The following is a 42,110-nucleotide window of genomic DNA, read 5'->3' as shown; positions in this document are numbered from 1 at the left end:
CACGGCGCGGATACCCCACAAAACCAATGGCACAACAGGGCTCTCTAGATTTATCAAGCACATAGCGAGGTTGGGCAGTATGAAACATACTTGTAGAAGCTCAACCAGTCGATTACCTCGTCCATCGCTTCCCGACGCGTTGCAAAGCGCTGGCCAAGGATGCGTGCTCGTTTGAGCGATCCCCACAAGCTCTCGGTCGGCGCGTTGTCCCAACAATTTCCTCGACGGCTCATCGAGCTGCGCATGCCGTAGCCCTTAAGCAGGTCCTGGAAGTCATGACTGCAATACTGGCTACCCCTGTCGCTATGGACGATCAGGCCCGCTTCCGGCCGGCGGCGAAACCACGCCATACGCAGCGCGTCAGACACCAGCTCCGTGCGCATGTGTGGCTGCATCGACCAGCCCACCACCTGACGACTGAACAGGTCGAGGATGACCGTCAGGTACAGCCAGCCTTCGTCAGTCCAGAGGTAGGTGATGTCCGTACTCCAGGCCTGATCGGGGCGAGCAGGCGAGAAGTCGCGTTGCAGCAGGTTCGGTGCGACCGGCAGATTGTGGTTGCTGTCGGTGGTGGCCTTGAAGCGGCGTTTGGTCTTCGCCCTGATGCCGTGCAGCTTCATGAGCCGCTGAACGCGATCCTTGCTGACACGAATGCCCTGGGCAAGCAGCTTCTTCCACACCCGCGGCCAGCCGTACTCGCCTTTGGATTCAGCGTGCACGGCCTTGATGTGGATCAGCAGGGCGTCGTTGCTGATGCGTCGGCACGGACGCTCCGTATCGACGTCCCGGGCCTTGCGGGCATGGTAACCGCTGGGGCTGACACCCAGCACCTGGCAGGTCAGGGAAACCGGCCATTGTCGGCTGTGAAGTTCAATCCAGGCGTACTTCAATCCGACACCTTTGCGAAGTACGCCGTGGCTTTTTCCAATATGTCGCGCTCCATCTTCACGCGTGCCAACTCCGCGCGCAGCCGGGCAATCTCCATCTGTTCAGGAGAAACCTGCTTGCCTGCGCCACTCAGCTTGCCCGCGGCATCGGCCTTAACCCAGTTGTGCAGCGTCTTCGGGCTGATGCCCAGTATCTTTGCCACCGCCGCCATGCTCTGGCCGCCGCGGACCATGCGCACGGCTTCTATCATGAATTCCTGCGTGTACCGTGCTCTCGGATTCCCCATCTTTCCTTGCCGGGTCGGCCGGTGGAATTTCACCACCAGCCGCCCACAGAACCGTGCGTAAACGTCTCCATTTACACGGCTCGTCCCAGCCATCCTTCTGTCATCTCACGATGGCAGAGCGACGCGGAAGGCCAAGGCTCATCCCGGTTTCCCGGTTGGCAGACAACCTTCCGTGAGCTGGGTCATCCCTTTGCCCCACACCCATTACAGGCGCTTCAACGCTCGTACGGGATGATCCGCCCCCTGCATGTGCATCGGTACTTTCCCCCTTCGTGGGTCCCACTTATAAGGTTTTCCCTTGGCATCACATGAAGAGTTCCCAAGTTCCACACCCGAGCCCGGATTAGAGTCACGCCACCTATACACCGGACACCACATGGCCAATAAGCAGGTACTCGCCATGCTGATCCCGGGGGAAGGAGGCGCCTCCGGTTTTGATGTCATCGAACTCACTTTCGATGCGTCATCAGTGGTTCACTTGCGTTCGTCTCTCTAATCCATACATGACGTGTTTGATCACGCCTTTTAACCGTAACGTTCACCACCACACCGTTTCCGACTGCAGCAGCTTACGGCTGTTTGAAGCCAGCGCCTGCACGCCGACTTCGGAGCGCCTACCTCCATCTCAGGTATAGCATCGTGTTCAGCTTCGAACACGTTCATGGCACAACCTCCTTGCGTGAGTTTTACACACTCAGCAAGGGATCCATTTTTTGCGGGCAAGCCCATCACCGCAGCCACTCGCGCAGCCAGAGCGCGCACTGCGCGGCTTCCGAGACCGGCCAGCTTACCGTTATGTATCCGTCAGCGTAACCCGTCAAAAGTTGGAATTTAGTACGAGACCAACAGCGCTGCGAGAAATCAGGACGAGGTGAGTGAGATCCCGCTGCGGCAGTGCGACGGCTCGCTGGATGTCAGAACGCGTAACCTTGATCGTGCCAGTAGTGCCAGTCAGCGACGGCGAGTCGTGTCGAATACCGCTCGCCGCGTGAGTTCAGGCGTGCTGCCGCGATTTCATCGACCTAACGGTGTCCGCGTGTCCTGAGTTACAGGGGCAACTCCAACCAGCTGCACTGGGTCATCTCCGCCCCCCAGTTGCCCGACCTCAGCAAGCAATGCTTCGTCGCGCGCAATCACCTTCGGCAGATGCGAGCGCAAGAATTCGACCCACGTGCGCGTCTTTGCATCGATGAATTTGCGCGACGGATAGAGCGCATAAACAGTCGTCTTCTGCAGGGTATATTCCGGCAACACGCGCACCAACGTGCCATTGCGCAACCCGGAAATGGCCGCGTAGAGCGGCACCATGCCGATGCCCATGCCTTCGCGGATCGCCACGATCAACGATTCGGCGATGTTCACATGCACGGGGCCGTCGACTTCCATCAACTCACTGCCGTTCGGGCCGTCGAGCGTCCATTCATGTGGCGGGAACGCCGGCGTATGCAGGATCAGACATTCGTGATGCGCAAGGTCAGCCGGTTCTTGCGGCGCGCCGTGCGCCCGCACGTAGGCCGGCGATGCGCACAGGATGCTGAACGTCGTCCCCAGCGGAAACGATACGAGGTCCGAATTCGGCAGCGTCGATGCGCCGATCACGGCCACGTCGGCGCTGCCCTCGAACAGATCGGGCATGCGCTGCGATAGCGTCAACTCGACGGTCACATCAGGATAAAGCTCGCGGTAACGCGAAATGGCCGGCAGGACGTAGTGCTGGCCGATGCTCGCAAAGCTATGCATGCGCAGTGCGCCGGTTGGTCGCTCGTGTGCGCAACTGGCTTCTTCTTCCGCAACATCGACATCCGCGAGGATCTGCTGCGATCGTTTCAGATAGCGCTCGCCGGCGGTGGTCAGCGCAAGCCGACGCGTCGAGCGATTCAGCAGGCGCGTGCGCAGATGTGCTTCAAGCTCCGAGACCGCGCGAGACATCGCGCCGGTCGTTGAATTGAGCGATTGCGCGGCCGCGGTGAAGCTACCGGCTTCAACCACGCGCACAAACACTCGCATATTTTGTAGCGTGTCCATCAAACCTTCTGTTTCATGATCAAGATCATATTTTCCGTCAGTCTCAGAACACTATTGTTGTCCGTTCTGGAACAGATGTTCTGCACCCAACGGCTTAATGTACACATCGCGGACTCCTACAATCGGCGCCTCGCCTGCCGGTGTCGGCCATTCTGTCCGGAGGCCCTCTCAGCGACCACGTGGGGTGCACTGTTTTCAGATGAAACCCGATCATGCGATCGAACCGTCGGCGGATTTCTTCGGTCCGCGCGGCGTCATGCGGCGACGCTTCAGCCGACCCAAACTCAATCGCGCCGTACGCGACTGGGCCACCAACGACGGTCTGACCTGGCTGCATCTGCTGAAGACGGTCACCGCCGGTCTGCTGGCGCTGGGCATCGCGATGCTGCTCGATCTGCCGCAGCCGCGCATTGCGATGACCACTGTTTTTGTGTTGATGCAACCGTTCAGCGGCATGGTGCTCGCGAAGAGCTTCTACCGGATTCTCGGAACGGCAGTAGGGACCGTGGCCGCGCTCGTGCTCGGCGGGCTGTTCGGTCAGCAGCCCGAACTGTACATGCTCGGTATGATCGTGTGGGTGAGCGCCTGTATTGCTGCGGCGGTCCGGTATCGGCATTTCAGATGGTACGGTTTTGTGCTCGCGGGTTACACCGCCGCGCTGATCGGCATTCCAAACGTGACGACGCCTCAGGGACTGTTCCTCGCCGCACTCACGCGTGCCGCGGAAGTGGCGGTCGGCATCGTGTGTTCGAGCGCGGTCAGCGCGTTGCTGCTGCCCCAGCGCTCGATCCTTGCGCTGCGTCGTAACCTTCAGATCAGGTACGCGAATTTTACTGCCTTTGCTGTCGACGTGCTCGCACGCGGGCTCGAGCGCAATCAGTTCGAACGGCGTTTCGCGGATTTCGTCGACGAAATCGCTGGCTTCGAAGCAACCCGCACGTTCGTCGCATTCGAAGATCCGGCGATGCGCTCGCGCAGTGCGCATCTGGCGCGTCTGAATAGCGAATTCATGGATGCGTGCGCGCGTCTGCATGCGCTGAATCAGTTGCTCAGACGGTTGCGCGCCAGCCGCGCTGTGTCGATACTCGCGGCCATCGGTCCGTACCTCGACGAACTGGGAGCCTTGTTCGAAGCACAAGCTGAAGCCGGCGTCGAAGCATCGCACGCAGCAGCCGATCTGCGCCCCTTTCGAGCGAGCTTGCCACGCCGGGTACGCGAAACCAGGCGGCCACTCGAAGCCGCGTCCGCGGAATCGCTTGCGGACTTCGACACGGCAGCCGAATTGCTGTATCGATTCGTGGGCGAATGGATAAATTATTCGCAAACCTATGCATGCTTGTGGCGCAAAACAGCAAGCCGGCATTACCGCCTACGATGCAGCTCAAGCCCAACCAAGAGCCACCGCACAAGCAGACCTATAAGCCGCACAAACCTCTTCGCCGTATTGTTCACATTCGTGCGCTCGGCTGTCGTCATCGGAATCGCCGGTGCGTTCTGGATCGCGACAAACTGGCCGAGCGGCGGTCTCGCCGTAATTGGCGCAACACTGGTCTGCGCGTTGACCTCCACCGCGCCAGGCGCCACCAGAATGGCCATCCAGATGGCGATCGGCGCGGTGCTCGCGACGCTGGCCGGCTATGTGTTCATGTGCTACGTGTATCCGAACATCGATGGTTTCCCGCTGCTTTGCGCGGTACTCGCGCCGGTGCTCGCGCTCGGCGCATTCATCGCGACGCGTCGTGGCGCGGCAGGGCTTGGCATCGGCTTTTCGGTGTTCTTCTGTCTGCTGGCCGGGCCGGACAACGTCGTCAGCTACGTGCCCGATCTGCTGATCAACAACGGCATCGCACTCACCGCGTCGATGCTGCTCGCAGCGGTTGTTTTCGCGGTGGTCTTTCCCGCCGATATGCGCTGGCTCATCGACCGGATCATGGGCGACCTGCGAGCGCAAACGGTGTCGGCATGCAAGGACGCGCTGCCGGGTCTGAACCAACGTTTCCAGTCGGGCACGCATGATCTGACTTCGCAACTGCGCGTGCTGTTGACGCACCGTTCACGACGACGGCGCGACGCTCTTCGCTGGATGCTCGCGACGATCGAAGTAGGTCACGCCGTCATCGATCTGCGCAACGAAGCCGCACGCGCCGATTATGCCGACCTCCTTCAGCCGCGTTGGCGCAGCGTGATCGAACACACGTGCGACGATCTCGCCCGGCTCTTCGAACGCCCAGGTCCACGGTCGCTCGAACGCGCACTCGTCGCCGTGCGCTCGGCCACCTGGCTCGCGCAAGACATGCTGCAGGCAGTGCACGCCGAGCGCGCCCGGCATCACGATCTGCAACGTATCTTGAGCTGTCTGCACTTCATTCGCAGCGCGTTGCTCGACAAGGACGCGCCCTTCAATCGTCGCTGAGCAATGCTGCGTGGATCTTTCTGCCAGATGGAAAGATCCCTTCCGGGCGGCCCCGTTTATTCGCGTAGGTGGCGGTCATATAGTTTCGTCACTGCCTCGCAGTATTCGTCGCAGTAGTCGTAAGTCCTGGAGAACGAGATGAAAGTGTTGAAGATGGTCCTGATTGCCTGTTCTTTGTCCACCGCTGCCGCCGCCTATGCACAGACGGCGCCGGCCGCGCCGGAGCAGCAGGTTGCGCAAGCGGATGGCCAGCGCGCCGATAAGGTTGCCCCGCGCAAGCATGTGGAAGCGCCGAAAGCGAAAGCTGATGAATGTGTCGGCCCGATGAGCTTCTGCAACATCTACTTCGGCAGCTAAGTCCGGCTGCCTCACGCGCAACACCTGTCGCGGATCCTATCGCGCGACCCAACACCTGCTCGCGACGCCGTCCGATCGAGACGCCGCGGCGGGTGCGGCAACCGTCTATCGAGCGAAGCACACCGCAGACGTGCGCACCGGTAGACGGAGCTGGCGACTATGGAGAGACTCCCTTTCATGTACGAAGACCGAATTCGCTGCGCCGCGCTGCGCGGAAAAATCACCACGGCCGCCGACGCGGCGCTTCTGATTCACGACGGCATGCGGGTTGGTGCAAGCGGCTTCACGCGCGCGGGCGACGCGAAGGCCGTGCCGGTCGCGCTCGCCGAGCGTGCGCGCCGGCTGGGCGAGCCGCTGCGCATCACGTTGATGACGGGCGCCTCGCTCGGTCATGACGTTGACCGCGTGCTGACCGAAGCGCATGTGCTCGCGCGCCGTCTGCCGTTTCAGGTAGACAAGACGCTGCGCGACGCCATCAATCGCGGCGAAGTGATGTTCGTCGATCAGCATCTGTCCGAGACCGTCGAGATGCTGCGCGCGAACCAGCTCGGCAAGCTCGATGTCGCGATCATCGAAGCCGCCGCGATCACGGAGAGCGGCGGTATCGTGCCGACGACGTCGGTCGGCAATTCGGCGAGCTTCGCGATTCTCGCGGACAAGGTCATCGTCGAGATCAATCTTGCGCAGCCGCTCGGGCTCGAAGGCTTGCACGACATCTGGATTCCGGGGCACCGGCCGCATCGCGAGCCGCTGCCGATCGTGCGCGCGCAGGATCGCGTCGGCACACCCGCTATCGAGATTGCGCCCGAGAACATCGCGGCGATCGTGATGACGGACATGGCCGACAGCCCGTCCACGGTCTTGCCCGCGGATCGCGAAACCGCGTTGATCGCCGGTCATTTGATCGAATTTTTTCAGCATGAAGTCACGCGTGGCCGCATGCCGAAGCAGTTGCCGCCGCTGCAGGCGGGCATCGGTACGATCGCCAACGCGGTGCTGGCAGGATTCGTCGATTCGCCTTTCGAGGTGTTCGAAATTTATTCGGAAGTCCTTCAGGATTCGACGTTCGATCTGATGGACGCTGGTAAGGTCGCGTTCGCGTCCGGCGCGTCGATCACGTTGTCGGCCGCGCGGCAGGCGCAGGTATTCGGCGATATCGAGCGCTATCGCGACCGGCTCGTGCTGCGTCCGCAGGAAGTCAGCAACCATCCCGAGGTGATTCGGCGGCTCGGTCTGATCGCGCTCAATACCGCGCTCGAATTCGATATCTACGGCAACGTCAATTCGACGCATGTCGGCGGCACGCATATGATGAACGGCATCGGCGGCTCGGGCGACTTTGCGCGCAATGCGTCGTGCGCGGTGTTCGCGAGCAAGTCGACCGCGAAGGACGGCCGCATTTCGAGCATCGTGCCGATGGTGCCGCATTGCGATCACAACGAACACGACGTCGACGTCGTCGTCACCGAGCAGGGTCTCGCCGATCTGCGTGGCCTCGCGCCGCGCGAACGCGCGACGCTGATCATCGAGCATTGCGTACATCCGCGGTATCGCGAGCTGTTGCGCGACTACTACCGCGATGCGTCGCGTTGGGGAGGGCAGACGCCGCATTGCCTCGATCAGGCGTTTGCATGGCATACGCGGCTGCGCGATACGGGGTCGATGCTGCCGGCCTGATTCTGCTGCGGCCACAACCGCGGCGATAAAAGCAGAAGCAACAGGCCATAAAAAAGCGCCAGCGATTCGAACCCGCTGGCGCTTGATGACGTCGGATGCCGTGCTCAGGACCCTCGTCGCACGAGCCGGATAATAAACAGCAGAATGACCGCGCCGATCAACGCGGTGATGATCGAGCCGATCCAGCCGCCGCCAAGCGAGATATGCAGCACGCCGGCGAGCCACCCGCCGATGAACGCGCCGATGATCCCGACGACGATGTCGACGATCAGGCCGAAGCCGCCGCCCCTGACCAGCACACCCGCGAGCCAGCCCGCGATCGCGCCGATGATGATCCATGCGATGATGCCGTGTTCCATATTCGAGACTCCCTGGTTGAGTGTGATCAAATCACGGTGACAGAGCTTAGTCGAAGGTTATGAAACCGTCCACGTTCACGACGCGGAATTAACATTATCTGAATCTGCTGCCAGCTAAGTGTAGACGATGCGCGCGAACAAATGAGACTTACGCGCCGCGCTTCACTCGGGCGTCGGCTCCGCTTCCCGCGCGGTCCAACTGACGCTGGACATGCTCTTTTCCATGCTCAGGCGGCTCGCCATCTGTTCGAGCTTCGATTGATCCTTCGGATGCATCGTCAGCGTCGCCGTCACGCGAATGCGCGCCGGTTCGTCCTCGACATCCTCGCTCGTGAGGCTCTGGAACGACAGCGGCGCCGAGTACATCGAGTTGGAAATCGCGGCGCGAATGTTGATCTCGTCGGCTTCGCGGCAGACGATCGTCAGCACGTACTCGCGCACCAGGTCGGCGTTTGAAACGGGCGTCGAGTTGATCATCCGGCTCACTTCACGCAGCGCGGTGTTGGCCAGCAGCACGACCGCGGTGCCCGCCAGCGCCGGTCCGTAATGTCCCGCGCCGCTCAACACGCCGACGGCCGCCGAGCACCACAGCGTCGCCGCGGTGTTGATCCCCTGGATCGAGCCTTTGTCGCGCATGATGACGCCGCCGCCAAGAAAGCCGACGCCGGACACCACATAGGCGGCAATCTGCGTGACGCCGCTGACGCCGTTGCCGGTCAGCACGCCGAGCGTGACGAACAGGCACGCGCCGCTCGCCACGAGCGTGATCGTGCGCAAGCCGGCAGTGCGCTGGCGCATCTGTCGTTCGAGGCCAATCGCGACGCCGCAAGCAAAAGCGGTCAGAAGCCGCAGGAAGAATTCGAGTGTCATCGTTCAGAAAGGTTGGCGTGCGTGCTGCCGCAGGGTGAAGCCTAGGCGTGAGAACGTCAGGTCGTCTACCTCGTGCACGCTAAGCACATGAGGGTGGAACGAAATACGCACGCACACGCGTGCAGCGGCCGCAAGCGTGCGGCATCGGCATGGCATCGAGCCACGCTGCGCTTCACCGACAGTACGCGAATGACAATGAAATGAGAGCGACGTGCGCCATCGAGCCCGAGGGCAGGACGGCGACAGGGACACCTGACGCGGAAATCCTGCCGCTCAGGCGAGCGGGCAAATCGATACTCGGCTGGTACAGCTGCTACTGTCCAAGATCGTGATTCCGGTTAAAAGAATTGCGCGAATTTTAGAGGGCGGCGTAAAGTTCAGTCAAGCCGCGATCGGCGGAGAGTGCGCATGTGGGTCTGCTACAGCCGTATCGTAGACAGGCCGTGATTAATTGCTCCGGACTGCGAATGTTGAGTTCAATCCGGTTCGCCCGGCACGAGTCTCAAGCGCGTGATTTCCGAAGGCGCACCGAGTCGTTTCGGCGGACCCCAATAGCCCGTGCCGCGACTCGTATAAACCCAGAGTCCGTTCAGGCGCGCGAGGCCTGCCGTGAACGGCTGTTGCAGGCGCACAAAGAAATTCCACGGAAAGAACTGACCGCCGTGCGTATGACCCGACAACTGCAGCGTAAAGCCGGCCGCCGCGGCCGCTTCGGCCGAACGCGGCTGATGCGCGAGCAGCACCCTGATTAGCACGTCGCCCGGCGCGCCGGCGAGCGCCGCGACCGGGTCGCTGCGATGCGCGGGGTCGTGATGACCCGCCGAGTAATCGGTGACGCCGGCGATGACGGCGCGCGCGCCGTCATGGTCGACGATCACGTGTTCGTTCAGCAGCACCCGCAAGCCGAGCCGGCGGAATTCGGCGATCCACGAGTTCGCTCCGGAGTAGTACTCGTGATTGCCGGTCACGAGAAACGCACCGTGCCGCGCGGCGAGCCGCGACAGCGGCTGCGTATGCCGGCTCAACTGCGGCACGCTTCCGTCGACGACGTCGCCCGTCACCGCGATCAGATCCGGCTTGAGCCGGTTCACCGCGTCGACGATCGCATCGACATAGCGGCCCTTGATCGTCGGGCCGACGTGGATGTCACTGATCTGCACGATCGTGAAGCCGTCGAGCGCGGCAGGCAGATCGTCGATCGGCACGTCGATCGTGACGACGCGCGCGCGACGGCGCGCGTTGAACAGGCCGATCAGCGTCGACAGCAGCGCGAGCAGCGGCACCGCCGCCGCCGAGCCGGTGCGCCAATGCGCGATCGTGAGCGTGTTCGGCCAGATCGCGTCGATCGTCAGCAGCGACGCCAGCACGAGGTCGCGCGCGAACGTCAGTACCAGCAGCGACGAGAAGAACCCCATCGCGAGCAGGCCGACCCACGCGAGACGGTCGCCGAGCGGCTGGCGCTTGAAGCCGCGCGCCATCATGCCGACCGGGATCAGGTAGATCGACAGCACGAGCCACAGCACGCACAGCCCGCGGCCGGCCGCGTCGATCGGCATGTCGGGAATCAGGCGCAAGCCGACGTAGATATGCAGCAGGATGCCAATCAGGATGATGCGGACAAGAAACGATGAACGTCGCATAAAGAGGATCAGGGCGGGAAGGGGCCGAAGGGCAGCGATAGCGCGGCGGCGATCGGTTGACGGAACGCGGCGAATCATTCTACCGACATGTTCGGTCCCTTGCCGTAGCCGCAAAATCCGTGCTCCCGCGCCGCACGACACGCCGGCCCCGAAGCCGCCGGGACGAGCCACGAAAGGTGTTCGCCGGGCCAGGCGCGTTCCGTGCTCAGCACATACTTACAGGGCCGCGCGTCACGCATTCAATGCCTATGCAAGCGAATTAAATGGGCTTTGAATTGTATTCATGCGTGGAGTATGCTGGAAACAAGCCAGCTTGTTGCCGGGGCAGCGTAGGGCGCTTCGGCCATGACCGGTTCTGTCGCCGGGAAAGATCGGGCGGGGGGAGGCACACCATGAAACTGCTCAAATCGGGCCACCTGTGGCATCACGCGCACGACGTGCATCATGTTCATCATGAGCATCATGTCGGGCACGAGGGCAGCCACGTGATGCTGCCGCTCGTCGGCATCTCGCTGATGGCGATTGCGCTTTACGTCGGCGTACGCAACATCGATTTCTCCGAACTCGGCAAAAGCGCGCTGTTCGACGTCGTGATGGTGTGCGTCGCGCTCGGCATCGCGGGCCTGTTCGGTGCGGTCGGCGCGTGGCTGCGCTCGAATGGCGACGAAGCCGAAGAGGGCTTCTGCTTCATCGGCGCGCTGATCGGCACGGTAGTCTTTTATGTCGCGGTGCTGACCTGACGCGATCCGATCCAGCGCGTGGCGCGCACCCGCAGCGCCATCAATCATCCACGCCCCGTCACACTATGCGCGCCGCTTCGTCGAACGAAAAACGCGGGCTGCGCGCTAACAGCTTTGACGGATCGCCGTGGCCAAGATTGATCAGGAAGTTCGACTTCAGCGTCGTGCCCGCAAAAAACGCTTCGTCGACCTTGGCCTGATCGAAGCCCGACATCGGCCCAGTGTCGAGACCGAGCGCACGCGCCGCGAGAATCAGATACCCGCCTTGCAGCGTCGAATTGCGAAACGCCGTGTCCGCGATCAACCGCTCGTTGCCGACGAACCAACTGCGCGCATCCGCATGGGGAAACAGTTTCGGCAGATACTCGTAGAAGGCCATGTCCATGGCGACGATCACCGTGACGGGCGCGGCCATCGTTTTCTCGAGATTGCCAGCCGACAATGCCGGGCGCAGTTTCTCCTTACCCTCCGGCGTCCTGACGAACACGAAGCGGCCCGGACTCGAATTGGCCGAGGTCGGGCCGAGCAGTACGAGCTCCATCAGCTCGCGCAGCACGGCGTCGTCGATCGGCTTGTTCTGCCAGCCATTGTGCGTACGTGCGTCGCGAAAGAGCTGCGCGAGCGCCTGATCCGAAAGTGTCATGGAAGTGGTCCGTGCGAAAGAACAGAGGGAACGCGCAGAGCCGCGTCGAATGAAAGAGCAACGCGCGTGAATCAGTGGGTGAGCCGGTGTCGCCATAATAGTCAGGGTTTTGACTTGTCCGCTTGCATCCAGACATTCAGATGAGCACCGATTTATTCAACGACCTGCCGACGCCCGACGTCGACTGGTATCCCGACTGGCTCGCAGCGGCCGACGCCGAACGCCTGCTGGCCCGACTGATCGACGAAGTGCAATGGCGCCAGGACATGATGGGCACGCCCGCCGGCCGTGTTGCACTGCCGCGTCTGACCGCCTGGCAGGGCGAGCCGGACGCGGTGTACGTGTACTCGGGTATCCGCAACGTGCCGCAAGCATGGACGCCCGCCGTCGCCGAACTGAAGGCGGCCGTCGAGGCGACCAGCGGCGCGCGTTTTAACAGCGTGCTGCTGAATCGTTACCGCAGTGGCGCCGACAGCATGGGCTGGCACGCGGACCGCGAGCCCGAACTCGGCAAGCAACCGGTGATCGCGTCGGTGAGCCTCGGCGTCGCGCGCAGGTTCGATCTGCAGCACAACCGCAGCGGCGTCGTGCAATCGTTCTCGCTGAAGGGCGGCAGCCTGCTCGTGATGAAGGGCGACACCCAGGCGCAGTGGCGTCATCGGGTGCCGAAGGAGCCGCGCGTGAGCGGCGAGCGCATCAATCTGACGTTTCGCTGGGTCACTCCGAGAGTGACGCCGACCTGAGGCAGCAAGCGGCAATGCTCTGACCGGCGCGCCATACCAAGATTGATATCGAGGGCGCGAATCATATGATTGGACGGTTAACGCCTCGCACAGTACGCTACATCACGATCCATGCGCCGTGAGGGCCGCGAGGGCCGGGCAGACCGCTGGGTCGTCTACACAACAACGATTGGAGACTGTCATGGCGAATACACGACGTGCCGCGTGTCGCGCTCTGGGCGCGCTCGCGCTTTCCGCGAGTCTCGGAGCGCTGACGCTGGCCACGCCCGGCGCGCATGCCGAGGACAAGAAAATTACGCTCGGTTTTGCGCAGGTCGGTGCGGAAAGCGCATGGCGCACCGCGAATACCGAATCGGTGAAGTCGGCGGCGACGGAGGCCGGCATCAACCTCAAATTCTCGGACGCTCAGCAGAAGCAGGAAAACCAGATCAAGGCGATCCGCTCGTATATCGCGCAGAAGGTCGACGTGATCGCGTTCTCGCCGGTCGTCGAATCGGGCTGGGAACCGGTGCTGCTCGAAGCCAAGGCCGCAAAGATTCCGGTGATCCTGACCGACCGCAAGATCGACGTGAAGGACACGTCGCTGTACGTGACGATGATCGGCTCGGACTTCCTCGAAGAAGGACGGCGCGGCGGCCACTGGCTCGCGGATCACTACAAGGACGATAAAGGTCCGGTCAACATCGCCGAGCTGCAAGGCACGGTCGGCTCCGCGCCGGCCAACGACCGCCACGCGGGTCTGATCGAAGTGATCAAGAGCGATCCGAAGTTCAAGATCATCGCGTCGCAAAGCGGCGACTTCACGCTCGCCGGCGGCAAGCAGGTGATGGAAGCGTTCATCAAGACCTACGGCAACAAGATCAACGTCGTCTATGCTCATAACGACGACATGGCGCTCGGCGCGATCCAGGCGATGGAAGAAGCCGGCATGCATCCGGGCAAGGACGTCGTGGTGGTTTCGTTCGACGCAACCAAGGGCGGCTTCCAGGCGATGGCCGCCGGCAAGATGAACGTCGACGTCGAGTGCAGTCCGCTGCTCGGACCGCAGCTGATGTCGGCGGTGAAGGACGTCGTGGCTGGCAAGCCGCTGCCGAAGCGCATCCTGACCCAGGAGACTGTCTTCCCGATGAGCGTGGCCGCGCAAACTCTGCCGTCGCGTAAGTACTGACGCGGCGCGCAACGTCGCCGCGGCAGTGCTCGCGCGAGCGCCGCGGCGTGTGCGGTGTTCAGGCGCCGGGGCCAACGGGCTCACGGCGCGAAGGAGACGTGCAGTACGGACGCATCGAACAGGTTTCTCCAGTGGTGCCTGACCGCCCGGGCTGCTTTCTTCTGCAGCGGGCGGTCTCTTTTCAGGAGCATGCGCCCGCGGGAGCATGTCACTGGGGCCTGCCGAACCATGCATAGCCGATCGAGCGAGGTCCATGACCCATTCCGCTACCGAACCGAATCAGCCGGACCAGCCGCGGCGCGGCACGCCGCCGGGCGCGCCAAGCCAACAGAATGACATGAGCGCGCGCGAACCGATTCTGGCGACCTCCGGCGTCAGCAAGACATTTCCGGGCGTCAAGGCGTTGCAACACGTCGACTTCCGCCTGTTTCCCGGCGAGGTCCATACGCTGATGGGCCAGAACGGCGCCGGCAAATCCACGTTGATCAACGTGCTCACAGGCGTGCTCGCACCCGATGCCGGCACGATCCGCCTCGGCGGCGAGGTGGTCGCGTTCGCGTCGCCGCAGGAAGCCGAGGCGGCCGGCGTGCGCACGCTGTACCAGGAAGTGAACCTGTGCCCGAATCTGTCGGTGGCGGAGAACATCTTCGCGGGCCGGCAGCCGCGCCGCTTCGGCGCGATCGACTGGCCCGACATCAAGCGGCGCGCGCAGGAAGCCCTCGCGCGCCTCGACGTGTCGCTCGACGTCACGCGCTCGCTCGACGCCTATCCGATCGCCGTGCAGCAGATGGTCGCGATCGCGCGCGCGTTGTCCGTCGATGCGCGCGTGCTGATTCTCGACGAACCGACTTCGAGCCTCGACGACAGCGAAGTCGCGCAGCTATTCAAAATACTTCGACATCTTAAGCGATCGGGCATTGCGATCCTGTTCGTCACGCATTTCATCGAGCAGACTTATGCGATCTCCGATCGCATCACGGTGATGCGCAACGGCGAGCGCGAAGGCGAATATCTCGCGCGCGATCTGTCCGCGGATCAACTGGTCGCGAAGATGGTCGGCCACGAGCGCATGAGCGCGCGTCTGCGCGAAGCGGCGCACGAAGGACAGGCCGCCGACGATCAGGAGGTCGCGCAAGACCACACGGAAGCAACGGCCACGCAGCCGTTCATCGAGCTGCGCGGCGTCGGCCGTCGCGGCACCTTGCAGCCGATCGATCTCGAGTTGCAGGCCGGCAAGATTCTCGGCCTCGCGGGTCTGCTCGGCTCGGGCCGCACCGAGACCGCGCGGCTTCTGTTCGGCGCGGATCGCGCGGACAGCGGCACGATCCTCGTCGAAGGGCGCGCCGTGCGGCTGCGCACGCCGCACGACGCGGTGCGCCACGGCATCGGCTATTGCGCGGAAGACCGCAAGAAGGAAGGCATCGTCGCCGAACTGTCGATCCGCGAAAACATCATGCTCGCGTTGCAGGCGCGGCGCGGCTGGTGGCGCAAGATCAGCCGGCAACGCGCGCGCGAGCTCGCCGATATGTGGATCGAGCGGCTCGGCATCAAGGCGTCCGACGCCGAGCAGCCGATCGCGCTGCTGTCCGGCGGCAACCAGCAGAAGGCGCTGCTCGCGCGCTGGCTGGCAACCGATCCCAAACTGCTGATCCTCGACGAGCCGACCCGCGGCATCGACGTCGCCGCGAAGTTCGACATCATGGACCGGCTGCTCGCGCTGTGCGCGAATGGCCTGTCCATCCTGTTCATCTCGTCGGAGATCAGCGAGGTGCTGCGCGTGAGCCATCGCGTCGCGGTGCTGCGCGATCGCCGCAAGATCGCCGAGGTGGCCGGTAAGGCATCGAACGAGGACAACATCTACCGACTCATCGCAGGGAGCGGCGAATGAAGCTATCGAACTGGTTCGCGCGCGACGGGGTGGAGCGTCCGCTGCTATGGCCATGCGTGACGCTCGTGTTGCTGTTCGGACTGAACCTGCTGGCCAATCCGCATTTTCTCGCGCTGCGCACGCTCGACGGCCACCTGTTCGGCGCGCCGATCGACATCCTGAATCGCGCGGCGCCGCTCGTGCTGGTCGCGATCGGCATGACGCTCGTGATTGCGACACGCGGCATCGATATTTCGGTCGGCGCGGTGGTCGCGATCGCGGGCGCCGCGGCCGCGACGATACTCGCGACCCAGGCCGTGCCGAGCGGTGCGCTGATCGCGCAGGCGCTGCTGGCCGCGCTCGTCGTCGGCATCTTGAGCGGCATGTGGAACGGGCTGCTCGTGGCGTTCGTCGGGATGCAGCCGATCATCGCGACGCTGATTCTGATGGTCGCGGGCCGTGGCATCGCGCAACTGCTGACCGCCGGGCAGATCATCCCGATCGGCGCGCCCGGCTATCTGTTCGTCGGTGGCGGCTACTGGCTCGGCGTGCCGTGCTCGGTATGGATCGCAACCGTAGCCGTGCTGGCGACGGCCGCCCTGGTGGAGGGCACGGCGCTCGGCCTGTTCATTCGCGCGATCGGCGTGAACCCGGTTGCGACGCGGCTCGTCGGCTTGCGCTCGAAGGCGATCGTGTTCGCGGTGTACGGCTTCTCGGGCTTGACCGCGGCGCTGGCCGGCATCCTGATCAGCTCGAACGTGCGTAGCGCGGACGGCAACAACGCGGGCCTGCTGCTCGAACTCGACGCGATTCTCGCCGTGACGCTCGGCGGCACGTCGCTGCTCGGCGGCCGCTTCAGTTTCGCGGGCACGGTGCTCGGCGCGCTGATCATCCAGACGCTCACCTACACCACGTATTCGATCGGCGTGCCGCCGGAAGCGACGCTCGTGGTGAAGGCGGCCGTCGTGCTCGCGGTCAGCGTGATCCAGTCGCCGGCGGCGCGCGCGCTCGCGGTGTCGTTCGGCGCGTCGCTCGTCAAATCGCGCGGGGTGGCACGATGACGCGCGTTCTCGAAGCACTCGCCCGCGTGGTCGATCCGCGCACGCTGCCGATCGCGGTGACGGTCCTGCTGTTCTGCGCGCTGTTCGGCTTTGGTTCGGTGATGTACACCGGTTTCTTCTCGTGGCAGGTGTTGCTCGATCTGCTCGTCGACAACGCGTTTCTGCTGATCGTCGCGATCGGCATGACGTTCGTGATCGTGTCGGGCGGCATCGATCTGTCGGTGGGCTCGATCGTCGCGCTGACGACGATCGTCGAAGCCGTGCTGTCCGAGCACATGCATGTGTCGGTGTGGCTCGTCATTCCGATCGTGCTGTTGATGGGCACGGTGTTCGGCGCGGTGCAGGGCGCGCTGATTCACTATTTCCGCCTGCAGGCGTTCATCGTGACGCTGGCGGGGATGTTCTTCGCGCGTGGCCTGTGCTTTCTGATCACGACGCAGTCGATCACGATCACCGATCCGACGTTCAAGGCGATCTCCGCGTTTCGTCTCAGTGTCGGCGTCGGTTCGGTATCGGCGAACGTGCTGATCGCGGCCGTGACGCTCGCGGCCGCGATCTATGTCGCCCATTTCACGCGCTTCGGCCGCAACGTGTATGCGGTCGGCGGCAATCCGCGCTCGGCGCTGCTGATGGGCCTGCCGGTCGCGCGCACGCGGGTCGGCGTGTATGCGCTGAGCGGCTTCTGTTCGGCGCTCGGCGGCGCGGTGTTCACGTTCTACGTGCTGTCGGGCTATGGGCTGCAAGGGCAGGGCATGGAACTCGATGCGATTGCGGCCACGGTGATCGGCGGCACGCTGCTGACGGGCGGCGTCGGTTATGTGGTCGGCTCGCTGTTCGGCGTCGGCATTCTGGGCACGATCCAGACGCTGATCACGTTCGACGGCACGCTCAGTTCGTGGTGGACGCGCATCGTGATCGGCGCGCTGCTGTGCGCGTTCTGTTTGCTGCAGCGATTGATCGAGCGGCACGCGAAGTCGGTGCGTCGGCCCGGCGGCACCAATGCGGTCACGACGACGGGGCATGGGCACGGGCGTGACGAGACGTCGACGACGGCGTCGTCGGATTCGCAGGTGTTGGGGCGGGCGCCGGGCTAGCGCGGTCTTCCTGTCGCTTCGAACCACGGCGGCGCGGCGCACGCCGCGCCGCGTTCACGTTAGTCCGCGCGCCCGCTTCCGAGCGTCCAGCTCATGCCGTTCGCACCGGCATAGACCGCGAGCTCGGCGCATTCGCGGATTTGCGCGTCGCCAGCAGGTGCATGCAGCGCTTGAGCGCTGCACTCGTCAGCGCACTGAGCAGCAGACCCGCAATCACATCGGCGAGATAGTGACCGCCTTGCGTCGGCGTCGACAGGATCATCGCCACGTTCAGAGGAATCGCAAACAGCGAAAGCCGTGGCATGCGACGCAGCGCGTAGATAAAGACAATAGCGGGTGACGCCCACTACTCCGCTGTTCCCCGTGTTCGTGTTCGTGGCTCGACATTGTGCTCGGCAATTTTTGTTGGCGCTGTCTGGTGAAGGATAAGCACAGGTAATGCCTATCGTCTGACGGCTTTGTCGCGACTGGGTCGACGGGGCCGACAGGCGGTGATCGACCGGCATGGCGGTCCGGAACGTGGCAGCGTTCAGACGTGTGTTTCCCGTCGCCACGCGGGTGCGCAGCGTCGTTGCCGATGAGCACGTTTCCGTCTGCGTGACCTATTATCAGAAAGAGTTGTGAACAGTACGACTGCGGTTGCGATGCAATCCGCGAATCGTGCGACTGAATGCAGATGCCGTGGAGAAAGAGCGATGGTTCACACGGAAATACTCGACGCGCTGCGGGCATACACCGATCCGTTCCGTGTCACGAGCGGCAAAGATTTCTTCCTGAAGGATTTCGATCCCGGCGAGACGGTGGGACTCAGAATGCATAAGGAAGAGGCACAGCAACTACTCCAGCGCGGGTCGAAATGGCTCGCGATGGAGCAGGAGATCCTCTACGCGCAGGATTCCTGGTCCGTGCTTCTGGTGTTCCAGGCCATGGACGCCGCGGGGAAGGATGGGACGATCAAGCATGTGATGTCGCGCGTCAATCCGCAGGGGTGCGATGTTATTTCGTTCAAGCAGCCGTCGGATGAGGAACTCTCCCACGACTTCCTTTGGCGCTATTCCAGGAAAGTGCCCGAGCGCGGGCACATCGGCATTTTCAACCGCTCGTACTATGAAGAGGTGCTGGTGGTGCGCGTGCATCAGCATCTGCTCCATGCGCAGAAGATCCCACCGGCACGGGTCGGCAACAACATATGGGACGAGCGGCTCGCCGACATCGCGCGCTTCGAGGACTATCTGACGCGCCAGGGCGTGGTCGTTCTCAAGTTCTATCTGAACCTGCCGTACGGGGAGCAGAAGAGGCGATTCATGGATCGCCTCGAGAATCCCGACAAGCACTGGAAGTTTTCCGCAGCCGACGTTCGCGAGCGTCGCTACTGGAACGACTATATGCACGCCTATGAAGAGGCGATCCGCGCGACGGCCTCCGAAGCGGCTCCGTGGTTCGTCGTGCCCGCCGACAACAAACCTTTCACGCGCCTCATCGTCGCGGCCGCGATCGTCGAGGCCGTCGAGAAGCTCGACCTCGAATATCCGAAAGCCACGCAAGAGCAGATGAAGGATCTCGCCGCCGCGAGGGAGGAACTCGGCGCTGAAGAGGTGGACGGGACGAGACCCGATCAACCCGGGGACGATCCAGACCATTGAGAGCGGCCCCCTGACCCGAAATCACTGGAACCGGGAGACACGAGGATGAGCTCAGTTGAGAGTGCGACGCCGTGGCATGCGATGCCGGCCGGTGACATCGAACGGCAGTTCAACGTCGATCCCGCGCAGGGCCTCGATGCAACGGAAGCGACCGGGCGGCTGGCCACCTATGGGCCGAACCGCCTCCCGCAGGGCAAGAAGAGGGGGCCGGTCGTACGCTTCCTGATGCAGCTCCACAACGTTCTGATCTACGTGCTGCTCGCGGCCGGTTTCGTCAAGTTCATGCTGGGCCTGTGGCTCGATGGCTCGGTCATTCTGGCCGTCGTCATCCTCAACTCGCTGCTCGGCTTCTTGCAGGAAGGACGCGCCGAGAAGGCGCTCGACTCGATTCGCAACATGCTGTCCGCGGAAGCGCGCGTGATGCGTGGCGGAGCGGTTCGCTTGATCCCCGCCGAGGAACTCGTTCCTGGCGACATCGTGCTACTGGAATCGGGCGACAAAATCCCGGCGGACATGCGTCTCGTCGACGCCAGGAACCTGCGCACGGAAGAAGCGGCTCTGACGGGGGAATCCCTCCCGGCCGAGAAGGGCACCGCGCCGGTACCCTCCAAAGCCACGGTCGGCGACCGCGAGAACATGGCGTTCTGCGGCACGATGGTCTTGTCGGGGCGGGCAACCGGTGTCGTGGTGACGACCGGGAGCCAGACGGAACTCGGCCGGATCAACCAGATGCTCGCCGAGGTCAGCGCGCTCGAGACGCCGCTGCTGCGCCAGATCAAGAAGTTCGGCTACGTCATCACGGCAGTGATCGCCGTTGTCAGCGTGCTGCTCTTCTCCTGGGGGCACTGGCTCGGACACATGACTTTCGTCGAGCTGTTCCAGGCCATCGTGGGGATTGCGGTATCGGTCATCCCGGAAGGCCTGCCGGCGCTCATCACCATCACGCTCGCCATCGGCGTGCAGCGCATGGCCCAGCGCAACGCCATTATTCGCCGCCTGCCGGCGGTCGAAACACTGGGCGCCGTCTCGCGCATCTGCTCGGATAAAACGGGCACGCTGACCCTGATGGAGATGATGGTGACCTCCGTCGTAACGGCCGAAGCGGCCTATGCCGTTACGGGCGACGGCTACGCCAGCGAAGGAGAGGTCAGCGCGGATGGCAAGCCGCTCGGCGCTGCGCCGGACGTGCTCAAGCTGATGGGCCGCGTGTCGCTGTTGTGCAACGACGCCGAGCTCTTCGAGGAAGACGGCAAATGGAAAGTGGAGGGTGACCCGACCGAGGGCGCGCTCTATCCGTTCGCTTCCAAGCTGGGCATGGACCGTGCCGCCGAGACGGCCGCCGCGCCGAGGATCGACGCGATCCCCTTCGAGTCCGAGCACAAGTTCATGGCGACGCTGAACCGTTCGACGGACGGCGAGATGCTGCTGGTCAAGGGCGCGCCAGAGGTTATCCTCGACCACTGCGACCGGCAGCAGACGGCGCAAGGCCCGGCGCCGCTCGATCGCGAGCACTTCGCGAGGGAGGGCGACCGGCTCGCCGCGCAAGGTGAGCGCGTGCTCGGGCTCGCGTGGCTGTCGGACCCGGGCCTGCGTACGGGTGGCCTCGGGCCGCAGGACCTGCCGCGTACCCTCGTACTGCTCGGCCTCGTGGGCCTGATGGACCCGCCGCGCAAAGAGGCGATCGACGCCGTGCGCGAATGCCACGGCGGCGGCATTCGCGTGACGATGATCACGGGCGACCACAAGATCACGGCGGCGGCAATCGCAAGAATGCTGGGCATCGGCGACGGCAAGACCGCCGTGTCCGGCACCGAGATCGAGGCGATGAACGATGCGGCGCTGCAGGAATGCGTGCGCGGCGTCGACGTGTTCGCGCGCGCGAGTCCCGAGCACAAACTGCGGCTCGTCAAGGCGATCCAGGCGAATCGGCAGATCGTTGCGATGACGGGCGACGGCGTCAACGATGCGCCGGCGCTCAAGAAAGCCGACATCGGTGTCGCGATGGGGATCAAGGGCACCGAGGTGACGAAGGAGGCGGCGGGCATGATCCTCGCCGACGACAATTTCGCGTCGATCTCCGCGGCGGTGAAGGAAGGGCGCACGGTCTACAACAACATCGAGAAAGCGATGCTGTTCATGCTGCCGACCAATGTCGCGCAAGGCGCGGTGATCGCGGTGGCGATCCTGTTCTCCTTCACGCTGCCGATCACGGCGCCGCAGATCCTGTGGGTCAACATGGTTACTTCCGTGGCGCTCGGCCTGACCATTTCGTTCGAGCCGCACGAGGCAGACGTGATGCGCCGCTCGCCACGCGCAATCGACCGGCCGATCGTCACGCGCTTCGGCATCTGGCGCATCCTGTTCGTCGGCGCGGCGCTCGTGATCTATACGCTGTCCACCTTCTTCTGGATGAAGTCGCAAGGGGCGTCGGATCAGATGGCGCGCACGGCCGCGGTCAACGCCATTACGCTGGGCCAGGTGTTCTATCTGCTCAACATCCGGTATCTGCTCGATTCGTCGCTGTCCGTGCGCGCCCATACAGGCAATCGCTATCTCTGGTACGGAATAGCCGGCGTCGTGGTCTTGCAGCTTCTGTTCACCTATACGTTCCCGTTCCATGCCGTTTTCCACACCGAGGCTCTGCCCTTGTCGGCGTGGGGGTGGCTCGTCGGTGGTGGCGTCCTGTTTTTCCTCGTGGTGGAGATCGAGAAGCTCGTTTTCCGGCTCACCCCTGCATTGAGAGGATTTGTGACGTCGCAACAGGAGGGCGCGGCCTTGCCCAATGATCCCGCGAGGTAGGCCGCCTTGGCGGCCGCCTGCTACATCTCATGCACGCGGCGGAGGATGAAAAACAGATTAGCCGAGACTGCATTCACGATCGGTATCCGCTCGAAAGGCCGGTTCAGCTTCATGCCGATATTGGCCAGGGCGTTGAGCGCTCCGCCGCCCTTTATGCCTTTTGCGAAGGTGGGAAAGACCTGGTGATAGCCGCATTCTTCCAGTACGAATCCCGACCGGAGAAACAGGCGCTTCGCGTCGCTGAGACTGTACAACCGATTATGGCCCGTGTACTTCTTCATGACTCTGCACGCGTTTTCGGTCACCGATAAGCGGTTAGGTAAAAATGTGATTATCAGCAAACCGTCGTTTTTCAGCACGCGCCATAGCTCATCGAGGCTCTTTTGCTCGCGGGCCACGTGCTCGAGTACACCGCTTCCGATCACCACATCGAATTGATTGTCTTCGTAGGGCAGCAGAAATTCATGATCGAGCGATGCGAAAGATAACCCGGCGTACTCATGGAATTCCGCGAATTGCCCATCCTTGCAGATGTCGCAGCCATATATATCGATGTCATGGTAGAGCGTGCGAAGCATGCACGAATCTGGCGCGTGCCGGCATCCCCAGTCGAGCACTTTCATGCCACGCTTGATATACGGTGCGTAAATTTCGAACGCGCGCACGTGGCGATCGAGACTCGCGTTGTTGGCAATGACCGATTGCACATAGTCCCGGTATTCACCATCGCTACGATGTGCAATGTAGTCCTCGCAAAGCTTGGCATAAGTCGCCTTGACCTGCTGCAATTCATTGCTCGGGATCGTTTCAGTGTCGATGGGTTTATGCATATCTCCCTCATGGCGGTGCGAACGATACGACGAATTTCAGGCTTTACCGGGCCAGTATGCTGGTCATCCTTGGTCCATGTTGAGGTCTGCGCAATCCGCTTCCGCAGTACCGGCTTTCGCTGCCCGAGTGACATCGGGGTTCAGAGGTTCGCGGGATGTTGACTATTCCGATTTTGAGCGCTAATGGACTGCGTTTGGCGAGACCTGCGGCAGCAACTACCTGGATAAAGCCGCGATAGTGAACGGGTTCAAGTTTTGAAGGATAGCAGTTGAATTTGTCAAAACTGGTCGGGGAACCTCTCCATTTCGCGCCTTATTCTGATGGTTTTGCGCCGTGACGCTCATCCGTTGTGTTCGAGCGAACATCAGTGCCTGCCTTCCGTTGCTCGGCCGTCTTATTCAGAGTTTACTTAACAATGCGGTCGAACAGCGCGATGTGCGGTCCTCCAACCGGCCAGTACCTCGTAGCTATCCATGTGCGCATCGACCGGCGATAGCGCTCTATCTAGCCCCCACGACCAGCGATGCGGCGAGCCCAGAAGGCGTCTCGACCCCAAATTTTTATGTTGCGGCGCATCTAAAACCATCCTATAACCATCCATATGGCTGGTGCAAGGATGGTGCGATGAAGAAACCCGCGGTATTGGACACCCCCCGCCCGAAAGGCGGCGACTCGGAAAAAATCACGATCAACCTCGGACCGGTCGACCTCGGGCAGATCGACCTGCTGGTTGAAGAAGGCTTCTATGCGAACCGGACCGACCTGATCCGAACGGCGATTCGCAACCAGCTCGCGCTACATGCGCGGGTCGTCCAGGAAACGGTTGCGCGTCGTTCGCTCGTGCTCGGGCTGCAGCATTTTTCCAGGCAGGATCTCGAGGCGATTCGAGCCGCGCGCGAGCGTCTCAACATTCAGGTCCTGGGATTGGCCAGCATTGCCGCCGATGTCTCCCCGGAACTCGCGCTCGCGACTATCGAAAGCGTCGTGGTGCTGGGAGCCTTTCACGCTTCGCCCGCAGTCAAGACGGCGCTTGCCGGCAGAATCCACTAGCCGCGCGAGGCCCACCCCCTCAACACCGGTAATCGGACAAATGTGATGAAACTCAACGAAGGCTTTCTGAACTCAATGCACGAAGCGATGACTTTGCTGCGTACCCGCGGCGTTGCCGAAGCGACAGAAGCGATACAACGCGCACTGCGAGGGGAAAGCGTCGGTGCAGTGAACGAAACTGCGTCGCGGGACAAGACGCCAGAGCCCGTTGTCTTCCCGTTTGCAAAGACCAAGGAAGCGACCGCGCACAAGGCGCGAGAAGACTGCCTGGACGTGGAGGAACGAGGACATTTCATCACGCTTGCGTATGCGAATGCCGCCGGTCGCCGTCAATATCGGCTGTATGTGCCGGCGGGTGGCGCCGGCGAGCCGCTGCCACTGATTGTGATGCTGCACGGCTGCACGCAGGACGCCGACGATTTCGCAGCAGGCACGCAGATGAACGCGCTTGCCGAGCGGCATCGATGTCTCGTAGCTTATCCGGTGCAACCGCGGCAGGCGAATCCGTCGAAGTGCTGGAACTGGTTCAAACCTGACGATCAGCATCGCGAGCGCGGCGAGCCGTCGCTGATCGCAGGCATCACGCGCGAAATCATCTCGGCCCACAACGTCGATCCTGCGCGCGTGTACGTCGCGGGGATGTCCGCGGGAGGCGCAATGGCGGCGATCATGATCGCCGAGTATCCCGAACTGTATGCCGCGGTCGGCGTGCATTCCGGTCTTCCGGCACGGTGCGCGCACAATTTACCCTCCGCGCTCGCGGCGATGAAAGGCGGCAAGCACCCCCGAAACGCACGGCGCGTGCAAGGCGATACAGACTTGTCACCGAGACGGCCCATGATCGTCTTTCATGGTGACGCGGATGCCACCGTGCACGTAGCGAATGCCACGCGGCTCGTGCAGAGGTTCGACGCGCGGCCGGACGCCGGCAGCGAACGGCGTCGCGTCGATGCGGGCCGACGCGCCTGTACCGTCTCGCGGCTGGTTTCCGGCGACGGTATCGACGCCGAGTTGTGGACCATTCATGGCGCAGGGCACGCTTGGGCAGGCGGCAATGCACGAGGCAGTTATACGGACGCTGCTGGTCCGGACGCGAGTGCCGAAATGCTGCGCTTCTTTCTTGATCATCCGCAACGACGATAGTGCAGGCCTCTCTTGTGGTTACTATGATTGCGACGGAGTGGCGTCCGCTGCGCATGTAGAGCAAGTCCGCTTGCTCAACTGCATAAAAGGCTGCCCGATGAATCACTTCCGGGGCGAATCCTCGGCGGCAGGTCGGCGAAGCCGGAGATGCGCCGCAATCAACGTACGGCGGGTTGCCATTCAACTGGAGACATCCACGCTTGTTCGTCCATCGTCAACAACGGGTCGCGTGTCGCCGATCGCGGCCTTGCGAAGTTCGAGCGATGTGTGCCCATTGCGTGAGGCAGGCATCGGCCATGAGCGGTCAGTCAATACGACGCCTCGAATGTCCGCTTCCCGACGGCGGGTACCAGTCGCGGTTCAGCGCCCTTCGAGCTTCCGGTGCCAAGATCGGAAGCATGTTTCATGCATATGTGGAACATCGATTGGCCGCCGCCTATTAAGCTCAGTAGGCGTCTGCTTCGCACAAGTGTCCTTAAAGAAAAGCCTTGTGCGCGTCAGTCATCACATATTGCCAAAAGAGACTAGCCGAAAATCCGGCATGTTTGAAGCCTTTCCAGACTACTCCCATTGTCGTCGTTCTACGCGTTGATCTTCACGCTCGGCATCCGCCGCAAAATTCCGAGCGAGTTCGTCGAGTACCCCGGCTGTTCGAGGCCACTCGCTAGAGGCCTCATATAAACGTCGATACCTCGCTTCCAGCGCGCGTTCCTGTTCTCCTCCGTCGTACACGCCGCGCGTGGTCACACCCCGACGGTTCAGTACGCCCAAAACGATTCCGGTTTCAAGCTCCTTGCTCCGCGTAGCTTCGATGACTTCTCGCACTGCTCTTGGCGGCCACATTCCATCCGCATCTGACTTCGATGCAGCCAAGATGTTGCCTATACGCTCATCACCGACATCCCGTCGACCACTCTCCGAGCAAAGGATCCGCACCGTCTTGACCCATGACAGAAGCGCTCTGGCATCGATGTCGCCGGCATCATTCGCGCCTGGAACGTAATCCCAATCATGTAGAACGTTCCATGCGTGAGACGCAATATTCGCAGCTTGCTCCGTGTCCTCGGATTCCGGCTCGTTTATGCCGCTCTCAGGAGAAGGCCCGTATATCGTCTTCAATAGCATCATGAAGAAGCTGGGGTCGGTGGCCAGCGCCTTCTGCAGTTCTTTGGGGCGCCGCTCAGAGTACTGAAGCAGAGCAAAGTATGCCCACTCGATACGAGCAATGATAGAGCGGTCCGTGGAATCTATTGAATCCAACCAACTGAGCAACTGCGTAACGTGGTAGCCAAACATCGTGGATTCGTTCGGGTCTGTTGCATGGGCATCCTTGCTTTCTTCGACCGCTGCGAACAACGCTTGAACGACCAAAGCTGGAGGAAACCCCATTTTTATATGCTGGGCAAAGACATGTACGGCATCCCTCGCACGGTGCTCATTGATCAGTTGCTCGGCCGCGAAAGCGAGGTCCTCGCGAGAACCAGAGATCGCCCACGTTGCTACCCCTCGCCAGTAACGTCGCTCCATTTCCGAGCCGACAGCGCGTGCGGCTTCCCAAGTGCGCCGAACGGCCGGTAGCGCATGCAGTATCCGCAGAACCGCATCCGGCCCCCATCCCTCTAGCGTTGCCATCTCGAGTAGAGAGTCAGACCAGCTATCGCCAGTTGGTTCGCTACTCACGGCCGCAACTAGGGTCTGTGCAAGCCTGCGTTCGCTATCGTTTTCGCTCCGAATGCCCACTTTGACCAAGTCCAGTTGCAACTGGTCGGGTAACGCAGCGATCACGACAGCCTCCGCCACCCAGCCGGGCGATCGGGAACGACGTGCCAGCGTCATGACGGCATCGACCCCGCCCAAACCTGCCAATTGTGTCATCGCCTCGACCCGATAGTCCTTGATGGCCTTTTCGGCAGCCTGCCAGCCCCCTTCTGCCGGCGGTTGAGGCATGCCGCAACCTGGGGAAAATGCCCAAACCAAGCGATCGATCGGATCAGTTGGTGACAAGCGTTCGTATGCTTCTTGAAGTTCCTTCATCTCTGGCTCAGGCAACGACCAGTCTGCGTCTGGAAAGCTCCGATGATGATTCAAGGATTTGCGAATTGTGTCGCGCAAGTGCGCGCGATCATCCGTATCTTCGATATGGGGTAACGACGCGAGCAATAGCCGACGCATTTCGTCTCGACGACGCTCTGGAAAGTTTGCCATGAGTTCAATGAGTTGCATCCAGCGCTGCGCACTGTGCCGGACGTCTTCCAGCAAGCGAGTCGCAATCTCGTCCGCGCCGCGAGCTACCAGTTCATGCGTGATCGCTTCCGCGCTCTCAACGGCGAAGTCCCTCCACTGAGGTAGTGAAGTCGGGAAGGACGTGTCGTACGATCGAGGCGCGATCGATAACATCAGTTTCCAAGCTACAGCGGGCCTAGACGTACGAAGACGATCCAATACACGCAGGCGCTCGTCCAGCGACGCGAAAGTTTGCGGCGACCACAGCAAGAAAATCGCGCGCAGGCTCCTGTCCGGCCTGTTGCCTTGGCGACCGCCTGGATCAAGCGCGGCTAAGTCTGACAGTGCGTAGACCACTGCGCCGAGCAACGCCGGAGACCAGGCGAGCCGTTCAAGTGCCCAAAGCAGCCCGTTTACATGATGGCTTGAGAACAAAGGATCGTCGTCTTCGTCGAACAGCTCGACTAGGGGTGACGGTGAGTCGACCAAGGCGTCGTCTAGAGCTTGCAAGAACGCTCTAGGGGCAGCCTCCGCCAATCTCGGCGATTCGGCATCCAGCGTCCACCAAAGGGCCGAGTCTGACTTTCGGAGGAGCTTCTCGATCGCGAAGCTAACCTTGGACTCGCACTTTGTCACGTTCTTCGCATTGTTCGCTAGCGTTGCCATAAGAATGAGCGTTTCCGCCATGCTCTGCCTTAGGAGCCGCGAATGAGTCAGCCTAGTCGCTTGCGATGATGAGAAGAATCGCTCCTTGCTGCTTAACGTGAACTGAGGGTCGCGCTCGTTGAAGACCTTTGCGAACAGATCAAGAAAGCGATCAATGTCGCCGTCCGTGAGGAACGGAGCCAGCAACAGCCAGGCATCGCGCCGCGATGCTACTCGCCAAGCGTTGCCCGACTTACGCAACGGACCGTCGAGGACATTGGTCAAGGGTGCCAAGCTCCTTGCCATATCGTTGTATGCGTGTTCGGCCAGGCTCTCCAAAACGGCGCAATCTCCCGGTATGCTTTCATCCCAGCCGCCGGCAAGTATGGCCGCCACCAATGCGCGGTTGGGTACGCTCTGAGCCCAACTCGGTAGTCGACCAGGTGCAGATGGGATCAATCGGCGGATGACGGCGAGGCTTCGTGCCGAGTCCCCGGCGAGTCGATCAGCTTCTGCCCGATCGAAACCCATGCTGCATAGCGCCTCCCTGATGAAGTCGCGGCGTGGACGTGGTAGCACCAGCACCGTTGCTGTTTGGCCTGCATCGGGACCAAGCGCGAGGAATACGTGATGTCCTCTCGCAGCAAGGAGTTGCGCCAATCCGGCGTCGGCAGCGCGAAGCGCAATGATCAATGGAGATGCCGCGTCTCCAAGGATACGAGCAACATCTTCATTTGCCGCCACGAGAGCACGAGAGAGGTAGATCGCCGCGTACTGAGGCGGCAACTCCATGATGGCAGAGTGGAAGAATGCGAGGGCTTCTTCCGTGGACTCGGCCTGAACGGACAACACAGAAGGGGCAGCCCGCAACCAACGCAGCGCGTGTGCAGCCTCCTCGTCACGACCCACGAGCACCAAATCGGCAGTGAGCGGAGGTATGGTGGCCAATGACCATTCGGTCCATACGTCCGCCAACGCACCGATACCTGCCGGTCGCTTGCGAAGCCGGGTCGCCAGCCAATAGGCGACGGCTGGGTAACGATCGATCCAATGGACGAGATCGTCTGCATCTAGAGCTTTTACGTCAGCCCACGTACTTTCAGCCTTGCGTTTGGCCGCCCATTGATCCTTGGCTGGCCAACGCCGTGGAGTAACAAAAACGTACGTCGCGTCCTTCAGAGAGACGGCGCCTGGATCACTCGTTCTTTTCTCATAGTCTTCGTCAGCCTTTGCCCTGATGCCGGTTCTCTGCGAGCCGACTTCCCAGGCTGACGCACCGCGTGGGACCGGATCAACGGCGACCGCTGCGACGCAGGTGCCATCCCAGCCCGAATACTGGACACTATCTCCCGCAGGAAATCGGAGTTGTGCGACGTTGTTGCACGTCGCAGAGATTAGCCTGCTAAGCAGTTCCGGCATTGCGGCTTGACCATCCCGTCGGTCCGCCCAGTCTGCGAGGTCAGAGGCTTCGATCCAGCGTATCGGCTGCCCTGAAGGTATGAGTGCAGGTGCGGCGTGCGGCATATCGAAGAGTGCTCCTCCTCCGTAGAAAGCCACGCCTGCCGACTCTAACGCCGATCGGATCGCATCTGAGTTGTTAGCCATGGGGGTGCGCTGCCCGCGCTCGAAATCAGCGACGGTAGAGGCTGCAACCCGAGCTTGCTTTGCTAAATCCTGCTGCGACCAACCCAAGAGTGCGCGGCCAGCACGAACCTGTACGGGCGAGAGTAGGTGACTCATATATAAATGTCTACGTCATAGTAAATATATGACGTTAGTTTAAAACCTGCGTAGGAGAGGTGTCCAGCGGTGCGGGCCTTTCCGATACCGAACAGCCGAGGGCACTCGTGTTCGGTGTGACGAAGCCAGTGTGGTTGAGGGCATCTGCGATGGTACGACGGATCGTGAACATGACGACGGCATTAGTGGCGGACGCGAGCGCTCATCGTTCACTTGTACTTCAAGCGTCGCAACGAGTGATGAATTTGACAGTGATGCGGCCGTTGGTCGTCTCTCGGCCAACGGCCGTTCTGGGTCGGGAAGACTCATTCCACATCGGTGAGAGCGACCGTTCGCCGACGCCGGCTTGCGAGCGGCGTCTGGTCGAAGCTCCCAGACGCCCTGGCCCAGCCGCATTCGCACACCGCAAAGCACACCCCGTCAGCCACGCTCCAACCGCCTGCGTACCGTCCCCACCAACCTGTCAAACGGCAATGTACTCGCAGCCAGCGCACAGACCTCAGCAAAATTCTCCCTCACGATATCTGTCAACACCTGCCCCGGCGGCGCCTCGACCAGCACCTGCGCGCCCATTTCCTGCATCACGGTCAGCGCATCGAACCAGCGCACGGTGTAACGCATATTGGTCGCAAGGTCCTCGCGAATCGCATCGGCCGTATATAACGGGCGTCCACCGCGATTGCCGATATAAACCCCGCGCGGTCTTTCAACATGCAACGTGCGCGAGTACGCCAGCAGTTCGTCGCTCGCACGCGCGAGCAATTCGCAATGCGAGGGCACGCTGACCGCGAGCCGCGTGGCCTTGCGCGCGCCGGCCGCGAGCGCGCGTTCGATGAACCCGTCGAGCGCATCGTCCGCGCCGGCCATCACTATCTGGCGCGGTGCATTGACGTTGCCGATATACACGCGTTGCCGTTCCTCCGCGGCCTGCTGTGCAACGAGCGTTTCCGCCTGCCGCTCGCTCAAGCCGGAGACGGCCGCGAGACCATAGCCCGCCGGATAAGCGGTTTCCATCAGATCGGCGCGTCGCTGCACCATCTTCAGCGCGTCGCGGAACGCCACCGCGCCACAGCTGACCGCCGCCGCATACGCGCCGATCGACAGTCCCGCGCTGATCTCCGCCGCCAATCCTTCATCGGCGAGCGCGCGCATGATCGCGACGCCCGCGACGGTCAAGCCCAGTTGCACCGCGACGGTCGAATCGAAAGCGTCGGCTGAGTCGAGCGTCAGCACGTCGATGCCAAGTGTGTCGGAGGCTTCAGCGAGCGTGTCCTGTACCGCGCGATGCTGCGGCAGTCGATGCAGAAAGCCTTCGCTCTGCGCACCCTGGCCGGGGAACAGAAGCGCGAGCATCAGGCAATGCCATGGTGAGCAACCGCCGCCCACGGATCGGCGATCAAGCGGGGGCCGCTCGCATCGCGGGCAAGCACGCGCGCCTTGCCCGCGGCCCATTCCGCGAGCGCCACGCCACCCGCGGGCGTTTCGAGTTGCGCATCGATGCGGATACCGATATGCGCCGCGAGCGTTTGCAGTTGCTCCAGCAAAGCACTCGCGACATTCAGCGCCAGCGGTTGCGGCACGCGGATCAACAGATCGAGGTCGCTCGCTTCGTTGACAGTCGGCACGTGCGTCGCCAGTTCAAAGCCGGTGCTGCCAATAGGTCCCCAAGCGAATCCACCAAGCGGAGCGCCCGAATCACGTTGCAACGAAAGCAGTGCAACGAACGAGGGCAATGCATCACGTCCGGCATCGGCTTGCGTCTGCGCGAGCGATTCCGGCGGCACGGCACCGACGATATCGTCCGCATGCACCCATGTGCCGTAGCGTTGCGCTCGCTTCGCACCGCGTACGCCGATCGCGACGAAACCATCAGCGGCGAGCGCGCGTCGGACGACCGCATACGGCGCGCGTTCGAACGCGTCGCGAACCCACGCTGGTTCGTCATCGGGCGAGTCCAGCCGCCGCAAGCGCAGCAGATCATGCGGCCGCCACCGCGCGTCGCACGTCGTGGCGTGCACGGTGGAGAAGGGCGCAGCCGCACACACGCGCATCACACGGCATCCCATTGTTCGGCAAGCCGCCGCCGCACCTCGATCGAAGCCGCGCGAGTCTGCCGCGCCGCCGGCGATTCCAGCCGACGCGCGAGCGTACGATCCCCCTCGCGCGCGCTGCGAATCTGCTCGACCAGCACCGTGCGCACGCGCTCGATCTGTGCCGCGTCGGGCGCGTCCGCGTCGATGCCTTCGATCAACTGATCGAGCAGCCCCAACTTCGCGAACGACGCCATCGAATACGACATCGGCACGATCGTGTCGCCGAGTTCGTCGAGTTCTTCGACCGTGCGGCGCGTGACGCGCGCGGCCGCTTCCTTGCCCATCGCGTGGACCATCGTGCCGGGCGCGTCGAGCGCGACGATGCGGTTCGCCTGATAGCCGTGCGCGAGGAACGCGCCGGACATCGCCGGACCCACGATCAGCGCGATCACCGGATGGCCGGCGTCGCGCGCGCTCGCATAGGCGTCGACGGCGGCCGCGCAGGCGAGGTGGATGCCGAGCATTTCCTCGCGATAGCCGTACGCCTGGCTCTTCACGTCGACGATCGCGACGATCGGGCGGCGCGTGCCGGCGTCCGCACCCGCATCCGCTTCGATTGCTTCACGCACCGCGCGCGCGAGTTGCCAGCCTTGTTCGAGCCCGACCACGTTGGTGGTCGCGCGCGGAAAACGGTTCGCGGGATCGGGCACGACCGTGATGAAGCGCGCGGTGCCGCCGCCGAGCGGCGCATCGCCGCTCCAGACGGGCGCCGCGCTCGACGATTCGCCGGCAAGTGCATTGAACCAGCGCGCGCCGCGCGTGAGTGTCGTGTCGTTCATGCCTGCTCCCTGTTCGACGCATCGCGCCCTTGCGGGTTGTACACATCACGCAGCGTCTCGGGCGTGACGCTGGCCGGATCGATCCGCGCGAGCCGCTGCAAGAACATGTCGACCTGCTCGCTGCGATGCGTGGCCGGCACGCCTTGCGCGAACGCGGCGCGTACGGCGGCGCGCACGGCCTTGGCATCGTCGTCGACGAGTGTGTCGGCGAGCGCGCTCGCGACGCGCTGCTCGCCGCCGATCAGTTGCCATACGCGGCGGCGATCGCTCGCATCGAGTTCTTCGATACCGGCTTCCTGCTCGATCACTTCAGGTCCGTTCATGCCGAGCCGTCCCTGCTTCGTCACGATCAGATACGAGCACAGCGCGGCCGCGAGCGACATGCCGCCAAAGCAGCCGACCATGCCCGCGATCACGCCGACCACCGGCACGCGCCGGCGCAGCGCGACGATCGCCGCCTGAATCTCGGCGATGACCGCAAGTCCAAGGTTCGCTTCCTGCAGCCGCACGCCGCCGGTCTCGAACAGCACGACCGGGCGCACGAGCTTGCCACGCTCGCAGTCGCGTAGCGCCATCTCGAGCGCCGCGGCGATCTTGCTGCCCGACACTTCGCCGATGCTGCCCCCCTGAAACGCCGATTCGATCGCGGCGACTACGGCCGGTTCGCCGTCGATCGTGCCGCGCGCGATTACGCAGCCGTCGTCGGCCTGGCAGACGATGCCCTGCAAGGGCAGCCACGGCGACCCGATGCGATCGAACGGTCCGAGCAGTTCGCGGAAGCTGCCCGCGTCGAGCAGCGAGCGGGCGCGCTCGCGCGCGGGCAGTTCGATGAAGCTTTCGCGCAGCAGCGGCGCGCTATGTACGCTGGCGCTCGTGCTCATACGCTGTCTCCTTCCCCGGCCGCTTCGACCGCTTCGGCGAGCCGCAACGCGACCACGCCCGGCGTCGCGCCGAAGTCGTTGATCTCGATGTGCGCGGCGCCGTCGTAGCGCGTGAAGAAGCGGTCGAGCACGCTCTTCCAGATGTGGCCATAGCCGTCGACGCTGGTGCGCACCACCACGTGCGCGGCGAGCGCCGAACCGCCTGGATCGGCGGCGGCAGGCGACAGCAGCACTTCCAGATCGCCCGAGCCGACCACGCCGACGTGCGCGCGGGTCGTGACGGCGCGTTGCGCCGGATAGTCGAAGGTCAGATGTTCCATGAGGCTCAGCTCCGGCTGGCGTCGCGATGCGCCAGCATGTCGAGAAAGAGGGTGGCGGCGAGCAGATCGGCCGCGCCGCCCGGCGATGCGTTCAGCGACAACAGTTCGCGTTCGAGCGCGTCGAGCGCGACGCGGCCCGCGGCTGTCGAACTGCCGCCCGCGTCGAGCACGCGCCGCGCGCCGCGCTGCCCCGCATGCAAGCCGGCGAGTCCCGCGCGATGCAGCAGGCAGGTATCGTCGAGCGTGCTCATGATCGCGAGCAACGCATCGATGCGCGCGGCGTTTTCGTCGAGACCGCGCGCGCGGGCCGCGTGCAATGCCGGCAGACCGACGTCGAGCGCGTGCGGAAAGCCGTCCTGCGCTTCGCGCCGCGCGCCGCCGACCTGATAGCGTCGACGCGCGCGTTCGCCGTGGCTATCGGACGAAGCGGCGAAGCGATCCGGGAAGCAGGCGATCTGCGCGGCCAGCGTGCAGACGTGCGAGGTATCGACACGGTTGGGATCGCCAGGTCTGTGCGCACGCATGGAGGAACTCGAAGCCGTTTCGAGCGTTACGCCCGCAACCAGCAAGCCGATGATCCAGATCGCGCCGCGATGCGCATTGCTCCCTCCCGTCGCCTGCATCATCTCCTGTTCGCCCGCGCGGCCGATCTGCGCGAGTTCGGCACGCAGCAGCGCCGAGGGTTCGCCACGGCGGCGCGCCATGCGCGCCAGCGCCGCGAAGGTCGGTTCGAGCGCGTGCGCGGAGCGCCGCATGATCGCGAGATCGAGGTCGCGATGCGCGCCGCTGCCGCGCCGGTCGACGAGCGCGGGCTTCGGCGTGAGCTCCGCCTCGTCGATCAGCGCGGTGATCGCGTCGCGCGCGAGTTGCGCGTCTGAAAACGGCGCGACCGGCGAGGTGCCGCACGCATCGCGCAGGGCTGAAGCGAGCGGCGCGTCCAACCGTTCAAGAACAGCAGCGGACGCCATCGTCACCAGCTCCGGAAGCGCGCGGGCGGCGCGTACAGTCCGCCCGACCACGTGACCAGATCGTCGATGCTGCGCGCCGCGAGCAGCGAACGCTTCGCGTCGCCGCGCCGGATGCCGAGATCTTCCGGATACGCGACGATGCCGCGCCGGCGCAATTCCGCGGTTTTCTCGGGCTTCGCGCGCAGACCGATCGGCGTGACACCGGCCACCGCCGCGACCGCCGCGCGCCGCTCGTCGATGCCTTCGGCCTTGTGCAGATGCGCGATGCCTTCCTCGGTGACCACATGGCTCACGTCGTCGCCGTAGATCATCACCGGCGCGATCGGCATGCCGTTTTTCGCGCCGACCGCGACCGCGTCGAGTTCATCGACGAAGGTCGGCTCGCCGCCTTTCTTGTACGTTTCCGCGAGTTGCACGACGAGCTTCTGGCCACGCGACACCGCGCCGTCGCCCTTCAACAGCTTCAGCCACGCCTCGCTCGAATGACGCCGGCCGCGCGGATCGTGGCCCATGTTCGGCGCGCCGCCAAAACCGGCGAGCCGTCCGCGCGTGACCGTCGACGAATTCGCGTCCGCATCGATCTGCAGCGTCGAGCCGATGAACAGGTCGACGCCGTATTGCCCGGCCAACTGGCACAGCACGCGGTTCGAGCGCAGGCTGCCGTCGTTGCCGGTGAAGAACACATCGGGGCGCGCCTCGATATACGCCTCCATGCCGACCTCGCTGCCGAAGCAATGGATGCTGTCGACCCAGCCCGATTCGATCGCGGGGATCATCGTCGGGTGCGGATTGAGTGTCCAGTTGCGGCAGATTCTGCCCTTGAGACCGAGCGATTCGCCGTAGGTGGGCAGCAGCAGTTCGATCGCCGCGGTATCGAAGCCGATGCCGTGATTCAGCGACGTGACGCCATACGGCTCGTAGATGCCGCGTATCACCATCATCGCGGTCAGCACCTGCAAGTCGCCGATATGACGCGGATCGCGCGTGAACAGCGGCTCGACCGCGAACGGACGGTCCGCCTGCACGACCACGTCGACCCACGAGCCCGGAATGTCGACGCGCGGCAATTCGTCGACGATCTCGTTGACCTGCACGATCACGATGCCGTGACGGAACGCGGCGGCCTCGGCGATCGTCGGCGTGTCCTCGGTATTCGGGCCGGTGTACAGATTGCCGTGACGGTCGGCCTTGTCCGCGCACAGCAGTGCAACGTGCGGCGTCAGGTCGACGAACATGCGCGCATACAGCTCGACATACGTATAGATCGCGCCGATTTCGAGCTGGCCGTCTTCGAGCAGTTGCGCGACGCGCAGGCTCTGCGGCCCCGCGAACGAGAAATCGACCTTGTGCGCGATGCCGCGCTCGAACAGCGTCAAGTGCTCAGGACGACTGATGCTCGAAATCAGCAGATGCACGTCGTGCAGCTTGTGCGGATCGACCGTGGCGAGCGAGCGCGACAGGAAGTCGGCCTGCTTCTGGTTGTCGCCTTCGAGCGCGACGCGCTCGCCGGGCTGGATCAGCGTTTCGAGCGCATCGACGATGCGGTGCGTGGGCAGCACGCCGTCTTCGAGCCACGGCGCGATGGCCGCGAGGCGGCGGTTCTTTTCGTCGCGCCGGGTCGTCCACGAGCGGACAGTGGGCCGCGATGCGGCGGCTTCGGCGGGGTGGTTCATCGGCTCGGTCATCGGTTCGATCAGCTCCCGGTGGTGACGCGCGGGCGTCGGCCGCGCGGCTTCGGTTGATGCGCAAGCGCTTCTTCGCGCGCGCGCTCGGTCAGGAAACGATGCAGAAGCTCGCCGGTGCCGAGCAGATGCGCGACCACCAGCGACTGCGCGGTCGCGATATCGCGGCGCTCGACGGCATCGAGCAGCACGGCGTGCTCACTGTCGGATTCGCCCTTGTACGACGGCAAGCCGAACTTCAGGCGCAGGTAGCGTTCGCCGCGCCGGTGCAGCAAGCCGATCATGTCCTCGAGCTGCGGCCGGCCGGCGGGCGCGTAGAGACACATATGGAACGCGGCATTGCGCGTGACGTATAGCGACGGATCCTCTTCGCGCTCGGCGGCGCGGCACAAGTCCGCGGCTTCGCGCAGCGTCGCGGCGGTGTGATGCGGAATCGCAAGGCCGAGCGCGAGACTTTCGAGCGCCGAGCGGATCTCGTAGATCTCGCGCGCTTCGTTGGCGGACAGCGGCGCGACGCTCGCGCCTTTATGGACCGCCGCGCGTGCCCAGCCCTCGCTTTCGAGCTGGCGCAGCGCCTCACGCACGGGAATCGCACTGACCGAGAAATGCCGGGCAATCGCGTCCTGGCGCAGCGGGGCGCCAGGCGCGAGCGTGCCGTCGACGATCGCCGCGCGCAGCGCCTCAGCAATCATGTGCGAGGTACTTTCGCGCGGCGCGGCGGCCGGAAGAAACGATCCGGACATGGCGGCTTCCAGGGGAAAACCTTCAGTTGCGTCGGTCATGGTATCAAATATTATATATAAAAAGACGCGCATTTCAGCGCGGGCAAACCCGGAAGTCTTGAACCACATTCCAGGCAGGTGCTCGCGCCGTCCTCTGAATGAGTTGTACGAGGACATCGCCGATCAATCAACGTCGTCGAGCCATCTCCAAGCGCGCCCGTCCCTTTCATCGTTACGTTCAACTATCGTAGGCCGGAGGAGCATGATGAATACAGTAACCGACCGACGAGCGGTCGCGCGTCAGCGCACACCGCTCAATCGTTCGCAGATCGCAGGGTTCTGGGGAGCGTGGGCCGGCTGGACGCTCGACGGCATGGACTCGTTCATTTACGCGCTGGTGCTCACGCCCGCGCTGACCGAGCTGTTGCCGCGTTCGGGCTTCGCGGCGACGCCGTCGAATGTCGGCCTCGCGGGATCGATCCTGTTCGCGCTGTTTCTGGTCGGTTGGGGACTGTCGTTCATCTGGGGACCGCTCGCCGATCGCTTCGGCCGCACCAAGGTGCTCGCCGCCACCATCTTCACGTTCGCGATTTTCACCGGGCTCGCCGCGACCTCGACCAATGTGTGGCAGCTCGGTATTTTTCGCTTCATCGCGGGCGTCGGGATCGGCGGGGAGTGGGCGCTCGCGGGCACCTACGTTGCCGAGGCCTGGCCGGAGGATCGTCGCAAAATGGGCGCCGGTTATCTGCAGACCGGCTACTACGCGGGCTTCTTTCTCGCGGCTGCGCTCAATTACACGGTCGGCGTGCACTTCGGCTGGCGCGCGATGTTCCTGACCGGCGCGGTACCGGTCGTCGTCGCGATTCTGATTCTGCTGCGCGTGAAGGAGCCGGAGAAGTGGCAGAAAGCCGACGCAAAGACGGTGCGCGTGAAGCCGTTGCGCGAGATCATGGGGCCGGCTTACCGGCGTCGCACATGGGTCGCGTGCATTCTGCTGACGATCGCGATCATCGGGCTGTGGGCGGGCGCCGTCTACGAGCCGTCCGCGGTGATCCAACTGGCGGCGCGCGCCGGCATGTCAAAGGGCGATTCGATTCGCACCGCGTCGCTCGCGACCGGCTTGCTGTCGATCGGCACGATCCTCGGTTGTCTCGCGCTGCCGCCACTGGCCGAGCGCATCGGCCGCAAGATGACGCTCGCGGTGTACTTCGCGGGGATGGCGGTGTCGATCGCGGCGAGCTTCGGTTGGGCGTTCTATCTGCCGAACGGGCTCGCGCCGTTCATCGCGTGGCTGTTCGTGCTGGGCTTTTTCGGCGGCAACTTCGCGTTGTTCAGCCTGTGGCTGCCCGAGCAGTTCGAAACCCGCGTACGCGCGACGGCGTTTGCGTTCTGCACATCGTTTGGACGCTTCGTCGGCGCCGGCGTCAACTTTCTGCTCGGCGCGGCGGTGCTGCATATGCAGACGCTCGGCGTGCCGATCGCGTTGACCGCGCTCGTGTTCGTGCTCGGCCTGTTCGTGATTCCGTTCGCGCCGGAGACGAAGGGCGAGACGCTGCCGCAGTAAGAACCGGGCGGGCGGCGCGCGTTACTTCGCGTGACTGCGTGCCCGCCCACCCGGATGGAGCAGCGTCAGCAACGGCCAGCCGAGATTGACGCCGAGACTCGCGGCGACGATCAGCGCCATGCCCGCCAGTTGCGAGAGCGATAGCGCACGGCCATACACGAGCGCATCCACGACGATCGCGGTCAGCGGATAAACGAACAACAGCACCGCGATCACTGGCGTGCTGAGCTTGGGCAGCGCGCCGTAAATCAGCACATACGACAATCCCGTGTGCAGCACGCCCATGCCGATCAGCCAGAACCACTGCATCGGACCGATATGCGTGAGCGTCAAAGGCGCGATCAGCGGCGCGATCAGCGGCAGACAGATCACGCCGACCGCGCATTGCGTGAGCGTCAGCAGATGCGGGCGCATTTCGCCGAGGCTCTTCGCGATCAGCGTGACGCTCGCATACAGCAGCGAGCCGAGCAGCGCTTCGCTCAAGCCGATCAGATAGCTGCTGTGGCCTTGCAGGTTTGCGGCCGCGATCACGCCCGACGCGAGCACGAGCCCGACGAACGCCGTCGCGATCCAGCCGAGCCGGTCCGCGCCGAGCCGCTCGTTAAAGAGCGCCGCGCCGATCAGCACGACCCAGAACGGCTGCACGTGAAACACGACGGTCGCGACCGCGATGCTGGTGCGATGAATCGCATCGAAAAAGCCGACCCATTGCGTGACCATCAGCACGCCGGAAATCAGCGCGAGCGCGACCGTGCGGCGCGTGAACTGCGCGCGCGTGAAAAAGCCCTTCCATGCGCAATAGGCGGCGAGCGAGAGAAAGCCGAACAGGCAGCGGAAGAACACGAGCGTCAGCGCATCGAGCCGCGCCTCCTCGACGAAAACGCCGATCGTGCCCATTAGCAGGCCGCCGCTCGCCAGCGTGATCGCGCCTTGTTGACGTGAGGTGAGAGACATGCGCAATGACTCCGAAACATGATGCCCGCGAGTATTGCGCCGCTTGCGGCCTGTTCACAAACGAATTAAATTGAGCAATTCCATAAGCCCGGCTGATAAATCGTGAACCCTGAATTCGACGTCGATCTGTTGCGCAGCTTCGTCGCGGTCGTGGAGGCGGGCAGCTTCACGAAGGCGGCGGCGAGCGTGCATCGCTCGCAGGCGGCGGTCAGCATGCAGATCAAGCGGCTCGAAACGATGCTCGGCACGACGCTGTTCGCACGCAACACGCGCAACCTGTCGCTGACGCGGCCCGGCAGTACGCTGCTCGAATACGCGCGGCGCGCGCTTGCGTTGCAGGAGGAGGCGTGGTCGGCGATCGTGCGGCCCGAGGTGAGCGGGCGGGTGGTGCTCGGCGCGCCGGACGACTATGTGTCGTCGCTGCTATCGCCGGTGTTGCGGCGTTTCGCGACGCTGTACCCGCGCGTCGAGATCGAGATCGTCTGCGCGCAGAGCACGGCACTCGCGCCGATGCTCGCGGACAACAAGATCGACCTCGCATTCGTCACGCGCGACCGCAGGATGCGCGGCGAATTCGTGCGCAGCGAACCGATGGTGTGGTTGGGGGCGTCGGTCGATACGCCGGTGCTGAAGGCCTCGCCGTTGCCGGTGGGGTTGTACGAGCCGGGCTGCGTCGCGCGCCAGCACACGCTGGCTGCGCTGGATGGCGCGCGCATCCGTTATCGCGCGGCGTTCAGCAGCGCGAGCCTGATGGGGCTCGTCGCGACCGTGGATGCCGGTTTGTCGGTGATTGCGCTGACGCGGTGCAGCGTGCCGCCGCGGCTCGCGATACTCGGCGACGCGCAAGGCCTGCCGAGAATCGCGCCGCTCGAAATCGTGGTCGCGCGCAGCGCGAAATCGGATCGGCCGACCTGCGATTATCTGGCGCAGCAGATGGTGCAGGATCTGTCGGTGCGGTAGCCGAGCGTGCCAGCCTTAGCCGTTCAGGCACGCGAATAGGCGGTCACTTCACCCTCGACCGCGAGCCGCACGCGCTCACCCGGACGCGGGCACAGATAACCGGGCACGCGCGCGCGCACCATCGCCCGCGTCGCGGACTGCAATTGCAGCGCGACGCTTGCGTCCTGCCCCTGGAAGATCACGTCGGTGACGAGCGCGTCGTGGGCGGTGCCTGTGCGCGCGGTTTCATCGGCGCGCAGCAGGCGGATCTGCTCGGGACGCACCATCACGTCGACCGCACCGTGGCCGACGGGCGCGACCAGTGCGAGTTCGCCGAGCTCGCAACTCGCGCGATCCCGTTGCGCGATGCCCGGCAACAACACCGCCTCGCCAATGAACGACGCAAGCTCGCGCGTCACCGGCCGGCGGTATAGCACTTCGGGCGTCGCGGTCTGGATCAGCCTCCCATTCCACAGTACCGCGACCTCATGCCCGAGCGACAACGCCTCGGACTGATCGTGCGTGACCAGCACGGCAGTCGCGCCGGCCGCGGCCAGCGCACTTGCGACCGCCTGGCGCGTTTCGACGCGCAGCGCGGCGTCGAGCGAGGAGAACGGCTCGTCGAGCATGATCAGCGTCGGCGTGGGTGCGAGCGCACGGGCGAGCGCGACACGTTGCTGTTGACCGCCCGACAATTGCTGCGGCGCGCGCTCGCCAAAATGCGCGGGCAGGCCGACCAGCTCCAGCAACTCAGCGACGCGATGGCGCGCGCGGCGCTGCGTGCGTGGCAGACCGAACACGATGTTGTCCGCGACCGACAGATGCGGAAACAGCGCGCCTTCCTGCGGCACGTAACCGATGCGGCGTTGCTCCGACGGTACGTGCAGCTTGTCGCCGACGACGCGCCGGCCATCGATCTCGACGCTGCCGCCGTCCGCGCGCTCGAAGCCGCACAACAGCCGCAGCAGCGTGGTCTTGCCGCTGCCCGAGGGCCCCAGCAGCGCGAGCAGCGTGCCGCGCTCGACCGAGAGATCGAGGCCGTGCAGCACCGGGTGACCGTCGAACGATTTCTGCAATCCGCGGATACGAAGTTCGCTCATGAAAATCCGAAGTAGTCGAACAAAAGCAGCGATGAAAAAGCCGGCGCGTGTCAGCCGCGCTCGCCGAGCAGCGCCGAGCGGCCGAGCAGCGCGAACAGCAGCCCCGACGCGCACAGCGAGATGCCGGTCAGCAGCGCCGCATAGGGCGCGGCAGCGGCGAACGCCATCGTCGACGTGTCGGCCCACACCTGGGTCGCCAGCGT

General features: G+C 63.6%; 34 protein-coding genes and 1 pseudogene (1 of these 35 running past the window's edge). 15 read left to right on the top strand and 20 right to left on the bottom strand.

The features are described 5' to 3' along the window. Positions 1-86 precede the first annotated feature (86 nt). Together HDG37_RS18505 and HDG37_RS18500 are read right to left on the bottom strand one after the other, a co-directional pair. A pseudogene (locus tag HDG37_RS18505) lies at positions 87-1,174 on the bottom strand (IS3 family transposase); the annotation flags it as partial. 1,014 nt (positions 1,175-2,188) lie between these two features. After that, positions 2,189-3,199 (bottom strand): LysR family transcriptional regulator, encoded by a 1,011-nt coding sequence (locus HDG37_RS18500; protein ID WP_184050094.1) that lies wholly within the window; start codon positions 3,197-3,199, stop codon positions 2,189-2,191. A 199-nt stretch (positions 3,200-3,398) separates the two neighbouring features. Between HDG37_RS18500 and HDG37_RS18495 the strand changes: the two genes are divergently transcribed. The 3 genes from HDG37_RS18495 to HDG37_RS18485 all read left to right on the top strand — a co-directional run bounded on the left by HDG37_RS18495 (position 3,399) and on the right by HDG37_RS18485 (position 7,646). Next, positions 3,399-5,612 (top strand): FUSC family protein, encoded by a 2,214-nt coding sequence (locus HDG37_RS18495; protein ID WP_184050093.1) that lies wholly within the window; start codon positions 3,399-3,401, stop codon positions 5,610-5,612. A 138-nt stretch (positions 5,613-5,750) separates the two neighbouring features. After that, positions 5,751-5,969, top strand: a complete 219-nt coding sequence (locus HDG37_RS18490; protein WP_184008330.1) for a hypothetical protein — start codon at positions 5,751-5,753, stop codon at positions 5,967-5,969. A gap of 177 nt (positions 5,970-6,146) precedes the next feature. Further along, positions 6,147-7,646, top strand: a complete 1,500-nt coding sequence (locus tag HDG37_RS18485) for an acetyl-CoA hydrolase/transferase family protein (RefSeq protein ID WP_184050116.1) — start codon at positions 6,147-6,149, stop codon at positions 7,644-7,646. Positions 7,647-7,750: 104 nt separating this feature from the next. On the opposite strand, the gene HDG37_RS18480 is transcribed toward HDG37_RS18485, so the two are convergent. The 3 genes from HDG37_RS18480 to HDG37_RS18470 all read right to left on the bottom strand — a co-directional run bounded on the left by HDG37_RS18480 (position 7,751) and on the right by HDG37_RS18470 (position 10,515). After that, entirely contained in the window at positions 7,751-8,005 is a 255-nt protein-coding gene (locus HDG37_RS18480) for a GlsB/YeaQ/YmgE family stress response membrane protein (RefSeq protein ID WP_184050091.1), read from the bottom strand. A gap of 162 nt (positions 8,006-8,167) precedes the next feature. Then, a complete protein-coding gene (locus HDG37_RS18475) occupies positions 8,168-8,875 on the bottom strand; it encodes an MgtC/SapB family protein (protein ID WP_184050089.1) in 708 nt (235 codons plus the stop codon). Positions 8,876-9,351: 476 nt separating this feature from the next. Further along, positions 9,352-10,515: a metallophosphoesterase gene (locus tag HDG37_RS18470; protein WP_184038688.1), complete on the bottom strand. Its 1,164-nt coding sequence runs from the start codon at positions 10,513-10,515 to the stop codon at positions 9,352-9,354. A gap of 392 nt (positions 10,516-10,907) precedes the next feature. Here HDG37_RS18470 and HDG37_RS18465 point away from each other — a divergent pair, with 392 nt between their 5' ends. Further along, entirely contained in the window at positions 10,908-11,255 is a 348-nt protein-coding gene (locus HDG37_RS18465) for a hypothetical protein (RefSeq protein WP_018420766.1), read from the top strand. A gap of 58 nt (positions 11,256-11,313) precedes the next feature. Here HDG37_RS18465 and HDG37_RS18460 read toward each other — a convergent pair whose 3' ends face one another. Then, positions 11,314-11,898 carry a malonic semialdehyde reductase gene (locus HDG37_RS18460; RefSeq protein WP_184050087.1) on the bottom strand — a complete coding sequence of 195 codons (585 nt, stop codon included), beginning with the start codon at positions 11,896-11,898 and terminating at the stop codon, positions 11,314-11,316. 140 nt (positions 11,899-12,038) lie between these two features. On the opposite strand from HDG37_RS18460, the gene HDG37_RS18455 reads away from it, so the two are divergent. The 5 genes from HDG37_RS18455 to yjfF all read left to right on the top strand — a co-directional run bounded on the left by HDG37_RS18455 (position 12,039) and on the right by yjfF (position 17,831). Beyond that, positions 12,039-12,641 carry an alpha-ketoglutarate-dependent dioxygenase AlkB gene (locus tag HDG37_RS18455; protein WP_184050085.1) on the top strand — a complete coding sequence of 201 codons (603 nt, stop codon included), beginning with the start codon at positions 12,039-12,041 and terminating at the stop codon, positions 12,639-12,641. A 181-nt stretch (positions 12,642-12,822) separates the two neighbouring features. Continuing rightward, the gene (locus tag HDG37_RS18450) at positions 12,823-13,809 is read left to right on the top strand and encodes an ABC transporter substrate-binding protein (RefSeq protein ID WP_184050083.1); all 987 of its coding nucleotides are present in this window, start codon (positions 12,823-12,825) and stop codon (positions 13,807-13,809) included. Positions 13,810-14,062: 253 nt separating this feature from the next. Next, positions 14,063-15,697: a sugar ABC transporter ATP-binding protein gene (locus HDG37_RS18445; RefSeq protein WP_184050081.1), complete on the top strand. Its 1,635-nt coding sequence runs from the start codon at positions 14,063-14,065 to the stop codon at positions 15,695-15,697. Continuing rightward, positions 15,694-16,737, top strand: a complete 1,044-nt coding sequence (locus HDG37_RS18440) for an ABC transporter permease (protein WP_184050079.1) — start codon at positions 15,694-15,696, stop codon at positions 16,735-16,737. The genes HDG37_RS18445 and HDG37_RS18440 overlap by 4 nt, the downstream gene beginning before the upstream one ends. Next, positions 16,734-17,831, top strand: coding sequence for a galactofuranose ABC transporter, permease protein YjfF (gene yjfF / locus HDG37_RS18435; protein WP_184050077.1), 1,098 nt, complete (start codon positions 16,734-16,736; stop codon positions 17,829-17,831). The genes HDG37_RS18440 and yjfF overlap by 4 nt, the downstream gene beginning before the upstream one ends. A gap of 91 nt (positions 17,832-17,922) precedes the next feature. Here yjfF and HDG37_RS18430 read toward each other — a convergent pair whose 3' ends face one another. Next, a complete protein-coding gene (locus tag HDG37_RS18430) occupies positions 17,923-18,153 on the bottom strand; it encodes a phosphatase PAP2 family protein (protein WP_311541502.1) in 231 nt (76 codons plus the stop codon). A gap of 373 nt (positions 18,154-18,526) precedes the next feature. On the opposite strand from HDG37_RS18430, the gene HDG37_RS18425 reads away from it, so the two are divergent. Both HDG37_RS18425 and HDG37_RS18420 read left to right on the top strand, forming a co-directional pair. Further along, the gene (locus tag HDG37_RS18425; protein ID WP_184050073.1) at positions 18,527-19,474 is read left to right on the top strand and encodes a polyphosphate kinase 2 family protein; all 948 of its coding nucleotides are present in this window, start codon (positions 18,527-18,529) and stop codon (positions 19,472-19,474) included. A gap of 45 nt (positions 19,475-19,519) precedes the next feature. After that, positions 19,520-22,273: an HAD-IC family P-type ATPase gene (locus tag HDG37_RS18420; RefSeq protein ID WP_184050071.1), complete on the top strand. Its 2,754-nt coding sequence runs from the start codon at positions 19,520-19,522 to the stop codon at positions 22,271-22,273. A 20-nt stretch (positions 22,274-22,293) separates the two neighbouring features. Here HDG37_RS18420 and HDG37_RS18415 read toward each other — a convergent pair whose 3' ends face one another. Further along, positions 22,294-23,103, bottom strand: coding sequence for a bifunctional 2-polyprenyl-6-hydroxyphenol methylase/3-demethylubiquinol 3-O-methyltransferase UbiG (locus HDG37_RS18415; RefSeq protein ID WP_090806167.1), 810 nt, complete (start codon positions 23,101-23,103; stop codon positions 22,294-22,296). Positions 23,104-23,728: 625 nt separating this feature from the next. Between HDG37_RS18415 and HDG37_RS18410 the strand changes: the two genes are divergently transcribed. Together HDG37_RS18410 and HDG37_RS18405 are read left to right on the top strand one after the other, a co-directional pair. Beyond that, positions 23,729-24,154 carry a CopG family transcriptional regulator gene (locus tag HDG37_RS18410; protein WP_184050069.1) on the top strand — a complete coding sequence of 142 codons (426 nt, stop codon included), beginning with the start codon at positions 23,729-23,731 and terminating at the stop codon, positions 24,152-24,154. A 45-nt stretch (positions 24,155-24,199) separates the two neighbouring features. Beyond that, the gene (locus HDG37_RS18405; protein ID WP_184050067.1) at positions 24,200-25,297 is read left to right on the top strand and encodes a PHB depolymerase family esterase; all 1,098 of its coding nucleotides are present in this window, start codon (positions 24,200-24,202) and stop codon (positions 25,295-25,297) included. Positions 25,298-25,858: 561 nt separating this feature from the next. On the opposite strand, the gene HDG37_RS18400 is transcribed toward HDG37_RS18405, so the two are convergent. The 9 genes from HDG37_RS18400 to HDG37_RS18360 all read right to left on the bottom strand — a co-directional run bounded on the left by HDG37_RS18400 (position 25,859) and on the right by HDG37_RS18360 (position 37,410). Continuing rightward, positions 25,859-29,905 carry a helix-turn-helix transcriptional regulator gene (locus HDG37_RS18400; protein WP_184050065.1) on the bottom strand — a complete coding sequence of 1,349 codons (4,047 nt, stop codon included), beginning with the start codon at positions 29,903-29,905 and terminating at the stop codon, positions 25,859-25,861. 420 nt (positions 29,906-30,325) lie between these two features. Continuing rightward, positions 30,326-31,258 carry a malonate decarboxylase subunit epsilon gene (gene mdcH / locus HDG37_RS18395; protein ID WP_184050063.1) on the bottom strand — a complete coding sequence of 311 codons (933 nt, stop codon included), beginning with the start codon at positions 31,256-31,258 and terminating at the stop codon, positions 30,326-30,328. Beyond that, the gene (locus HDG37_RS18390) at positions 31,258-31,956 is read right to left on the bottom strand and encodes a malonate decarboxylase holo-ACP synthase (RefSeq protein ID WP_184050061.1); all 699 of its coding nucleotides are present in this window, start codon (positions 31,954-31,956) and stop codon (positions 31,258-31,260) included. Before HDG37_RS18390 ends, mdcH begins: the two co-directional genes overlap by 1 nt. After that, the gene (gene mdcE / locus HDG37_RS18385) at positions 31,956-32,777 is read right to left on the bottom strand and encodes a biotin-independent malonate decarboxylase subunit gamma (RefSeq protein ID WP_184050059.1); all 822 of its coding nucleotides are present in this window, start codon (positions 32,775-32,777) and stop codon (positions 31,956-31,958) included. The genes HDG37_RS18390 and mdcE overlap by 1 nt, the downstream gene beginning before the upstream one ends. Next, positions 32,774-33,658, bottom strand: coding sequence for a biotin-independent malonate decarboxylase subunit beta (locus tag HDG37_RS18380; RefSeq protein ID WP_184050057.1), 885 nt, complete (start codon positions 33,656-33,658; stop codon positions 32,774-32,776). Before HDG37_RS18380 ends, mdcE begins: the two co-directional genes overlap by 4 nt. Further along, on the bottom strand, positions 33,655-33,978 hold the full coding sequence (locus HDG37_RS18375; RefSeq protein WP_184050055.1) for a malonate decarboxylase subunit delta: 324 nt from the start codon (positions 33,976-33,978) through the stop codon (positions 33,655-33,657). Before HDG37_RS18375 ends, HDG37_RS18380 begins: the two co-directional genes overlap by 4 nt. Before the next feature lie 5 nt (positions 33,979-33,983). Next, entirely contained in the window at positions 33,984-34,946 is a 963-nt protein-coding gene (locus HDG37_RS18370; protein WP_184050053.1) for a triphosphoribosyl-dephospho-CoA synthase, read from the bottom strand. A 2-nt stretch (positions 34,947-34,948) separates the two neighbouring features. Beyond that, complete coding sequence (gene mdcA / locus HDG37_RS18365) at positions 34,949-36,619, bottom strand: malonate decarboxylase subunit alpha (RefSeq protein WP_184050051.1); 1,671 nt, start codon at positions 36,617-36,619, stop codon at positions 34,949-34,951. A gap of 20 nt (positions 36,620-36,639) precedes the next feature. Continuing rightward, positions 36,640-37,410, bottom strand: a complete 771-nt coding sequence (locus tag HDG37_RS18360; protein ID WP_184050049.1) for a GntR family transcriptional regulator — start codon at positions 37,408-37,410, stop codon at positions 36,640-36,642. 205 nt (positions 37,411-37,615) lie between these two features. On the opposite strand from HDG37_RS18360, the gene HDG37_RS18355 reads away from it, so the two are divergent. Next, a complete protein-coding gene (locus tag HDG37_RS18355) occupies positions 37,616-38,914 on the top strand; it encodes an MFS transporter (protein ID WP_176078874.1) in 1,299 nt (432 codons plus the stop codon). Between the two features lie 21 nt (positions 38,915-38,935). On the opposite strand, the gene HDG37_RS18350 is transcribed toward HDG37_RS18355, so the two are convergent. Beyond that, entirely contained in the window at positions 38,936-39,868 is a 933-nt protein-coding gene (locus HDG37_RS18350) for a DMT family transporter (RefSeq protein WP_184050047.1), read from the bottom strand. A 102-nt stretch (positions 39,869-39,970) separates the two neighbouring features. Between HDG37_RS18350 and HDG37_RS18345 the strand changes: the two genes are divergently transcribed. Then, on the top strand, positions 39,971-40,828 hold the full coding sequence (locus HDG37_RS18345; protein ID WP_184050045.1) for a LysR family transcriptional regulator: 858 nt from the start codon (positions 39,971-39,973) through the stop codon (positions 40,826-40,828). Between the two features lie 23 nt (positions 40,829-40,851). On the opposite strand, the gene HDG37_RS18340 is transcribed toward HDG37_RS18345, so the two are convergent. Both HDG37_RS18340 and HDG37_RS18335 read right to left on the bottom strand, forming a co-directional pair. Further along, positions 40,852-41,907 (bottom strand): ABC transporter ATP-binding protein, encoded by a 1,056-nt coding sequence (locus HDG37_RS18340; RefSeq protein ID WP_184050043.1) that lies wholly within the window; start codon positions 41,905-41,907, stop codon positions 40,852-40,854. A 50-nt stretch (positions 41,908-41,957) separates the two neighbouring features. Further along, positions 41,958-42,110: the end of an iron ABC transporter permease gene (locus tag HDG37_RS18335; protein ID WP_184050041.1), read on the bottom strand. Its footprint extends 1,452 nt past the window's final position; only the last 153 of its 1,605 coding nucleotides appear in the window; its start codon lies off the right edge, out of view; the stop codon is at positions 41,958-41,960.

This window comes from Paraburkholderia sp. MM5384-R2 (assembly GCF_014201025.1).
Taxonomy (GTDB): domain Bacteria; phylum Pseudomonadota; class Gammaproteobacteria; order Burkholderiales; family Burkholderiaceae; genus Paraburkholderia; species Paraburkholderia tuberum.
Note: the sequence above shows the minus strand (reverse complement) of the source record. Positions and strands in the feature narration are given on the sequence as shown.

Bases quoted from the DNA above. Each gene is read 5' to 3' on its own strand.
- yjfF (WP_184050077.1), top strand. From the start codon at position 16,734: ATGACGCGCGTTCTCGAAGCACTCGCCCGCGTGGTCGATCCGCGCACG.
- HDG37_RS18370 (WP_184050053.1), bottom strand. From the start codon at position 34,946: ATGGCGTCCGCTGCTGTTCTTGAACGGTTGGACGCGCCGCTCGCTTCA.
- HDG37_RS18375 (WP_184050055.1), bottom strand. From the start codon at position 33,978: ATGGAACATCTGACCTTCGACTATCCGGCGCAACGCGCCGTCACGACC.
- mdcA (WP_184050051.1), bottom strand. From the start codon at position 36,619: ATGAACCACCCCGCCGAAGCCGCCGCATCGCGGCCCACTGTCCGCTCG.
- HDG37_RS18355 (WP_176078874.1), top strand. From the start codon at position 37,616: ATGAATACAGTAACCGACCGACGAGCGGTCGCGCGTCAGCGCACACCG.
- HDG37_RS18420 (WP_184050071.1), top strand. From the start codon at position 19,520: ATGAGCTCAGTTGAGAGTGCGACGCCGTGGCATGCGATGCCGGCCGGT.
- HDG37_RS18450 (WP_184050083.1), top strand. From the start codon at position 12,823: ATGGCGAATACACGACGTGCCGCGTGTCGCGCTCTGGGCGCGCTCGCG.
- HDG37_RS18480 (WP_184050091.1), bottom strand. From the start codon at position 8,005: ATGGAACACGGCATCATCGCATGGATCATCATCGGCGCGATCGCGGGC.
- mdcE (WP_184050059.1), bottom strand. From the start codon at position 32,777: ATGAACGACACGACACTCACGCGCGGCGCGCGCTGGTTCAATGCACTT.
- HDG37_RS18500 (WP_184050094.1), bottom strand. From the start codon at position 3,199: ATGGACACGCTACAAAATATGCGAGTGTTTGTGCGCGTGGTTGAAGCC.
- HDG37_RS18490 (WP_184008330.1), top strand. From the start codon at position 5,751: ATGAAAGTGTTGAAGATGGTCCTGATTGCCTGTTCTTTGTCCACCGCT.
- HDG37_RS18350 (WP_184050047.1), bottom strand. From the start codon at position 39,868: ATGTCTCTCACCTCACGTCAACAAGGCGCGATCACGCTGGCGAGCGGC.
- HDG37_RS18470 (WP_184038688.1), bottom strand. From the start codon at position 10,515: ATGCGACGTTCATCGTTTCTTGTCCGCATCATCCTGATTGGCATCCTG.
- HDG37_RS18340 (WP_184050043.1), bottom strand. From the start codon at position 41,907: ATGAGCGAACTTCGTATCCGCGGATTGCAGAAATCGTTCGACGGTCAC.
- HDG37_RS18445 (WP_184050081.1), top strand. From the start codon at position 14,063: ATGACCCATTCCGCTACCGAACCGAATCAGCCGGACCAGCCGCGGCGC.
- HDG37_RS18410 (WP_184050069.1), top strand. From the start codon at position 23,729: ATGAAGAAACCCGCGGTATTGGACACCCCCCGCCCGAAAGGCGGCGAC.
- HDG37_RS18465 (WP_018420766.1), top strand. From the start codon at position 10,908: ATGAAACTGCTCAAATCGGGCCACCTGTGGCATCACGCGCACGACGTG.
- HDG37_RS18475 (WP_184050089.1), bottom strand. From the start codon at position 8,875: ATGACACTCGAATTCTTCCTGCGGCTTCTGACCGCTTTTGCTTGCGGC.
- HDG37_RS18460 (WP_184050087.1), bottom strand. From the start codon at position 11,898: ATGACACTTTCGGATCAGGCGCTCGCGCAGCTCTTTCGCGACGCACGT.
- HDG37_RS18415 (WP_090806167.1), bottom strand. From the start codon at position 23,103: ATGCATAAACCCATCGACACTGAAACGATCCCGAGCAATGAATTGCAG.
- HDG37_RS18425 (WP_184050073.1), top strand. From the start codon at position 18,527: ATGGTTCACACGGAAATACTCGACGCGCTGCGGGCATACACCGATCCG.
- HDG37_RS18440 (WP_184050079.1), top strand. From the start codon at position 15,694: ATGAAGCTATCGAACTGGTTCGCGCGCGACGGGGTGGAGCGTCCGCTG.
- HDG37_RS18485 (WP_184050116.1), top strand. From the start codon at position 6,147: ATGTACGAAGACCGAATTCGCTGCGCCGCGCTGCGCGGAAAAATCACC.
- HDG37_RS18495 (WP_184050093.1), top strand. From the start codon at position 3,399: ATGAAACCCGATCATGCGATCGAACCGTCGGCGGATTTCTTCGGTCCG.
- mdcH (WP_184050063.1), bottom strand. From the start codon at position 31,258: ATGCTCGCGCTTCTGTTCCCCGGCCAGGGTGCGCAGAGCGAAGGCTTT.
- HDG37_RS18360 (WP_184050049.1), bottom strand. From the start codon at position 37,410: ATGACCGACGCAACTGAAGGTTTTCCCCTGGAAGCCGCCATGTCCGGA.
- HDG37_RS18400 (WP_184050065.1), bottom strand. From the start codon at position 29,905: ATGAGTCACCTACTCTCGCCCGTACAGGTTCGTGCTGGCCGCGCACTC.
- HDG37_RS18390 (WP_184050061.1), bottom strand. From the start codon at position 31,956: ATGCGCGTGTGTGCGGCTGCGCCCTTCTCCACCGTGCACGCCACGACG.
- HDG37_RS18455 (WP_184050085.1), top strand. From the start codon at position 12,039: ATGAGCACCGATTTATTCAACGACCTGCCGACGCCCGACGTCGACTGG.
- HDG37_RS18405 (WP_184050067.1), top strand. From the start codon at position 24,200: ATGAAACTCAACGAAGGCTTTCTGAACTCAATGCACGAAGCGATGACT.
- HDG37_RS18380 (WP_184050057.1), bottom strand. From the start codon at position 33,658: ATGAGCACGAGCGCCAGCGTACATAGCGCGCCGCTGCTGCGCGAAAGC.